This window comes from Mesorhizobium escarrei (genome assembly GCF_935825525.1).
GTDB lineage: Bacteria > Pseudomonadota > Alphaproteobacteria > Rhizobiales > Rhizobiaceae > Mesorhizobium > Mesorhizobium escarrei.
The window spans coordinates 89,116-145,700 of the sequence record NZ_CAKXZT010000140.1; the positions used below are offsets into that span (position 1 = coordinate 89,116).

At 62.0% G+C, this 56,585-nt stretch carries 55 protein-coding genes (1 of these 55 running past the window's edge); 18 read left to right on the plus strand and 37 right to left on the minus strand.

The window, feature by feature from the left end:
* Positions 1 to 372, plus strand: a 372-nt coding sequence (locus NMG80_RS37920) for a BA14K family protein (RefSeq protein ID WP_436798653.1), incomplete at its 5' end; no start/stop codon positions are given.
* 87 nt (positions 373 to 459) lie between these two features.
* Here the strand turns inward: NMG80_RS37920 and glpK are convergent.
* From glpK to coaD, 20 genes are all read right to left on the minus strand, one after another.
* A complete protein-coding gene (glpK, locus tag NMG80_RS22515; RefSeq protein WP_254020146.1) occupies positions 460 to 1,953 on the minus strand; it encodes a glycerol kinase GlpK in 1,494 nt (497 codons plus the stop codon).
* A 99-nt stretch (positions 1,954 to 2,052) separates the two neighbouring features.
* On the minus strand, positions 2,053 to 3,777 hold the full coding sequence (locus tag NMG80_RS22520; RefSeq protein ID WP_254020147.1) for an ABC transporter substrate-binding protein: 1,725 nt from the start codon (positions 3,775 to 3,777) through the stop codon (positions 2,053 to 2,055).
* Between the two features lie 77 nt (positions 3,778 to 3,854).
* Positions 3,855 to 4,136 carry a DUF2160 domain-containing protein gene (locus tag NMG80_RS22525; RefSeq protein WP_254020148.1) on the minus strand — a complete coding sequence of 94 codons (282 nt, stop codon included), beginning with the start codon at positions 4,134 to 4,136 and terminating at the stop codon, positions 3,855 to 3,857.
* Position 4,137: 1 nt separating this feature from the next.
* Entirely contained in the window at positions 4,138 to 5,016 is an 879-nt protein-coding gene (locus NMG80_RS22530; protein ID WP_254020245.1) for a carbohydrate ABC transporter permease, read from the minus strand.
* A gap of 43 nt (positions 5,017 to 5,059) precedes the next feature.
* Positions 5,060 to 5,926: a carbohydrate ABC transporter permease gene (locus NMG80_RS22535; RefSeq protein WP_254020149.1), complete on the minus strand. Its 867-nt coding sequence runs from the start codon at positions 5,924 to 5,926 to the stop codon at positions 5,060 to 5,062.
* A gap of 2 nt (positions 5,927 to 5,928) precedes the next feature.
* Positions 5,929 to 6,999 carry an ABC transporter ATP-binding protein gene (locus tag NMG80_RS22540; RefSeq protein WP_254020150.1) on the minus strand — a complete coding sequence of 357 codons (1,071 nt, stop codon included), beginning with the start codon at positions 6,997 to 6,999 and terminating at the stop codon, positions 5,929 to 5,931.
* Between the two features lie 13 nt (positions 7,000 to 7,012).
* Entirely contained in the window at positions 7,013 to 8,095 is a 1,083-nt protein-coding gene (locus NMG80_RS22545; protein ID WP_254020151.1) for an ABC transporter ATP-binding protein, read from the minus strand.
* A gap of 28 nt (positions 8,096 to 8,123) precedes the next feature.
* Positions 8,124 to 9,650, minus strand: a complete 1,527-nt coding sequence (gene glpD, locus NMG80_RS22550; RefSeq protein WP_254020152.1) for a glycerol-3-phosphate dehydrogenase — start codon at positions 9,648 to 9,650, stop codon at positions 8,124 to 8,126.
* A 127-nt stretch (positions 9,651 to 9,777) separates the two neighbouring features.
* Complete coding sequence (locus NMG80_RS22555) at positions 9,778 to 10,545, minus strand: DeoR/GlpR family DNA-binding transcription regulator (protein ID WP_254020153.1); 768 nt, start codon at positions 10,543 to 10,545, stop codon at positions 9,778 to 9,780.
* A gap of 126 nt (positions 10,546 to 10,671) precedes the next feature.
* Positions 10,672 to 12,081, minus strand: a complete 1,410-nt coding sequence (locus NMG80_RS22560; RefSeq protein WP_254020154.1) for a pyridoxal phosphate-dependent decarboxylase family protein — start codon at positions 12,079 to 12,081, stop codon at positions 10,672 to 10,674.
* A 55-nt stretch (positions 12,082 to 12,136) separates the two neighbouring features.
* On the minus strand, positions 12,137 to 12,868 hold the full coding sequence (locus tag NMG80_RS22565; RefSeq protein ID WP_077384039.1) for a proteasome-type protease: 732 nt from the start codon (positions 12,866 to 12,868) through the stop codon (positions 12,137 to 12,139).
* A gap of 31 nt (positions 12,869 to 12,899) precedes the next feature.
* Positions 12,900 to 13,694, minus strand: a complete 795-nt coding sequence (locus NMG80_RS22570; RefSeq protein WP_254020155.1) for a transglutaminase family protein — start codon at positions 13,692 to 13,694, stop codon at positions 12,900 to 12,902.
* A 117-nt stretch (positions 13,695 to 13,811) separates the two neighbouring features.
* Positions 13,812 to 14,753, minus strand: a complete 942-nt coding sequence (locus NMG80_RS22575) for an alpha-E domain-containing protein (RefSeq protein WP_254020156.1) — start codon at positions 14,751 to 14,753, stop codon at positions 13,812 to 13,814.
* Between the two features lie 170 nt (positions 14,754 to 14,923).
* A complete protein-coding gene (locus tag NMG80_RS22580) occupies positions 14,924 to 16,336 on the minus strand; it encodes a circularly permuted type 2 ATP-grasp protein (protein ID WP_254020157.1) in 1,413 nt (470 codons plus the stop codon).
* 417 nt (positions 16,337 to 16,753) lie between these two features.
* Positions 16,754 to 16,990 carry an Lrp/AsnC ligand binding domain-containing protein gene (locus NMG80_RS22585; RefSeq protein ID WP_095492825.1) on the minus strand — a complete coding sequence of 79 codons (237 nt, stop codon included), beginning with the start codon at positions 16,988 to 16,990 and terminating at the stop codon, positions 16,754 to 16,756.
* A 184-nt stretch (positions 16,991 to 17,174) separates the two neighbouring features.
* Positions 17,175 to 18,305, minus strand: coding sequence for a tRNA guanosine(34) transglycosylase Tgt (gene tgt, locus NMG80_RS22590; RefSeq protein WP_254020158.1), 1,131 nt, complete (start codon positions 18,303 to 18,305; stop codon positions 17,175 to 17,177).
* Positions 18,302 to 19,414: a tRNA preQ1(34) S-adenosylmethionine ribosyltransferase-isomerase QueA gene (queA, locus tag NMG80_RS22595; protein WP_254020159.1), complete on the minus strand. Its 1,113-nt coding sequence runs from the start codon at positions 19,412 to 19,414 to the stop codon at positions 18,302 to 18,304. The genes tgt and queA overlap by 4 nt, the downstream gene beginning before the upstream one ends.
* A gap of 120 nt (positions 19,415 to 19,534) precedes the next feature.
* The gene (locus tag NMG80_RS22600) at positions 19,535 to 20,047 is read right to left on the minus strand and encodes a peptidylprolyl isomerase (protein ID WP_091593716.1); all 513 of its coding nucleotides are present in this window, start codon (positions 20,045 to 20,047) and stop codon (positions 19,535 to 19,537) included.
* Positions 20,048 to 20,074: 27 nt separating this feature from the next.
* Positions 20,075 to 20,665 (minus strand): peptidylprolyl isomerase, encoded by a 591-nt coding sequence (locus NMG80_RS22605; RefSeq protein WP_254020160.1) that lies wholly within the window; start codon positions 20,663 to 20,665, stop codon positions 20,075 to 20,077.
* Between the two features lie 74 nt (positions 20,666 to 20,739).
* The gene (coaD, locus tag NMG80_RS22610) at positions 20,740 to 21,240 is read right to left on the minus strand and encodes a pantetheine-phosphate adenylyltransferase (RefSeq protein ID WP_254020161.1); all 501 of its coding nucleotides are present in this window, start codon (positions 21,238 to 21,240) and stop codon (positions 20,740 to 20,742) included.
* 339 nt (positions 21,241 to 21,579) lie between these two features.
* Between coaD and NMG80_RS22615 the strand changes: the two genes are divergently transcribed.
* On the plus strand, positions 21,580 to 21,732 hold the full coding sequence (locus NMG80_RS22615; RefSeq protein WP_254020162.1) for a hypothetical protein: 153 nt from the start codon (positions 21,580 to 21,582) through the stop codon (positions 21,730 to 21,732).
* 62 nt (positions 21,733 to 21,794) lie between these two features.
* Here NMG80_RS22615 and gyrA read toward each other — a convergent pair whose 3' ends face one another.
* Entirely contained in the window at positions 21,795 to 24,605 is a 2,811-nt protein-coding gene (gene gyrA / locus NMG80_RS22620; RefSeq protein WP_254020163.1) for a DNA gyrase subunit A, read from the minus strand.
* 175 nt (positions 24,606 to 24,780) lie between these two features.
* Positions 24,781 to 25,650: a helix-turn-helix transcriptional regulator gene (locus tag NMG80_RS22625; protein ID WP_254020164.1), complete on the minus strand. Its 870-nt coding sequence runs from the start codon at positions 25,648 to 25,650 to the stop codon at positions 24,781 to 24,783.
* Positions 25,651 to 25,736: 86 nt separating this feature from the next.
* Here NMG80_RS22625 and NMG80_RS22630 point away from each other — a divergent pair, with 86 nt between their 5' ends.
* Together NMG80_RS22630 and NMG80_RS22635 are read left to right on the plus strand one after the other, a co-directional pair.
* Positions 25,737 to 26,273 carry a hypothetical protein gene (locus tag NMG80_RS22630; RefSeq protein WP_254020165.1) on the plus strand — a complete coding sequence of 179 codons (537 nt, stop codon included), beginning with the start codon at positions 25,737 to 25,739 and terminating at the stop codon, positions 26,271 to 26,273.
* Positions 26,274 to 26,351: 78 nt separating this feature from the next.
* A complete protein-coding gene (locus NMG80_RS22635) occupies positions 26,352 to 26,981 on the plus strand; it encodes a MarC family protein (protein WP_254020166.1) in 630 nt (209 codons plus the stop codon).
* An 8-nt stretch (positions 26,982 to 26,989) separates the two neighbouring features.
* On the opposite strand, the gene NMG80_RS22640 is transcribed toward NMG80_RS22635, so the two are convergent.
* From NMG80_RS22640 to NMG80_RS22650, 3 genes are read right to left on the minus strand one after another with little or no spacing between them, the layout of a single operon-like run.
* Positions 26,990 to 27,412 (minus strand): OsmC family protein, encoded by a 423-nt coding sequence (locus tag NMG80_RS22640; protein WP_254020167.1) that lies wholly within the window; start codon positions 27,410 to 27,412, stop codon positions 26,990 to 26,992.
* A 30-nt stretch (positions 27,413 to 27,442) separates the two neighbouring features.
* On the minus strand, positions 27,443 to 27,841 hold the full coding sequence (locus NMG80_RS22645; protein ID WP_254020168.1) for a DUF2306 domain-containing protein: 399 nt from the start codon (positions 27,839 to 27,841) through the stop codon (positions 27,443 to 27,445).
* A 33-nt stretch (positions 27,842 to 27,874) separates the two neighbouring features.
* Entirely contained in the window at positions 27,875 to 28,396 is a 522-nt protein-coding gene (locus NMG80_RS22650; RefSeq protein WP_301943382.1) for a single-stranded DNA-binding protein, read from the minus strand.
* A gap of 237 nt (positions 28,397 to 28,633) precedes the next feature.
* Here NMG80_RS22650 and NMG80_RS22655 point away from each other — a divergent pair, with 237 nt between their 5' ends.
* The 6 genes from NMG80_RS22655 to NMG80_RS22680 all read left to right on the plus strand — a co-directional run bounded on the left by NMG80_RS22655 (position 28,634) and on the right by NMG80_RS22680 (position 35,144).
* Positions 28,634 to 28,948 (plus strand): ArsR/SmtB family transcription factor, encoded by a 315-nt coding sequence (locus tag NMG80_RS22655; RefSeq protein ID WP_254020169.1) that lies wholly within the window; start codon positions 28,634 to 28,636, stop codon positions 28,946 to 28,948.
* A complete protein-coding gene (locus tag NMG80_RS22660) occupies positions 28,945 to 29,436 on the plus strand; it encodes an SRPBCC family protein (RefSeq protein ID WP_254020170.1) in 492 nt (163 codons plus the stop codon). Before NMG80_RS22655 ends, NMG80_RS22660 begins: the two co-directional genes overlap by 4 nt.
* A 21-nt stretch (positions 29,437 to 29,457) precedes the next feature.
* Positions 29,458 to 30,063 carry an ATP-dependent Clp protease proteolytic subunit gene (locus NMG80_RS22665; protein ID WP_254020171.1) on the plus strand — a complete coding sequence of 202 codons (606 nt, stop codon included), beginning with the start codon at positions 29,458 to 29,460 and terminating at the stop codon, positions 30,061 to 30,063.
* 44 nt (positions 30,064 to 30,107) lie between these two features.
* On the plus strand, positions 30,108 to 30,659 hold the full coding sequence (locus NMG80_RS37380; RefSeq protein ID WP_367185989.1) for a hypothetical protein: 552 nt from the start codon (positions 30,108 to 30,110) through the stop codon (positions 30,657 to 30,659).
* A gap of 564 nt (positions 30,660 to 31,223) precedes the next feature.
* Complete coding sequence (gene uvrA, locus NMG80_RS22675) at positions 31,224 to 34,145, plus strand: excinuclease ABC subunit UvrA (protein ID WP_254020172.1); 2,922 nt, start codon at positions 31,224 to 31,226, stop codon at positions 34,143 to 34,145.
* 192 nt (positions 34,146 to 34,337) lie between these two features.
* The gene (locus tag NMG80_RS22680) at positions 34,338 to 35,144 is read left to right on the plus strand and encodes a DUF72 domain-containing protein (RefSeq protein WP_254020173.1); all 807 of its coding nucleotides are present in this window, start codon (positions 34,338 to 34,340) and stop codon (positions 35,142 to 35,144) included.
* A 30-nt stretch (positions 35,145 to 35,174) separates the two neighbouring features.
* On the opposite strand, the gene NMG80_RS22685 is transcribed toward NMG80_RS22680, so the two are convergent.
* The 6 genes from NMG80_RS22685 to urtA form a co-directional block, all read right to left on the minus strand.
* Complete coding sequence (locus NMG80_RS22685) at positions 35,175 to 35,351, minus strand: hypothetical protein (RefSeq protein WP_254020174.1); 177 nt, start codon at positions 35,349 to 35,351, stop codon at positions 35,175 to 35,177.
* A 467-nt stretch (positions 35,352 to 35,818) separates the two neighbouring features.
* Complete coding sequence (gene urtE, locus NMG80_RS22690; RefSeq protein WP_254020175.1) at positions 35,819 to 36,514, minus strand: urea ABC transporter ATP-binding subunit UrtE; 696 nt, start codon at positions 36,512 to 36,514, stop codon at positions 35,819 to 35,821.
* Positions 36,515 to 36,584: 70 nt separating this feature from the next.
* Positions 36,585 to 37,331, minus strand: a complete 747-nt coding sequence (urtD, locus tag NMG80_RS22695; protein WP_254020176.1) for an urea ABC transporter ATP-binding protein UrtD — start codon at positions 37,329 to 37,331, stop codon at positions 36,585 to 36,587.
* A 3-nt stretch (positions 37,332 to 37,334) separates the two neighbouring features.
* Positions 37,335 to 38,567: an urea ABC transporter permease subunit UrtC gene (urtC, locus tag NMG80_RS22700; protein WP_254020177.1), complete on the minus strand. Its 1,233-nt coding sequence runs from the start codon at positions 38,565 to 38,567 to the stop codon at positions 37,335 to 37,337.
* On the minus strand, positions 38,564 to 40,180 hold the full coding sequence (gene urtB, locus NMG80_RS22705; protein ID WP_254020178.1) for an urea ABC transporter permease subunit UrtB: 1,617 nt from the start codon (positions 40,178 to 40,180) through the stop codon (positions 38,564 to 38,566). The genes urtC and urtB overlap by 4 nt, the downstream gene beginning before the upstream one ends.
* 121 nt (positions 40,181 to 40,301) lie before the next feature.
* Positions 40,302 to 41,612 (minus strand): urea ABC transporter substrate-binding protein, encoded by a 1,311-nt coding sequence (urtA, locus tag NMG80_RS22710; protein WP_254020179.1) that lies wholly within the window; start codon positions 41,610 to 41,612, stop codon positions 40,302 to 40,304.
* A 302-nt stretch (positions 41,613 to 41,914) separates the two neighbouring features.
* On the opposite strand from urtA, the gene NMG80_RS22715 reads away from it, so the two are divergent.
* The gene (locus NMG80_RS22715; protein WP_254020180.1) at positions 41,915 to 42,310 is read left to right on the plus strand and encodes a hypothetical protein; all 396 of its coding nucleotides are present in this window, start codon (positions 41,915 to 41,917) and stop codon (positions 42,308 to 42,310) included.
* Between the two features lie 67 nt (positions 42,311 to 42,377).
* Here NMG80_RS22715 and NMG80_RS22720 read toward each other — a convergent pair whose 3' ends face one another.
* The 3 genes from NMG80_RS22720 to NMG80_RS22730 form a co-directional block, all read right to left on the minus strand.
* Positions 42,378 to 43,949, minus strand: coding sequence for a GMC family oxidoreductase (locus NMG80_RS22720; protein WP_254020181.1), 1,572 nt, complete (start codon positions 43,947 to 43,949; stop codon positions 42,378 to 42,380).
* Positions 43,950 to 43,992: 43 nt separating this feature from the next.
* Complete coding sequence (locus tag NMG80_RS22725; RefSeq protein WP_254020182.1) at positions 43,993 to 44,541, minus strand: gluconate 2-dehydrogenase subunit 3 family protein; 549 nt, start codon at positions 44,539 to 44,541, stop codon at positions 43,993 to 43,995.
* A gap of 80 nt (positions 44,542 to 44,621) precedes the next feature.
* Positions 44,622 to 45,017 (minus strand): VOC family protein, encoded by a 396-nt coding sequence (locus NMG80_RS22730; RefSeq protein WP_254020183.1) that lies wholly within the window; start codon positions 45,015 to 45,017, stop codon positions 44,622 to 44,624.
* A gap of 277 nt (positions 45,018 to 45,294) precedes the next feature.
* Between NMG80_RS22730 and NMG80_RS22735 the strand changes: the two genes are divergently transcribed.
* The gene (locus NMG80_RS22735; protein WP_254020184.1) at positions 45,295 to 45,600 is read left to right on the plus strand and encodes a ribbon-helix-helix domain-containing protein; all 306 of its coding nucleotides are present in this window, start codon (positions 45,295 to 45,297) and stop codon (positions 45,598 to 45,600) included.
* On the opposite strand, the gene NMG80_RS22740 is transcribed toward NMG80_RS22735, so the two are convergent.
* Both NMG80_RS22740 and cckA read right to left on the minus strand, forming a co-directional pair.
* Positions 45,597 to 46,307 (minus strand): purine-nucleoside phosphorylase, encoded by a 711-nt coding sequence (locus tag NMG80_RS22740; RefSeq protein WP_254020185.1) that lies wholly within the window; start codon positions 46,305 to 46,307, stop codon positions 45,597 to 45,599. The two genes, NMG80_RS22735 and NMG80_RS22740, sit on opposite strands and share 4 nt — an antisense overlap.
* Positions 46,308 to 46,391: 84 nt before the next feature.
* Positions 46,392 to 48,962, minus strand: coding sequence for a cell cycle histidine kinase CckA (gene cckA, locus NMG80_RS22745; protein ID WP_254020186.1), 2,571 nt, complete (start codon positions 48,960 to 48,962; stop codon positions 46,392 to 46,394).
* Between the two features lie 370 nt (positions 48,963 to 49,332).
* On the opposite strand from cckA, the gene NMG80_RS22750 reads away from it, so the two are divergent.
* Entirely contained in the window at positions 49,333 to 50,067 is a 735-nt protein-coding gene (locus tag NMG80_RS22750; RefSeq protein WP_254020187.1) for a flagellar biosynthetic protein FliO, read from the plus strand.
* A 101-nt stretch (positions 50,068 to 50,168) separates the two neighbouring features.
* On the opposite strand, the gene dksA is transcribed toward NMG80_RS22750, so the two are convergent.
* Positions 50,169 to 50,585, minus strand: coding sequence for an RNA polymerase-binding protein DksA (dksA, locus tag NMG80_RS22755; RefSeq protein WP_006202025.1), 417 nt, complete (start codon positions 50,583 to 50,585; stop codon positions 50,169 to 50,171).
* A 263-nt stretch (positions 50,586 to 50,848) separates the two neighbouring features.
* On the opposite strand from dksA, the gene NMG80_RS22760 reads away from it, so the two are divergent.
* The 5 genes from NMG80_RS22760 to NMG80_RS22780 all read left to right on the plus strand — a co-directional run.
* The gene (locus NMG80_RS22760; protein WP_254020188.1) at positions 50,849 to 51,352 is read left to right on the plus strand and encodes a SixA phosphatase family protein; all 504 of its coding nucleotides are present in this window, start codon (positions 50,849 to 50,851) and stop codon (positions 51,350 to 51,352) included.
* A 225-nt stretch (positions 51,353 to 51,577) separates the two neighbouring features.
* Positions 51,578 to 53,092 (plus strand): YcjX family GTP-binding protein, encoded by a 1,515-nt coding sequence (locus NMG80_RS22765; RefSeq protein WP_254020189.1) that lies wholly within the window; start codon positions 51,578 to 51,580, stop codon positions 53,090 to 53,092.
* Positions 53,089 to 54,177 carry a YcjF family protein gene (locus tag NMG80_RS22770; protein WP_254020190.1) on the plus strand — a complete coding sequence of 363 codons (1,089 nt, stop codon included), beginning with the start codon at positions 53,089 to 53,091 and terminating at the stop codon, positions 54,175 to 54,177. The genes NMG80_RS22765 and NMG80_RS22770 overlap by 4 nt, the downstream gene beginning before the upstream one ends.
* Before the next feature lie 177 nt (positions 54,178 to 54,354).
* Positions 54,355 to 54,909, plus strand: a complete 555-nt coding sequence (locus NMG80_RS22775) for a hypothetical protein (RefSeq protein WP_254020191.1) — start codon at positions 54,355 to 54,357, stop codon at positions 54,907 to 54,909.
* A gap of 163 nt (positions 54,910 to 55,072) precedes the next feature.
* On the plus strand, positions 55,073 to 56,585 hold the 5' portion of the coding sequence (locus NMG80_RS22780; RefSeq protein ID WP_254020192.1) for a monovalent cation:proton antiporter-2 (CPA2) family protein. The gene runs 323 nt beyond the window's last position; the window shows 1,513 of its 1,836 coding nt (coding positions 1-1,513); it begins with the start codon at positions 55,073 to 55,075; the stop codon falls past the right edge of the window.

A 56,585-nucleotide genomic window follows, 5' to 3' on the forward strand; every position in this document is an offset into this window, starting at 1 on the left:
TTTTCTCGCCGTGATTTCCGTCGCGATTTTTCTCGCCGTGATTTCCGTCGCGATTTTTCTCGCCGCGATTTTTCCCGCCGCGATTTTCGTCGTTTCGCCCGTAACGACGATTTCAGGTATTGGCGCGGCTATCGCGGCTATCGCTACTATCGTCCTGGCTATCGTCGCTACAACGACTACTGGTTCCCGCTGGCGGCCTTCGCCACTGGCGCGCTGATCACCGGCGCAATCATCAACAGCCAGCCGCGCCGCATCTATCGCGGCGATGCGCACGTGGAGTGGTGCTACAGCCGCTACAGATCTTACCGGGCATGGGACAACACGTATCAGCCTTACTACGGTCCCCGCCGGCCGTGCATCTCGCCCTATTGATAACCCAGGGCAGAGTTGAACAAGAGTCGTTGAAGAGAAGGGCCTGCGCCGGCAACGGCGCAGGCTTTTTCTTTTCGGTGCGCGAATCTACAGCGTGCTCAGTGTCCGGCGCACAGCATGGCGCCAACCCGACAGCTTTGCGGAACGGACCGATGCATCCATGTCCGGTCGAAACCTCCGCTCGAGCGCCCAACTCTTGGAGAATTCCCTTGTCTTCGGCCAGACGCCCGCCTTCGAGCCGGCCAGCCAAGCCGCGCCGAGCGCCGTCGTCTCCAGGATGGTCGGACGGTCGACCGGCGCATCGAGGATGTCCGCAAGTCGCTGCATCGTCCAGTCCGACGCCACCATGCCGCCATCGACCCTGAGAACGGTCTTCGCTGACGCGCCCTTCCAGTCCTTGCGCATCGCGTCGAGCAGGTCGCGCGTCTGGAACGCAACGGACTCGAGCGCGGCACGGGCAAATTCCGCCGGGCCCGAATTGCGGGTCAGCCCGAAGATGGCGCCGCGCGCCTCAGCGTCCCAATGCGGCGCGCCAAGCCCGACGAAAGCCGGCACCAGGTAGACTTCTTGGGACGGGTCGGCGCTCGCCGCCAGCTCGCCGCTCTGCTCGGCCTTGCCGATCACCTTGATGCCGTCGCGCAGCCATTGCACGGCAGCACCCGCGATGAAGATCGACCCTTCCAGCGCATAGGTGGTCTTGCCGTTCAGCCTGTAGGCAATGGTCGTCAACAGACGGTTCTTCGAGCGCACCAGATCGCTGCCGGTGTTGAGCAGCGCGAAGCAGCCGGTGCCATAGGTCGATTTCATCATGCCCGGCTCAAAACACGCCTGACCAATGGTCGCCGCGTGCTGGTCGCCGGCCACACCGAGGATTTTTATCTCTGCGCCGAACAGGCTTTTCTCTGTGATTCCATAATCGTCGGCGCAATCCTTCACCTGCGGCAGCATTCTTCCCGGTATGCCGAGAATGCCCAGAAGCTCGTCGTCCCAGGCATTCTTTTCGATGTTGTAGACCAGAGTTCGCGAGGCGTTGGTGGCATCGGTAGCGTGAACCTTGCCGCCGGTCAGCCGCCAGATCAGAAAGCTGTCGATGGTGCCGGCCAGCAATTCGCCCTTCTCGGCGCGTTTTCTGGCGCCCTTCACCTTGTCCAGCATCCAGGCGATCTTGGTGCCGGAGAAATACGGATCGAGCAGCAGGCCGGTCTTTCTGGTGAACTTCTTCTCCAGTCCCTGCTTCTTCAATTTCTGGCACTGCGGCGCGGTGCGGCGATCCTGCCAGACAATGGCGTTGTGGATCGGCCTGCCGGTCGTCCTGTCCCAGATGATAACGGTCTCGCGCTGGTTGGTGATGCCGATTGCCGCGACTTCCGACGCATCGCGGCCGGCGCTCTTCAGCGCAGCCTTCGCCGTCGCCACGACACTCGCCCAGATTTCCTCCGGATCGTGCTCGACCCAGCCGGAGGCTGGATAATGCTGGATAAACTCCTTCTGTCCGCTGCCCACGACCTTCATTTCACGGTCGAACAGGATCGCCCGGCTCGACGTCGTTCCCTGGTCGATCGCAAGGATAAAGCTGCTCATTTCCATTCCCTTGGGCCACTCCTCGCGCAAACAGGGGAGACGGCAAGATGCCGCCTCCCCCGATCGATGCGGTGCGGGCGCGGACGCCCGGACCGATGCTTAATTGTTCCAGCTCTTGACCAACTCGTCGTAGTTGATGGTCTGCGGCTTGTCCTTCTCCGGCTCGATCTTCAGCTGCGGCGCGAGATTGCCCTTGGCGACGGCATCGGCGTTCCACTCTTCCAAGGTCTTTTCCTCGGCGAGTTTCGGTCCGATGTCGCCCTGCACGCCGGCGCGCTCAAGACGCTCAAGCACCTTTTCCTGCTCGGCGCAGAGCGAGTCCATCGCCTCCTGCGGGGTTTTGGCACCCGACGAGGCATCGCCGATCGCCTGCCACCAAAGCTGTGCCAGCTTCGGATAGTCAGGAACGTTCGTACCCGTCGGCGACCACTGGACTCGGGCCGGCGAGCGGTAGAACTCGATCAGGCCGCCGAGCTTCGGGGCGCGGTCCGTGAAGCTCTTGTGCTGGATGGTGCTCTCGCGGATCAGCGTCAGGCCGACGTGGCTTTTCTTCACGTCGACTGTCTTCGAGGTGACGAACTGCGCGTAGAGCCAGGCTGCCTTGGCGCGGTCGTCAGGCGTCGACTTGAGGAGCGTCCACGAACCCACGTCCTGATAGCCGAGCTTCATGCCGTCCTTCCAGTAGACGCCATGCGGCGACGGAGCGAAGCGCCATTTCGGCGTACCGTCCTCGTTCACGACGGGAAGGCCGTCTTTCACCATGTCGGCGGTGAAGGCCGTGTACATGAACATCTGCTGGGCAATTTCGCCCTGCGCCGGAACCGGTCCGGATTCGGAGAAGGTCATGCCCTGGGCCGCGGCCGGAGCGTAAGCCTTCATCCAGTCGAGGTATTTCTGGATGGAGTAAACCGCCGCCGGACCGTTGGTGTCGCCGCCTCGAGCCACGCACGAGCCGACGGGCCGCGACTTCTCGTCGACCTTGATGCCCCATTCGTCGACCGGAAGACCGTTCGGCAGCCCCTTGTCGCCATTGCCGGCCATCGAAAGCCAGGCATCGGTGAAGCGCCAGCCGAGCGACGGGTCCTTCTTGCCGTAGTCCATATGGCCGTAGACCTTCTTGCCGTCGATCTCGCGGCCGGTGAAGAACTCGGCGATGTCCTCGTAAGCCGACCAGTTGACCGGCACGCCGAGGTCGTAGCCGTACTTCGCCTTGAAGTCCGCCTTGTTCTTCTCGTCGTTGAACCAGTCGTAGCGGAACCAGTAGAGGTTCGCGAACTGCTGGTCGGGCAGCTGGTAAAGATCGCCGTCCGGAGCCGTCGTGAACTTGGTGCCGATGAAGTCGGCGAGGTCGAGATTCGGGTTGGTGACGTCCTTGCCCTCGTTCGCCATCCAGTCGGTCAGGCTGCGCGCCTGCTGGTAGCGCCAATGGGTGCCGATCAGATCGGAGTCATTGACATAGGCGTCGTAGACATTTTCGCCCGACTGCATCTGCGTCTGCAGCTTTTCGACGACGTCGCCTTCGCCGATCAGATCATGGGTGATCTTGATGCCGGTTATGTCGGCGAACGCCTTGGCCAGAGTCTTCGATTCATATTCGTGCGTCGTGATGGTTTCCGAGACGACCTTGATGTCCATGCCCGCAAAGGGTTTTGCAGCATCGATGAACCACTGCATCTCGGCTTCCTGGGCAGCGCGATCGAGCGTCGACATGTCCTTGATCTCGGCGTCGAGAAACGCCTTGGCTTCGTCCATTCCGGCATAGGCGTTGCCTGCCCCGAGCAACAGGACGAGCGCAGTCGTTGATGTAAAAAATTGCCGTCTCATGTGTTTCCTCCACTGTTTCAGTTTCAAGTGCGATCGGAGCAGCCGCCGGCACGCGGCCGCTCCAACAGTTTCCCCCTCTATACGTAGCGGAACACGCCGATGGCGTAGACCACGGAGAGAGCGAGAGCCCACCACAGGTTGGGTCCGACAAGACCCAACCAAGCGAGATGGATAAAGGCGCTGCCAAGCAGCGAAAGGAAGAGACGGTCGCCGCGCGTCGTCTCGAACTGCAGAACGCCAACCCGCGGATTGCCGCCTGGCGAGACGTACTCCCAGATCGCCATGCCGCAGAGCAGCATCAGGATCGTGATGAAAAAGACCGCCGTCGGCAGCGTCCATGCCATCCAGGTAAGATTCATGTCACACCCTCCCCAGGGCAAAGCCCTTCGCGATGTAGTTGCGTACGAACCAGATCACGAGCGCGCCCGGAAGAATGGTGAGCACGCCAGCTGCGGCCAGCACGCCCCAGTCGAGGCCCGAGGCCGAGACCGTGCGCGTCATGATCGCGGCGATCGGCTTGGCGGCGGTCGTGGTCAACGTCCGCGCGATCAGCAGCTCCACCCACGAGAACATGAAGCAGAAGAAGGCCGCGACACCAACGCCGCTCGCGATCAGCGGCATGAATATCTTCAGGAAGAAGCGCGGGAAGGAATAACCGTCGATATATGCGGTCTCGTCGATTTCCTTCGGCACGCCCGACATGAAGCCTTCGAGGATCCAGACCGCCAGCGGCACGTTGAACAGGCAGTGCGCGAGCGCCACCGCGATGTGGGTGTCGATCAGGCCGAAAGCCGAATAGAGCTGGAAGAACGGCAGCGCGAACACCGCCGGCGGCGCCATGCGATTGGTCAAGAGCCAGAAAAACAGGTGCTTGTCGCCGAGGAAGCGGTAGCGCGAGAAGGCATATGCTGCCGGAAGCGCGACGGCGACGGAAATCACCGTGTTCATAACCACATAGATGATCGAGTTGATGTAACCCTTGTACCAGGACGGGTCGGTGAAGATCACCATATAGTTGGCGATCGTCGGGTTTCTCGGCCACAGCGAGAAGGCGCCGAGGATCTCCTGGTTGGTCTTGAAGCTCATGTTGACCAGCCAGTAGATCGGCAACATCAGGAAGATGATGTAGATCGTCGGCACCAGCCACCAGAACCGCGACTCCTCGCCCCGCCGCCGCATTTTTCGGGCCAGCGCGACGTTCGCCGCCTGCGCTTCTGTGGTAGCGGGGCTTTGCCGCATCAGCGTTCGTCCGTCGGCCGTGGTTTCCTCGAGGCGCGCCATCTCACCGCTCCGCGTCATAGGCTGTCATAACGGTATAGAACACCCAGGACAGGAGCATGATGATCAAGAAATAGACGATCGACATGGCCGCCGCCTCACCGAGGTTGAACTCCCCGATGGCCAGCTTCACCAGATCGATCGACAGGAAAGTGGTGGTGTTGCCAGGCCCGCCGCCGGTGACGACGAACGGCTCGGTGTAGATCATGAAACTGTCCATGAAGCGCAGCAGAACCGCGATCAGCAGCACGCGGTTCATCTTCGGCAACTGGATATAGCGGAAGATCGCCCAGCGCGACGCCCCGTCGATCTTGGCCGCCTGGTAATAGGCGTCGGGAATCGAGACCAATCCTGCGTAGCAGAGCAAGACGACGAGGCTCGTCCAGTGCCAGACATCCATGACGATGACTGTGATCCAGGCGTCGAACGGGTCGTTGACATAGTTGTAGTTAAAGCCGAGCGCGCGCAGCGTATATCCGAGCAGGCCGATGTCGACGCGGCCGAACACCTGCCAGATCGTGCCGACGACGTTCCACGGGATGAGCAGCGGCAGCGCCATCAGCACCAGGCAGACCGGAACGCCCCAGCCCTTCTTCGGCATGTTGAGCGCAATGAAGATGCCGAGCGGAATCTCGATGGTGAGAATGATGGCCGAGAAGACCAGGTTGCGGCCCATCGCTTCCCAAAACCGGTCGGAATGCAGGATTTCCTCGAACCATTCCGCGCCCGCCCAGAAGAAGACGTTGTTGCCGAAAGTGTCCTGCACCGAATAATTCACGACCGTCATCAGCGGGATGATCGCCGAGAAAGCCACCAGCAACAGCACTGGCAGCACCATGAACCAGGCTTTGTTGTTCCAGGTCCTTTCCATGCTCAGCCCCCCATCTCGACGCGCCAGGAATCGGAGTAAAGGTTGATTCCCGCCGGGTCGAAAGCGATCTTCGGATCGGCGGGAATGTCCTCGTCCTCGCCGACGATCGCCGCGATGTCGCGGCCTTCGAAACTGGCGCGCACCACCTTGTGGCGGCCGATATCCTCGACCTTCCGGATTGAAACCGGCATGCCGCTGGCGCCAAGCCTGACATATTCGGGGCGGATGCCGAGTTCGATCGCGCCTGTGATTCCAGCCTTGGGCGCGCCAGGCAATTCGATCGTCTGGCTGCCGAGCCGCGCACTCCTGCCTTCGACCGCGACCGGCATGACGTTCATGCCCGGCGAGCCGATGAAATAGCCGACGAATGTGTGCTTGGGACGCTCGAACAGCTCGGCTGGAGAGCCGATCTGTACGATCTCGCCCTCATACATGACGACGACGTTTTCGGCGAAGGTGAGCGCCTCGGTCTGGTCGTGCGTGACATAGACCATGGTGAAACCGAAGCGCCTGTGCAGCTGTTTCAGTTGCGAGCGCAGCACCCACTTCATATGCGGATCGATGACGGTCAGCGGCTCGTCGAACAGGATCGCGTTGACATCGGAGCGCACCAGCCCGCGCCCGAGCGAGATCTTCTGCTTCTGGTCGGCGGTCAGCCCCCTCGCCTTTCTCTTGGCCATATCGGCCAACCCCGTCATTTCCAGCGTTTCGCGCACCTTGCGGTCGACGTCGGGTTCCGGAACGCCGCGGTTGCGCAGCGGGAAGGCCAGATTGTCGTAGACGGTCATGGTGTCGTAGATGACCGGGAACTGGAACACCTGAGCTATGTTGCGCTCCTGCGTCGACAGATTGGTCACTTCCTTGCCGTCGAACAGAAGCTCGCCGTGCGAGGGATACAACAGGCCGGAAATGATGTTGAGCAGCGTGGTCTTGCCGCAGCCCGACGGCCCGAGCAGCGCATAGGCGCCGCCATCCTCGAAGGCGTGATGCACCTCCTTCAGCGCATAATCCTTGTCCGACTTCGGATGCGGCCCGTAGGCGTGGCGGATGTGATTGCAGTCGATGCGCGCCATGTGCCCTCCTCCCTCAAGCCGCCAGCATCTGTGGCGGCGCGGCCGAACGGCCGTTCGCGTCGAAAACCATGATGTGCCGCGGATCGATGAACACTTCGATGGTCTGGTCCGGCTCGAACACCAGGATGCCGTGCTCCAGCATCACCCAGCGGACATCGGCGAAATCGAGATGCACAAAACTTTCAGAACCGGTGATCTCGGTGACCGACACCTTGGCTCTCACCGCAACCGCCGACGGGCTCGACCGGGCAAGAGAGAGATGGTGGGGCTGGAAGCCGATCGTGTAACTCGTATCGGCAATACCGGCGAGCTCAGCCGGCACCGGGAGGCTCACCCCACCATCAAGAAGGAAGCTCGAACCGCTCTTCTTCAGCACGATCGTGTTGAGCGGCGGATCGGCGAACGTCTTGGCGGTGACGAGGTCATTCGGCCTGCGGAAGACGTCGATCGTCGGGCCGAACTGAGTGGTGCGGCCTTCGGAAAGCGTCGCCGTGTTGCCGCCGAGCAGCAGGGCTTCGTGCGGCTCGGTCGTGGCGTAGACGAAAATGGTGCCGGTCGCCGCGAAGATCTTCGGCAATTCCGCGCGCAACTCCTCGCGCAGCTTGTAGTCGAGGTTGGCGAGCGGCTCGTCGAGCAGCACGAGGCTGGCGTTCTTGACGATGGCGCGCGCCAGCGCCGTGCGCTGCTGCTGGCCGCCGGAGAGGCTGAGCGGCGTGCGGTCGAGAAAGGGCGTCAGCTTGAGAAGGGCGGCGGCATTGCGCACCTCCTTGTCGATCTTTGCCCGCTCGGTCCCGGCCACCCGCAGCGGCGAAGCGATGTTCTCGTAAACGGTCATCGCCGGATAGTTGATGAACTGCTGGTAGACCATGGCGACGTTGCGCTTCTGCACCGGGATGCCGGTGACATCCTTGCCATCGAACCAGACCGAACCGGACGTCGGCACATCAAGGCCGGCCATCAGTCGCATCAGGCTGGTCTTGCCGGAAAGCGTCGGTCCCAGAAGGACGTTGAGCGAGCCGTGCTGGAGCGTCAGCGACACGTCGCGTATATGCTCCGTCGCGCCGATCGTCTTCGTCACGTTTCTCAGTTCCAGCATGATGCCTCCTCCCAGGCTTTCTGCATGACTATTCGGCAGCCGCGACATGGCGCCGGCTTATCCCGCGCATGAATTCGTCGAGCGCTGCCGCCTGCTCGCGGCTCAGATGCAGGCCGCGCTTGGTTCTGCGCCACAATACATCTTCGGCCGTCATCGCCCATTCATTTTGAACGAGGTAGCGCACCTCGGCCTCGTAGAGATCGGCGCCAAAGTTGCAGCCAAGGTCGGCATTCGATCTGGCGAGGCCCAGCAGCATCCTTGCGCGAGTCCCGTAAAGCCGGGTCAGGCGGCGCGCCAGACGCGCATCGAGGAACGGATAGGCCGTCTTCAGTTTCGCCACTTCGGCGTCGAAGCCGCTCGCCGGGAAGTCGCCGCCCGGCAGCGGCGCGTTTGCCGTCCAGGGCTTGCCGCGCTTGCCGAGAAAACCCTCGATTTTCTCGAGCATCGATTCCGACAGCCGGCGATAGGTGGTGATCTTGCCGCCGAAGGTGTTGACGATCGGCGCCGTGCCTTCGCCGCCGTCGGTCTTCAGCACATAGTCGCGGGTCGCTTCCTGCGCCTTCGAGGCGCCGTCGTCATAAAGCGGGCGCACGGCGGAATAGGTCCAGACGATGTCCGAACGCTTGACCGGTTGCGCGAAATATTCGCTCGCCGCAGCACAGAGGTAATCGATCTCGGCGTCGCTGATCTTCACGTCGTTCGGGTCGCCGGAAAAGTCCTGGTCGGTGGTGCCGATCAGCGTGAACTCTTCCTCGTAGGGGATGGCAAAGATGATGCGGCCATCCTTGTTCTGAAAGAAATAGGCGCGCGGATCGTCGAATTTCTTGCTGATGACGATATGGCTGCCCTGGACCAGCCGGACATTGTGCACGTCGTTCAAGCCGACAGTAGCCGACAGCACATGGTCGACCCATGGACCGGCCGCATTGACCAAAAGCCGCGCCTTGACCTCCTCGGTGTCCCCGGTCTGCGTGTTTTCCAGCCTGACCGTCCAAAGCTCGCCTTCACGGCGTGCGCTGATGACTTTCGTCCGGGTTCGTATCGTTGCGCCGCGATCGGCGGCGTCGCGGGCGTTCAACGCCACCAGCCGCGCATCGTTGACCCAGCCGTCGGAATATTCGAACGCCTTGCGAAACAAGGGCTTCAGCGGCTTGCCGGCTGGGTCGTTTACCATATCCAGCGTCTTGGTCGCCGGCAGCAATTTGCGCCCGCCAATGTGGTCGTAAAGGAAAAGGCCGAGCCTGATCAGCCAGGCCGGGCGCAGGCCCTTGGCATAGGGCAGCACGAAGCGCATCGGCCAGATGATGTGCGGCGCGTTCTTCCAGAGGATCTCGCGCTCCATCAGCGCCTCGCGCACCAGGCGGAACTCATAGAACTCCAGATAGCGCAAGCCGCCATGGATCAGTTTGGTCGAGCCCGAGGACGTGCCGCTGGCCAGATCGTTCATCTCGGCAAGGAAGACCGAGAAGCCGCGCCCAACCGCATCGCGCGCAATGCCGCAGCCGTTGATACCGCCACCGATGACGAAGATGTCATGGATCGGGGGTGCGCTCACAAAAAGTCCTCCCGGATTTCGCATTGCAGCATTTTTAGGTTTTTACGAAACCGTGTCGGGATTATTTCGAAATGGGAACGAATGTCAAAAGAAATATAAACAGCAGGAGTTGCCGCTACGGCACCATCTAGAAGAGCGAGGTTTCGATCAGTTGAACCTCTGCTTCCTGGCAGATCTTGCGCACCGACGGGATGTCGCAGCGGTCGGTGATGAAAGTGTTGACCTGCGACAGGTGGCCGATGCGAACCGGCGCCGTCCGCTCGAACTTGGTCTGGTCGGAAACGAGGATGACATGCCGGGCATTGGCGATGATCGCCTGCGCCACCTTCACTTCGCGAAAATCGAAATCGAGCAACGCACCGTCATGGTCGATCGCCGAGGCGCCGATCACCGCGTAGTCGACCTTGAACTGCCTGATGAAATCGACCGCCGCCTCGCCGACAACGCCGCCGTCGGAGCCGCGCACGACGCCGCCGGCAATAACAACTTCGATGGAAGGATATATGCGCATCCTGTTGGCAACATTGATGTTATTGGTGATGACCATCAGGCCGGCATGATCGAGAAGCGCCTTGCTGACCGACTCCGTCGTGGTGCCGATATTGATGAACAGCGAGGCGTTGTCCGGGATCAGCCTGGCTGCGGCGCGGCCGATCGCCTCCTTCTCGTCGGCGGCGATCTTGCGCCTCGCCTCATATTCCATGTTCTCGATGCCGGACGGGAACAGCGCCCCGCCATGGATACGGGAAAGCAGTCGCTGGTCGCACAGATCGTTAAGGTCCTTGCGGATGGTCTGCGGCGTCACGTTGAAATGCGTTGCCAGATCGTCGACCAGCACGCGGCCATTGTCCTTGGCCATCTGAATGATTTCGGAATGACGCGGCGACAGATACATTGGAGGACCTCCCGTTTTCGTTTTTCTTGTCTATAGCGGAAAACGAAAGTTATGAAAAGGCGTAAGCCGGCTAATGAAATTACATGCGGCCAAAGAAAAACCTCAACGCAACTTTGCCGGCCAATTTTAGGCCAGCCTGCGGGCGATTTCGGTGATGACCTCGAAAGCCGTGTCGACATCCGCCGCCGTCGTCTCGAACTGACCGACCTGAAAGCGGATCGCGACCTGCCCGTCCACCCGTGTCTGCGTCAGGTAGATGCGGCCATCATCGTTGATCGCGTTGACCAACCGTAGGTTGTGTTGGCCCGAATCGGTGCCGGCCACCAAATGCCGGAACGAGAACAGCGACAGCATCGGCTCCGAGACGATCTCGAAATCCGCTTCCCTGGCCAGCCGCTCGGCCAGCCCTTCGCTCCAGGCGACATGGTTGCGGATCATTGTCCGCAGATTTTCCAGCCCGTGGGCGCGCAGCAGGAACCACAGTTTCAGTGCGCGAAAGCGCCGCCCGAGCGGCACCGACCATTCGGAATAGTTGATGATGCCGTCGCGCCCATGCGTCTTCAGGTAATCCGGTTTGATGGCCAGCGTCCGCACCAGGTCTTCCGGCCGGCGGATGAACTGCATCGAGCAGTCGAACTGCGCGCCCAGCCATTTGTGCGGGTTGAAGACGATGGAATCCGCCTGCTCCACGCCCGCCCAGAAATGCCGGTATTCCGGACATATCATCGCCGATCCGGCCCAGGCGGCGTCGACATGCAGATAGAGCCCGTGCCGTTTCGCCACCGCGGCAACGCCGGCGATATCATCGGTTCCGCCGGTGCTGGTGCCGCCGACGCACGCGATGATGCCGGCCGGCAGCATGCCCGCTTGCCGGTCGGCGACGATAGCCGCTTCGAGAGCTGCGACATCCATAGCGCGGAAGCGGCCGGCAACCGGAATGCGCACGAGATTGTCCTCGCCGACGCCCGACACCCAGATCGCCCGGTCGATGGAGGTGTGGACCTGATCGGAAGAATAGACGCGCAATATCGGCTGGCCTTGCAGGCCCTTCTTGTTGCCCTGCCAGTCGAGGGCGCGCTCGCGCATGGTCAGCACGGCGGCGAGCGTCGCCGACGACGCCGAATCCTGCATGACGCCGGAAAACCCTTCCGGCAGGCCAAGCGCCTGACGCATCCAGTCGACGACGCGCGTCTCGAGTTCGGTCGCTGCCGGCGAAGTTTGCCAGAGCATGCATTGCGCCGCCATCACCGAAACCAGATACTCCGCCACCACCGAAACCGGTGCGGCATTGGCCGGGAAATAGGCGAAGAAGCGCGGATGCTGCCAATGAGTCATGCCCGGCAGGATTTTTCGCTCGAAGTCGGCGAAGATTGCCTGCATCGTTTCGCCATGTTCCGGCGGCGAGACGTCGATGCTTCTAACGATTTCGCCCGGCTCGACGAGCGGCCGCACCGGTCTTTCGCGAAGTGTGCTCCTGTAGTCGGCACCCCATTCGGCCGCGTGCAGCGACCATTCCCGAAATTCGTTGCTATTCATCTTGCTCTCCGTCGCATCGAGCCCAGCGGTCAAAGAGCACGAAAAACGAAGGCTTTCACTCGGGAAAGTCAGGCAAGCTCGCAAAAGCAGCCTTCAGTGCATTCGACCAGCCGTCAGAAATCGTCCGATAATATTGGTCGTCCTGGGCTATCCGCTTCTTCAGGCTGACCTTGAAGGCGTCCTTTTCGTAGAACAGCAGGTCGAGCGGCAGACCGACCGACAGGTTTGATTTCAGCGTCGAGTCGAACGACACCAGCAGCAGTTTCACCGTCTCGGCGAAACTCATCGCCTTTTCATAGGCGCGGATGATGATCGGCTTGCCATATTTGGTCTCGCCGATCTGGAAAAACGGCGTGTCTTCGGTCGATTCGATGAAATTGCCTTCCGGATAGATCATGAACAGCCGCGGCGCGCTGCCCTTGATCTGGCCGCCGAGAATAAAGGAGGCATTGAAATAGGAATCTGCCTTTTCGCCCGCCGGCGACGAACTGGCGATGACTTCCTTGACGGTGTCGCCGACCAGCCGTACCGTCTGGTACATGGACGGCGTTTCAAGCAGCGTGGCGTGACGATCGGCCACCGCCTTGGTGCGTTCGTCGAGCAAACTGACGACAGCTTGCGTCGTCGCCAGATTGCCGGCCGACATCAGCACGATGACGCGCTCGCCCGGCTCCTCCCAGACGTGCATCTTCTTGAAGGTCGAGATCGAATCCATGCCGGCATTGGTGCGTGTGTCCGACATGAACACGAGCCCACGATCGATCTTCAGGCCGACGCAATAGGTCATCGAATCTCTTTGGCAGCAATCTTGCCCTGGATTACTGCTCCACGGTGACGGTCACCGCAAGCTGTTCTTCCGCTTGTCCCAGTCGAATTCCCGATACGGGCGTGGCGTCGCGGTAATCGCGGCCGGTTGCCACCTTCACATAGCGTTCGTCGGGCGAAATGCCGTTGGCGACGTCGAACGCGACCCAGCCAAGGCCCGCAACATGCGCTTCGGCCCAGGCATGGCTCGCCGCCTGCTCGACCGCCGCATCCATCATCAAATAGCCGCTGACGTAGCGGGCCGGAAACCCCATGGCGCGCGCGGCGGCGGCAAAGATGTGGCTGTGGTCCTGGCAGACGCCGGTCTTGAGCGCCAGCGCGTCCTCGGCCGGGGTCGCCGCGTTGGTTGTGCCCGGCGTATAGGCGACGCGTTCGCCGATCACCGCCATCAGCCGGTGCAACCTTTCGATATCGGCCCCGTCGCCGACCGAGGCCGCGAGTTCGCGAATGCCGCTGCCGATCGTGGTCAACGGCGTTTCCTGGCCAAACAGCCACAGCGGCGCGAACCCCTGATGTGGCCCGCAGACGCCTGATGTGTCGCGTGTCACCACCTCGCCCGATGCCTCGACGGTAATGAAATCGCGGTCGCCTTCGACGCTCAAAAGCCGCGTGTCGTTTCCGAAATGGTCGGTGAAGCGCACCTCTTCGCGCGCCCCTTCGATCTTCAGCGCCCACGACAAGACAGTCTGCGTCGGTCCGCTGACCGGAAGCAGACGCAGCCGCTGCAACAGATAGTGCACCGGCGCGTCGTAGCGGTACTCGGTCCGGTGGGTGATCTTCAGCCGCATTGCTCTCGTCCCCTGAGCATGATCTTTTCCGGAAACCGGCTTCCACTTTCCGGGATCATGCTCGTCCCCTGAGCATGATCTTTTCCGGAAACCGGCTTCCACTTTCCGGGATCATGCTCAATAAAACCTGTAGTCCTGCGCGATCTCGTCGCCGAGCCTGATGTTGTCGCGGATGAAATTGGCCAGGAATTCATGCAGGCCGGCGTCGAATATGTCCTTGATCGAGCCGGCGGACAGCATGGCCTGGGTCTTGCCGGCTGTCACATGACAGGCATGGCGCTCGCCATAATCATCGCCCAGGAATTTCAGGTGCTCCGTCAGGAAACGGTAGCAGAAGGTCAGTGAGCGCGGCATGCGAACGTTGAGGATCAGATAGTCGGCGATGTTGCTCGGCTTGTAGTCGGCTTCGTAGACCCAGCGATAGGAGCGGTGCGCCGACACCGAACGCAGGATGGATTCCCACTGGTAGTTGTCGAGCGTGGAGCCGACCCACGAAATCGACGGCAACAGCACGTAGTATTTCACGTCCAGAATACGTGCCGTATTGTCGGCGCGTTCGACATAGGTGCCGAGCTGCGAGAAATCGAAAATCTCGTTGCGCAGCATGGTGCCGTAGAACGCGCCGCGGATCAGCGCCGTTTCGCGCTTGATCGCGTCGAGCACGCTGGGCAAATCACGTTCGTCGATCGGCTTGGCCAGCATGCGCTTCAGCGACATCCAGGCTTCGTTGATGCTTTCCCAGGTTTCGCGCGTCAGCGCAGTGCGCACCATGCGGGCATTGTTGCGGGCGGTTTCGATCGACGTCATCGTGCTCGACGGGTTCGCTGTGTCGCGCAGCAGGAAATCGGCAACGTTGGCGGCGGTATAGTCGGAATATTTCTGCGTGAAGGCAGCATCCGAACCAGCGCTGAGCAGCACCGAATTCCACTCTTCGGAGGCGTTCTGGGTTCGGGTCAGCGCCATGCGCAGCCCGGCATCGACCAGCCGCGCCATGTTTTCCGCCCGCTCGATGTAGCGGTTCATCCAGTAGAGCCCGTTGGCGGTGCGGCCGAGAAGCATGAAAAATGTGCCCTTCGGGCTAGTGAATAGTGAATATTGAATAGTGAATAGTGAATGCTTGCATTTCGACCGAGGATGACATCGTTGATTTCCCTCTACTGACTACTGACTACTCACTATTCACTATTCACTATTCACTATTCACTATTCACTATTCACTAATCACTATTCTAATCATCCAGCACCCAAGTATCCTTCGTCCCGCCGCCCTGGGACGAATTGACCACCAGCGAGCCTTCCTTCAGCGCCACACGCGTCAACCCGCCCGGCACGATCTGGATCCGATCAGATACCAGCACGTAGGGCCTGAGATCGACATGGCGCGGCGCCAGTCCCTTGTCGGTCAGGATCGGACAGGTCGACAATGCCAGCGTCGGCTGGGCGATGTAGTTCGACGGTCTTGCCGCGAGTTTCTTGGAAAAATGCTCGCATTCCTTCTTGGTCGCCGCCGGCCCGACCAGCATGCCGTAGCCGCCGGAGCCATGCACCTCCTTCACCACCAGCTCATCGATATGTTCGAGCACGTATTTCAGGCTGTCCGGCTCCGAGCAGCGCCAGGTCGGGATATTGCCGAGGATCGCTTTGCGGCCGGTGTAGAATTCGACGATCTCGGGCATGTAGGAATAGATCGCCTTGTCGTCGGCGATACCGGTTCCCGGCGCATTGGCGATGGTGATGTTGCCGGCACGGTAGACATCCATGATGCCGGGCACACCCAGTGCCGAGTCCGGGCGGAAGGTCAGCGGATCGAGAAAAGAATCGTCCACCCTTCGATAAAGCACGTCGATCTGCTTGTAGCCTTCGGTCGTGCGCATCGCGACGTGGCCATCGACGACGCGCAGATCCTGCCCTTCGACAAGCTGCACGCCCATCTGGTCGGCAAGGAAGGCATGTTCGAAATAGGCGGAATTGAAGCTGCCCGGCGTCAGCACGGCAATTGTCGGCGCACCGTTGGTGCTTTGCGGCCGCACTGCCGCCAGCGACTGGCGCAAGAGCTGCGGATAGTTTTCCACCGGCCGCACCTTGATCTGCTGGAACAGCTCGGGAAAGAGCTGCATCATCGTCTCGCGGTTCTCCAGCATGTAGGAGACGCCGGACGGCGTGCGCGCATTGTCCTCCAGCACGTAGAATTCGTTCTCGCTGATGCGAACGATATCGACGCCGATGATATGGGTGTAGACGCCGGCAGGCGGCCGCACTCCGATCATCTCCGGCAGGAACGCCTCGTTCTTGGCGATCAATTCCTTGGGGACGCGCCCGGCGCGCAAAATCTCCTGGCGGTGGTAGATATCGTCGAGAAAGGCGTTCAGCGCCTGGACGCGCTGCTCGATGCCTTGCGTCAGCCGTCGCCATTCATTGCCGGAAATGATGCGCGGAACGATGTCGAAGGGAATAAGGCGCTCGGAGGCTTCCTGCTCGCCATAGACGGCAAAGGTGATGCCGGTCTTGCGAAAGACGCGTTCGGCATCCTGCATCTTTTCGGTGAGCCTGGCCGGATCCTGCTCCTTTAGCCAGCGATCGTAAGCCGAATACGGTTTTCTCAATCCGGAGATTTCCGGAAGCATTTCGTCGAACGCTGCCAATCGCATACTCCCCTGTGAGACCATTTCACTGGCGTCACCGGAGAAAATCAAGCGCAATCGGTGATTTGGAGGATGTTGGCGCTCAGTATGTCGCGACGTGCCTAAAATTAGGGCATCGCCGATATGGCTGGGTCAGGCTTTGCCTCGTGCCCGGGCAGGCGGCCGGCGCCGCTCGGAGACTGTTTCGAAATTCGCTCTGGCGAGTCATATGGTGGTGGTTTCGAGACCCGGCGCGCAGCGGACATTAGAGCGCTGAGTGTCCAATTGGACGCGCAAATGACAAAGGACCAAAGGACGCTCTAACACTTTGCATTTGCGCATGATCCTTTTCCGGAAACCGAAATCGGTTTCCGGGGTCATGCGCTGGTCCGTGAGCACCGGAAGCGCAGAAAAACGCCATCAGTTCCAAACGGTCTCTCAGAACGCGCGGAAGGTGACGACCGTAAACGTGTCCTTGATGCCAGGAAGAATCTGCACCTTCTCGTTGACGAAGTGGCCGATGTCTTCCTCGTCGTCGACATAGAATTTGGCGAGCAGATCGTAATCGCCGGCTGTCGAGTAGATTTCCGAGGCGATCTCGGCATCGGCCAACGCGCCGGCAACGTCATAGGATTTGCCCAGATCGCACTTTATCTGCACGAAAAATGCCTTCATTGCCCGGTCCTGCTCAGCTTGCACGCATAAGCGGCCCTTGTGGCAGAGTGCCGCCCGGCTTTCAAGCTTCAGGACGGCGCTCAGGCGGAACCCGACTTGGAGGAAGAAGCTTAACTGCAGCCAACCGGCGAATGTTCGCGGCGTGCTGAAACCGTGAATCTCTGCCGAGCACCTGAGGGCTCGATCACATCGCCGGGATATCGCCCCTAGCCCAACCCTCGGAAATCTCTGCCGCCCGCGCCTCGAAGATGCCGGCTTCGATGGCGGCACGAACGTCCTGCATCAGCTTCTGATAGTAGGAAAGATTGTTCCAGGTCAGAAGCATCGCTCCCAGCGCTTCTTGCGAGCGCACCAGATGGTGCAGGTAGGCGCGTGAATAATCTCTGGCGGCCGGGCAGTCGCTCTCCTCGTCCAGCGGGCGCGGATCGTCGGCATGGCGGGCGTTGCGCAGATTGACCTTGCCGCGCCTTGTATAGGCGAGGCCATGACGGCCGGCGCGTGTCGGCATCACGCAATCGAACATGTCGATGCCGCGCGCCACCGATTTCAATATGTCGCCAGGCGTGCCGACACCCATCAGATAGCGCGGCCTGTCCGCCGGCAGCTCCGGGCAGGTGATGTCGAGCATTTCGAGCATCACCGCTTGCGGTTCGCCGACCGCCAGCCCGCCGATCGCGTAGCCCTTGAGGTCCATCGCTTTCAGCGCCTGCGCCGAGCGCAGCCGCAGGGCCGGTATGTCGCCGCCCTGGACGATGCCGAACATCGCCTTGCCCTGCTGGTCGCCGAACGCCGTCCTGCAACGCTCGGCCCAGCGCAGCGACAGCTCCATCGCCCGCTCGATCTCCTTCTCCACGGCCGGCAGCGCGGTGCATTCGTCGAGCTGCATCTGGATGTCGGCGCCGAGCAGTCCCTGGATTTCGATCGAGCGCTCGGGCGACATCTCATAGGCGGTGCCGTCGATATGGGAGCGGAAGGTGATGCCCTTTTCGGTCAGTTTCCTCAGCTTCGACAGCGACATCACCTGGAAGCCGCCGCTATCGGTCAGGATCGGATGCGGCCAACGGGCGAATTCATGCAGACCGCCAAGCCGCGCCACACGCTCGGCGCCCGGCCGCAGCATCAGATGATAGGTGTTGCCAAGGATGATGTCCGAGCCGACGCCGCGCACCTGATCCATATACATGGTCTTGACCGTGCCGCCGGTGCCGACCGGCATGAAGGCCGGCGTGCGGATTTCTCCGCGCGGCATGGTGACGGAGCCGCGCCGCGCTTTGCCGTCGGTCGCCAGCACCTTGAAGGTGAACGCTTTAGTCATTGAATTCCTTGTTCTATACCGGGCGCGCCTCCATCGTTCTCCTCCTTGAACAGCAGACTTGCATCTCCGTAGGAGTAGAACCTGTAGCGGTTCTCGATGGCATGCGCATAGGCCGCACGCATCGTTTCCAGACCGCAAAACGCCGAAACCAGCATGAACAGCGTCGAGCGCGGCAGATGGAAATTGGTCATCAGCATGTCGGAGGCCTTGAAGCGATAGCCGGGCGTGATGAAGATATCGGTCGGACCCGACCATCCGGCCAGCGTGCCGTCCTCCCGCGCAGCGCTCTCCAGCAGGCGCAACGACGTCGTGCCGACGGCGATGATGCGCCCGCCACGCGCCTTTGCCGCGTTCAGCGCCTTGGCGGTTTCCCGGCTGACCGAACCGATCTCGGCATGCATCTTGTGATCGGCGGTGTCGTCGACTTTCACCGGCAGGAACGTGCCGGCGCCGACATGCAAGGTGACGAAGCGCCGTTCGACGCCCTTGGCATCGAGCGCGGCGAAAAGCTCGGGCGTGAAATGCAGGCCGGCCGTGGGTGCCGCGACAGCCCCCTCCTCCCTGGCATATATCGTCTGGTAGTCGCTGCGGTCGCGTTCGTCGTCGTCGCGCTTCGAAGCGATGTAAGGCGGCAGCGGAATGTGGCCGACGGCGTGCAGCGCCTCATCGAGAAACGGACCTGAAAGGTCAAAACCAAGCAAAGCCTCGCCGGCCCCGCCCTTCTCGATCACCGTGGCATCGAGCTGACCGAGAAAGCAGGAATTGGCGTCATGGCCGAAATGGATGCGGTCACCGGCGGCGATGCGCTTGCCCGGCCGCATGAACGCCAGCCAGCGGTCCGGCGCCACCCGCATATGCAGCGTGGCTTCGATTTGCGCCGCCGCTTCGCCGCGCCGCCTGATGCCCTTCAACTGTGCCGGAATAACCCTGGTGTCGTTGAAGACCAGCACGTCACCGGCCTCGAGCAGGGACGGCAGCTCGCGCACCGTCCGATCTTCGAGGCCCTCACCCGGTCTGACGACCAGCATTTTGGCGCTGTCGCGCGGTTCTGCCGGTCGAAGCGCGATGCGCTCCTCCGGCAGATCAAAGTCGAAAAGATCGACGCGCAAGAAAATCCCGCTTCAAAATTCCGGCCAGGTCACCGCCACTGCAAACGATCGATTCCGTCGCCAGCGCCGGAGCTGCCGCCGCGGCAAGCATCAAAGTGATAGCCGCGACAGCCAAGTAGGTCATTTCACGTCGGCCGCGACCTTCAGCGACACGATCTTGTCGGGATCCGGCACCGGCTCGCCGCGCTTGATCTTGTCGACATTGTCCATGCCTTCGATGACCTGGCCCCAGACCGTGTATTGGCGGTTGAGGAAGGCGGCATCGTCGAAGCAGATGAAGAATTGCGAGTTGGCCGAGTTCGGGTTCTGCGAGCGCGCCATCGAGCAGGTGCCGCGGCCGTGATTGGCGTTGGAGAACTCCGCCTTCAGGTCGGGCTTGTCGGAGCCGCCGGTGCCGGCGCGCGCCGGTGCGAAAGAGGGCTTGCTGGAATTGCCGAATTTCACGTCGCCGGTCTGCGCCATGAAGCCGTCGATGACGCGGTGGAACACCACGCCGTCATAAGCGCCTTCGCGCGCCAGTTCCTTGATGCGGCCGACATGGCCAGGCGCCAGATCCGGAAACAGTTCGATGACGACCTTGCCCTTGGTCGTTTCCATGATGAGCGCGTTCTCGCGGTCCTTGATCTCGGCCATGTCAGAATATCCTTTGAAAAAATGGGTTTACTTGCCGTCGGCGGCGATGCGCACCTTGATCATGCGATCGGGATCGGTGACGACCCCGTTCTGCGCAGCGTCGCCTTTCTTGATCTTGTCCACCAGTTCCATGCCGTTCTCGACATTGCCGACGATGGTGTACTGGCCATCGAGCGGCGGCGCCGGCGCGAACATGATGAAGAACTGCGAATTGGCGGAATCCGGGTCCTGCGAGCGGGCCATCCCGACCACGCCACGTTCATAGCGCTCGGTCTTCGAGAATTCGGCCGGCAGGTCGGGAAGATCGGAGCCGCCGGTGCCGACAGCGTCGGCGCTGAAGCCGTTCTTCATGTTGCCGAACTTCACGTCGCCGGTCTGCGCCATGAAGCCGTCGATGACGCGGTGGAAAGCGACGTTGTCATAAGCGCCCTGGCGCACCAGCTTCTTGATCTGCTCGACATGCTTTGGCGCGAGATCGGGCCTGAGCGCGATGGTCACGTCGCCGTCCTTCAGCGTGATGATCATCGTGTTTTCCGGATCGGCGGCGAACGCCGAAACGGATGCGGTCACAAGACCGAAAAGAACGACAAAGCAGGTGGCGAGCCTGTTGAGCTGCATGGATCTTTCTCCGAAAACCTTTGTTTTACGCATGTCGTTGCCCCAAACCGGGTATCCACTTTAGGCGACATGCATTATTTTGCGAATTTGGCGGTGAGTGCGCCAGCCACGGCCGCCGGCACGAAGGGGCGGATGTCGCCGCCCATCGAGGCTATCTGACGGACAAGTGTGGCGGTAATGGTTCGCACCGAAGGGCTGGCGGGCAGAAAAACCGTCTGCAGTTCGGGCGCCATGGTCTCGTTCATACCGGCCATCTGCATCTCGTAGTCGAGATCGGTGCCGTCGCGCAGGCCACGGATCATGATCGAGGCGCCCTGCTTCCTGGCAGCGTCGATGACCAGCCCGTCGAAAGCGACGACCTTGATGCGCGCGCCGTCGCGGCCGAATTCGGCCCTCGTCGCAGCTTCGATCAGGTCGACCCGCTCCTCGAACGAAAACAGCGGCTTTTTGCCGGGATGAATGCCGATCGCCGCATAGACGGTGTCCGCCACGGCCAGCGAGGCCTTCAGCACGTCGAGATGGCCGTTGGTCGGCGGGTCGAAGGAGCCGGCATAAAGGGCGATGCGTTCGGTCATGGCAGGTGCTTCTAGCGAGCCTCTCTCGCAAAGGCAAATCCGATCAGCGAGCCGCCAATGCATGTCGCCGCAAAAGCATACCCTCGGGCCTGACCCTGGGCCTGACCCAGGGCCTGACCCGAGGGCGCGCAGCGGTTTGGAACAACGGCATCCACCCAAACGGGGACTTCAAAACGCATCGCCTAATCGCGATGCGCTTCGAGTGAACCTTCTGGCTGAGATGAACGACCAATGAATGGGCCGATCACGAAGGCTTCACGCAGCGTTCATTAGATTGCAGCTTCAGAAGATGAAACCAAAACCCCATTTGATCGTTGCTAGGTGCAGGAGAACACGCACATGCTGATCTACATGCTCGCCACTGCAATGACCGTCGCCATGCTAATCGCCACCGTATTCGGGTTGCATCAGGAAGCTGAGCGCGTCCGCGCCAAGTCCAATGCCAAGCAGTTCGGAGGCTTCGGTATCCGCAAGCCTCAACGGCATTTCTAAACCCGGCCGTTATCTGTTGACGGCGCCGGTCCATCGGGCCGGCATTGCCCACCCATCAAGACCTACTCGGCGTTATTGTCCGGGCCACCGCCTTCAGTACCGGTATCCAGAGTTGCGTCGCCCTCGACACTCTCTTCGGCTTCGTCGTCGGATTGCGGCTCCGATATCCGCTCCACGGAAACGACCTTCTCGCCGTCGGCCGTGTTGAAGATGGTCACGCCCTTGGTGGCGCGGCTGGCGAAGCGAATGCCGTTGACCGGCACGCGGATGACGGTGCCGCCATCCGAGACAAGCATGATCTGGTCGTCATTGCCGACCGGGAAGGTTGCCACCAGACGGCCGATCTCGGCCACTTTCGACACATCGGTGGCGCGGATGCCCTTGCCGCCGCGCCCTGTCAGGCGGAAATCATAGGAAGACGAGCGCTTGCCGTAGCCATATTCCGTCACCGTCAGCACGAACTGCTCGTGTGCCTTGAGGAATTCGTAGCGCTCGTCGGACAGCTCCGTCTCCTCGCCGACCTCCTCATTGGTGAGCTGGAAGTCTTCGTCCTCGCCCGCCGCAATGCCGGCAGCGAGCCGCCGTTCGGCCGCCACCCGCTTGAGATAGGCGGCGCGCTCAGCCGGCGGCGCATCGACATGTTCGATCACCGCCATCGAGATCACCCGGTCGGTGGCAGCCATGGCGATGCCGCGGACGCCGACCGAGTTGCGGCTCTGGAAAACGCGCACGTCGCTGACCGAAAAGCGTATGCACTGGCCGGAGCTTGCGGTCAGCAGCACGTCGTCATTGTCGGTGCAGGTCTCGACGCCGAGTATCTCGTCGCCTTCCTCTTCCAGCTTCATGGCGATCTTGCCGTTGCGGTTGACCTGGATGAAGTCCGACAGCTTGTTGCGGCGCACTGTGCCGCGCGTCGTGGCGAACATCACGTCGAGCTCGCCCCAGCTGGTCTCGTCCTCGGGCAGCGGCATGATGGTGGTGATGCGTTCACCCTGCTCCAGCGGCAGCATGTTGATCAGCGCCTTGCCGCGCGACTGCGGGTTGCCGATCGGCAGGCGCCACACCTTTTCCTTGTAGACAATGCCGCGCGAGGAGAAGAACAGCACCGGCGTGTGCGTGTTGGCGACGAACAGCCGGGTGACGAAATCCTCTTCCTTGGTCGACATGCCGGAGCGGCCTTTGCCGCCGCGGCGCTGCGCCCGGTAGAGCGACAACGGCACGCGCTTGATGTAGCCGGAATGGCTGACCGTCACGACCATGTCCTCGCGCTGGATCAGGTCCTCGTCTTCCATATCTGCCCCGCCCTCGGACAGTTCGGTGCGGCGCGGGGTGCCGAACTCGTCGCGCACGGCTGCAAGCTCGTCCTTGACGATCTGCTGAATGCGGGCGCGCGACGACAGGATATCCAAGTAATCCTTGATCTCGTCGCCGATCGTGTTCAACTCGTCGGCGATTTCGTCGCGGCCGAGCGCGGTCAGCCGCTGCAGGCGCAATTCGAGGATGGCGCGGGCCTGCTCCTCGGACAGATTGTAGGTGCCGTCCTCGTTGATGCGGTGGCGCGGATCGTCGATCAGCAGGATCAGCGATTCGACGTCGCCCGAGGGCCAGCGCCGCTCCATCAACTGCTCGCGCGCCGTCTGCGGGTCCGGCGCGCTGCGGATCAGCTTGATGACCTCGTCGATGTTGGCGACGGCAATGGCAAGGCCGACCAGCACATGGGCGCGGTCGCGCGCCTTGCGCAGCAGGAATTTCGTGCGCCGGCTGATTACGTCCTCGCGGAAGGCGACGAACGCCTTCAGCATGTCAGTCAGCGTCAGCAATTCCGGCTTGCCGCCGTTCAGCGCCACCATATTGGCGCCGAACGACGTCTGCAGCGGCGTGAAACGGTAGAGCTGGTTGAGGATGACGTCGGCGACCGCGTCGCGCTTCAGTTCGATGACGACACGGTAGCCCTGGCGATCGCTCTCGTCGCGGATGTCGGAAATGCCCTCGATGCGCTTGTCGCGCACCAGCTCGGCCATCTTCTCGATCATCGACGACTTGTTCACCTGGTAGGGAACCTCGGTGATGACGATCGATTCACGGTCGTTGCCGCGCGCCTCGACGTTGACGCGGCCGCGCATGACGATGGAGCCGCGGCCGGTCGAATAGGCGCTGTAGATGCCGGAACGGCCGAGCACGATGCCGCCGGTCGGGAAATCAGGCCCTGGAATGATCTCCATCAGCGCCGGCAGATCGATCGCCGGATTGTCGATGAGGGCAATGGCGCCGTTGCAGACCTCGCCCAGATTGTGCGGCGGGATGTTGGTGGCCATGCCGACGGCGATACCGCCGGAGCCGTTGACCAACAAATTGGGAAAGCGCGCCGGCAGCACTTTCGGTTCGCTGCCGGACGCATCATAAGTGTCCTGGAAATCGACGGTGTCCTTGTCGATATCTTCCAGCAGCTCATGCGCGACCTTGGTCAGCCGCGATTCGGTATAACGCATCGCCGCCGGCGGATCGCCGTCGATCGAGCCGAAATTGCCTTGCCCGTCGATCAGCGGCACGCGCAGCGACCAGTCCTGCGCCATCCGCACCAGGGCGTCGTAGATCGAGGCGTCGCCGTGCGGATGGTATTTACCCATCACGTCGGCGACCGGACGCGCCGACTTCACATATTTGCGGTTCCAGTGATAGCCGCTCTCATGGGCGGCGTAGAGGATGCGGCGATGCACCGGCTTCAGGCCGTCGCGCACATCAGGCAGCGCACGGCTGACGATCACGCTCATCGCGTAATCGAGATAGGAGCGCTGCATCTCCTCGATGATGGATATCGGCTCGATGCCGGTGGGCCCGCCATCGGCGCCGCGCGGTGTCTTCTGGTCGGTCAAATCAGGTCACAATCTAATCGGGAATCACTCGGTGCTTATATAGGAAGCCGGGTCGAAACTCCAACGTCCGCGACAGTTTTCCAGTGTCGATTTTTGTGGTGATTTCAAAAGGATATCACGCATTGCGACGATATGGCCGAGGCGCTTTTCGTGTCCATCGCGGCAAAGCTCATTGTCAGGCCAACTTTGCCTCACAAAGCCGGAACGGCAGATGTATCCGGCGCTTTATCGCGCGCTGCCGGAGCCGGTAGGCGCCGGGCGTCTCTCCCATCACGCGCCGAAAACGACGGTTGAAGGTCGACAAATCGTTGAACCCTGCCTCGAAGGCGATCGTCGAGATTGGCTCGTCCGACATGCGCAGCCGCACCGCTGCCCTGTGCAGCCGGGTTTTCAGCAGGAACTGGTAGGGCGTCATGCCCGCGACGTGTCGGAAAGTGCGCAGGAAATGGTAGGGACTGGTCGCCGTCTCGCTTGCAAGCTCGGCAAGCGAGACCGGCCGGTCGGCATCCAGCTCAATGCGCCGCACCGCCTCCGCGACACGTTTTTGGTCGCGACGGCTCGGCGCCTGGGCAGCAGGCGTGATACCGGAGGCGACGGCTGCGCCGGCAATCCGCAAACCGAGTTCCTCGAACGCCTCGATGTCGGCCATCTCGCGCGCGGCTTCGGCCGCGGCCAGCAGCGGTACCAGCGCAGACAGAGGCGGCAGCCGCGGCGTCTCGAAGGCCAGCTTCTTCGTGCCCGGCGTGTCGGCGACGATCTGTTCCATATAGGCCGGAATGAAATGATAGGAGAGGCAGCGGTCGCCGGCGTCATGCTCGTGCCCACACTCGTAGCAGGTGCCAGGGTTGCCGAGCAGAAGCGCGCCCGGCGTCAGCATCGCCGTGCCCTGGCGTGCGCGGTAGCGGAAGGTGCCGTTGGTCACCGCGGCGACGCAGAAATTACGATGCTCTTCCTCGAACGGGCGATCGGCGGCGCCGGCGGTGCAGACCACGTCCAACACCCGCCAGCCTTTTCCGGACGCCAGTGTATGCACGCTCGTCGTCATGGCCGAAACATAGCAATTTTTCCCAAGCGCAAGAAGCCTGCCAGGGCCTATTCCCTCCAGCCTCCTGACAACAAGAGACCGCAACCATGTTCAATTCATCCTCCTTTGCCGAAGCCCTGCACAGCGACGGGCCAGCCGCGAACCTTGCCGAAAAACTGAACCTTTACGGCCGCTTCGTCGGCGCCTGGACGTTCGACGCCACGCGCCATCTCGAAGACGGCGAGGTGCTGACCGGGCGCGGCGAGGTGCATTTCGGCTGGGTGCTCGAGGGCCGCGCGATCCAGGACGTATGGATCCTGCCCGCGCGGAACACTGGCGCACAGGCTTCCCTCGGCGCCTGGACCTTCTATGGCACGACACTGCGCGTCTATGACCCCGGCGTCGACGCTTGGCATATCTTCTGGAGCGATCCGCGCACCCAGTATTACAGCCGCCAGCTCGGCCGCGCCGAGGGCGACACCATCGTCCAGCAAGGCACCGACGGCACCGGCGCCTCGGTGCGCTGGAGTTTTTCCAGGATTACCGAAGATTCGTTCCGCTGGCGGGGCGAACGCTCGCAGGACGATGGCGCGACCTGGCGGCTCGAAGTCGAGTTCCTGGCGCGGCGCGTCGCCAGTACCTGACCCGCACGGTTTCCCCTGCCGCCGCTTTGCTCTACCAATGCTGGGGTCTCGGGCACGGCCCGGCGGGGAGGGTCAGAGATGCCGAGCTTCGACAGCCTGTTCAACGCCTTCGTTACCATTCTCGTGACCATCGACCCGCCTGGCCTGGCGCCGCTCTTCCTCGCCGTGACGCGCGGCATGAACCGCGGGGAACGCAACCAAGTTTCCGTGCGCGCCTCGATCATCGCTTTCCTTGTGATGGCGCTGTTTGCAATCGCCGGCGCATCGATCCTGTCGGTGTTCGGCATCACGCTGCCGGCGTTCCGCGTCGCCGGCGGATTCCTGCTGTTCTTCATCGCCTTCGAAATGGTGTTCGAGCGACGGCAGGACCGCAAGGAGAAGATCGGCGACGTCGCCATCACCAAGGACATGATCCACAACATCGCCGCCTTTCCGCTGGCGATTCCGCTGATCGCCGGTCCGGGCGCAATTTCAGCGACGGTCCTGCTCTCCGGTTCTTTTCCAGGTTTTGGCGCGCAGGCAGCCCTTGTCGGCATCATCGCGATCTGCCTTGTCATCACCTACCTGGTGTTCGTGCTGGCCGAGCGCATCGACCGTATCCTCGGCCAGACCGGCCGCTCGATCCTGACACGGCTGCTCGGTGTCATCCTGGCGGCGCTCGCGGTGCAGTTCGTCGCCGACGGCGTCAAGGCGTTGATGGCGACATAGGAGCTGTCCTACTTTGCCGTATCGATGACTTCGAAGTCGTGCGTGATCGCGGCGGTCTTGGCCATCATTGCCGAGGCCGAACAGTATTTTTCGATCGAAAGCTCGATCGCCCGCTTCACCTTGTCGTGCGACAGCCCTCGGCCCTTGACGACGAAATGCATATGGATGCGCGTGAACACCCGCGGCTCCTTCTCCGCCCGGTCGGCATCGAGTTCGACCACGCAGTCTTCGACCGCCTCGCGGCCCTTTTCGAGGATGTGGACGACATCATAGGCCGAGCAGCCGCCAGTGCCGAGCAGCACCAGTTCCATCGGGCTCGGTCCCGGCGTCTTGCCTTCCACTCCGAACGCAGTGCCGAGCACCAGCTTGTGCCCACTGGCGGACTCGCCGACGAAGGTGCGCTCCTCGACCCATTTGACTCGTGCTTTCACCAGATTTTTCCTTGCAGGCGTTCGAACCGATCACTGGCCGAACACGACCGCGTGCATGATACGGCCGGGCAGCAGCGTGAACACCCCCGCGCCGATCAGCGCGAAAACATAGAGCTTGATCATGGCACCGCGATGCGCGGTGATTTTATGGCTGTGAGCATACCACACCGCCAGCGGCACGGTGATCAGCACCAGGATCGACAGGAGATGGATCGGGCTGAACGGACCGATCAGGCGTATCTCCTGGATCCAGAAACTCGAGATGGCGATGAGCAGCATCAACGCCGCCCAGATATAGCCGAATACGCGGTGGCGAGGCGTGCCTTTCGGCAACGCCAGTTGTGCTCCGCCTATCGCCAGTGCGGCACAGGCCGCAAACGCGTGCCACGGGATGGGAGGGGGCGCGGATAGCAGCGGTCCGAGAGACATCTCGCCCTCTCCTCAAATGCCCCTGGCATTGACTCAGAACGGGATTTCGTCGTCCAGCTCGCGCGACGAACCACCGCCGCCACCCTTGTTGCCGCCACCGCCGCCGCGATTGAAACTCTCGCTCGGGCCGGACTGCCCGAAATCGGAACCGCGGCTCGCGCCACCGCCGGCATAGCTGCCGACCTGACCGCCCTCGCCCTGCCCGCGTGCGTCGAGCATCTGCAGCTCGCCACGGAATTTCTGCAGCACGATTTCGGTCGTGTAGCGGTCATTGCCGGTCTGGTCCTGCCATTTGCGCGTCTGCAATTGGCCCTCGACATAAACCTTGGCACCCTTCTTCAGATACTGCTCGGCGACCTTGGCGAGCTGCTCGTTGAAGATGACAACATTGTGCCACTCGGTCTTCTCCTTGCGCTCGCCGGAAGTCTTATCGCGCCAGCTTTCCGAGGTGGCGACGCGGATATTGACGACCGGCTCACCCGAATTCAAACGGCGGATTTCCGGGTCCGCCCCGAGATTGCCCACCAGAATGACCTTGTTGACGCTACCCGCCATGATACTTCTCCGCGCTCATCCGAAACAGAATTTCTGTCGCTCACCTTATAGACTGAGGACAATCCCCGCCTGCCGTGGCTGCCTTTTCCCACAAGGTTTTTGTTCTCTTTTCGTTCTTAGGCTCATCAATCTCTACTGTCAAGGAATGTCAGCAATCGATTGGGTCCGCCGCTCCATCCCATATGGGCGCGAAAAGACTGCTTGCCAAACCAATAAGTATCCACTTATGCTTTGACCATGATCGAGGCAGAGATTTTTCGAGCGCTTTCCGACCGGACGCGACGCGCCGTCTACGAACGGCTCGCCGCCGGCGAGATGACCGTATCGGAACTGCGCAGCGGCATGACCGTGTCGCAGCCGGCCGTCTCGCAGCATCTCGCGGTGCTGCGCGGCGCCGGCCTGGTGGCCGAGCGGCGAGCCGGCCGCAACGCCTATTATCGCGCCGATCCGCAAGGGCTTGACCCTCTGCTCGGCTGGATCGAGCGTTACCGTGCGTTCTGGCCCGAGCGTATCGAACGGCTCAAGGCGGTTTTGAAGGATATGGACCAATGACGGCACAGCATTCAAACATGGCGGCAGACTCGATCGAGTTCGAGTGCGAGCTTCCAGACCCGCCGGAAAAAGTGTGGCGGGCGCTGACGGCGCCGGACCTGCTCGCGGCCTGGATGATGCCGAACGACATCAAGCCGGAGATCGGCAGCCGCTTTGCCTTTGCCAAGGCTGATGGTCAGATCGAGTGCGAAATCCTCGACGCCGAGCCCGAACGCCTGCTGCGTTATTCCTGGCGGGAGCGGCCGGCGCCTGGCAATACCGCGGATCCGCTCACCAGCCCGCTGGACAGCCCAATGGATAGCATCGTCACCTTCACGCTCGACCGCACTGTGTCGGGCGGGACGCATCTGCATATCATCCACGACGGATTTGCGCGAGTAGCTACGCCTGCGGTTGCCGGCGCCGGTTGCCGGCTTTCGCTCAACGCACACAACCCCAGACAGACCATAGCCGCAAACACGCCGCGCCTCGTCTTGCGCGCGGCCTGAACTGCACAACGGAGAAAAGCGATGAGCGGTTTTGCCAATCTGGTGCCGATGGTGATCGAGCAGTCGAGCCGCGGCGAACGCGCCTTCGACATTTTTTCGCAGCTGCTGCGCGAGCGCATCGTCTTCATCAACGGTCCGATCGACGATGGTGTGTCGGCGCTGGTCTGCGCCCAGCTCCTGTCGCTGGAATCCGACAATCCAGACAAGGAGATATCGCTCTACATCAACTCGCCGGGCGGTGTGGTGACCAGCGGCTTCGCCATCTACGACACGATGCAGTACGTGTCTTGCCCCGTATCCACCGTCTGCATGGGCTTTGCTGCGTCGATGGCCTCCTTCCTGCTGATGGCCGGCACACCGGGGCGACGCATCGCGCTGCCCAACACCAGCATCGTGCTGCACCAGCCGCTGGGCGGCTTTCAGGGCCAGGCTTCCGATATCCAGCGCCACGCCGAAGGCATCCTCAGGACCAAGCGGCGCATGACCGAGCTTTACGCGCACCACTGTGGTCGCACGTTCGAAGAGGTCGAACGCACGCTTGACCGCGACTATTTCATGACCGCCGCGGAGGCAAAGACATGGGGCCTTGTCGATCATGTCTTTGATAGGCGCAAACAGGCGGCTTGAAAGCCGAACGCCATGAGCGATAACCGCCAAGCCGTTCGGCCAGTTTGATCGCCACCGGTCTGGCTTCGGCCAGAATGCGGCGATACAGTCCGCCGATGTCTGAGATTTCACGCATTTGCTTGAACCGGCTGATTATCGGTATCGCCGTCGCGGCGATTACCTCCGGCACGGCGTTCGCCAAAGACAATTCAACGCCGCCGCACGAAGGCACGCTGCCCGGCGTGACCAACGACTACCGCGTCGCCACGCCGGCTGCCGAACCCGACGATGCAGCACCCGCCAGCGGCAACAGCCAGTTCAAGATTGGCGATACCGACGTCAGGATTTCCGGCAGCATAACCTTCGATGTCGGCACCGGCGCAATCAAAGCCCCCGGCGATAGGACACGTCCATCGGCCATCATCGCCGCCATAATGTCAGGAATGTCAGGGCACTCGTGCGCGCTTGCGCCACTGAAACAAACAGCCCCGCCGCTGCTTCCGCAAACGGTCGGGGCTTTTTTGGATCTAAAATCCAATTTGCCGGGAGTACACTGCCGGCTTTTGATCTCGGATGCTTCGCGGCGTTCGGCCGACGATCCGACTAGTAGTCTCTGATTTTCATTGGGATCGGCAGGTCACGGTTTGTCGGGCGGCGCAAACGCCTGGCCCTGGCACTTATGCCTGCCGCGGCTCCAGCGACACGTGGAGCCTCAAGGGACTGTCCGGTGGAGTCATTCCTCTGCTCTCCTCTTCTGTCCATTGCGACTGGTGTCGTCCGAAGCGCATATCGCAAAAGCCTGCGGCGTCTCGCAGGCCGCCTTAGGCGGCGAGGCCATCGATAGACGGACGGCTTCGGGTGACGACTGGAGTCTGACTCCCTGACGCGTAGACGTCAACAGTTGGATAGCCGATTTACCAAAAACGTGATCGCTTATGTGGCGAATCCGCAATTTGCATCCGCTTTGAGCAGCGCGGCGTCGGCCGTGGATTACATGACGCATTTTGTCAGGAGCTTGTTCGGCCTTTGTTCTTTCCGCTTGCTCGCCCGCGCGAAAGACGATTAAAGGCTTGGTCGAGAGTTGTGGCGTCTCTCGAAACGGTGGCTAAATTACCTACATAGGGGATGGCCGGGACAACCCGCCATCCCACGAGATTCCAGATCTGAGGCGGCGACCGGCGATGGCCGACCATAAATATCTTTCCATTCGCGGGGCGCGCGAACACAATCTGAAGAATGTCGATCTCGACCTGCCGCGTGACAGCCTGATCGTCATGACAGGCCTGTCGGGGTCCGGCAAGTCGTCGCTCGCCTTCGATACCATCTATGCCGAGGGCCAGCGCCGCTACGTCGAGAGCCTGTCGGCCTATGCGCGGCAATTCCTCGAAATGATGCAAAAACCTGACGTCGACCAGATCGACGGATTGTCGCCGGCCATCTCCATCGAACAGAAGACCACGTCGAAGAACCCGCGCTCGACGGTTGGCACCGTCACCGAGATCTACGACTATATGCGGCTGCTGTTCGCGCGCGTCGGCATCCCCTATTCGCCGGCCACCGGCATGCCGATCGAGAGCCAGACGGTGTCGCAGATGGTTGATCGCGTGCTGGCGGTCGAGGAAGGCACCCGGCTGTTCATCCTGGCGCCGATGGTGCGAGGCCGTAAAGGCGAATACCGCAAGGAACTGCTGGAGCTGCAGAAGAAGGGTTTTCAGCGCGTCAAGGTCGACGGTGTCTTTTACGAAATCGCCGACGTGCCAGCGCTGGACAAGAAGTACAAGCATGACCTCGACGTCGTCGTCGACCGCATCGTCGTACGCGGCGATCTGGCGACGCGGCTTGCCGATTCCATCGAGACCGCGCTGAAGCTCGCCGACGGGCTGGCGGTTGCCGAATTCGCCGACCGGCCGCTCGACGCCAGCCAGACCGGCGAGGATTCGGTCAACAAGTCGAAGAACGAGACGCATGAGCGCATCCTGTTCTCGGAAAAGTTCGCCTGCCCGGTGTCCGGCTTCACCATTCCCGAGATCGAGCCGCGGCTGTTCTCCTTTAACAACCCGTTCGGCGCCTGCCCGACCTGCGACGGCCTTGGCAGCCAGCGCGCCATCGACGCCAGCCTGATCGTGCCCGACGACAATCTGTCGCTGCGCGGCGGCGCCGTCAGCCCATGGGCGAAATCGACGTCGCCCTACTACGTGCAGACGCTGGAGGCGCTGGGCAAGGCTTATGGCTTTAAGCTCGGCGACAAGTTCCGGGACCTGACCGAAGAGGCAAAGCAAGCCATCCTGCACGGCACCGGCGAGCGCGAGGTCACTTTCCAGTACGATGACGGGCTGCGCTCCTACCAGACGACAAAGACCTTCGAGGGTGTCATCCCCAATCTCGAGCGGCGCTGGAAAGAAACCGAATCCGCCTGGATGCGCGAGGAGATCGAGCGCTTCATGTCGGCGACGCCTTGCCCGGCATGCCACGGCTACCGGTTGAAGCCGGAAGCGCTTGCGGTGAAGATTGCCGGCAAGCACATCGGCGAGGTCACCGAGCTGTCGATCCGCAAGGCCGACCAATGGTTCACCGAGCTGCCCTCCGCACTCAGCGGCAAGCAGAACGAGATCGCGGTGCGCGTGCTCAAGGAAATCCGCGAGCGGCTGCGCTTCCTCAACGATGTCGGGCTCGACTACCTGACGCTGTCGCGCAATTCCGGCACGCTGTCGGGCGGCGAGAGCCAGCGCATACGGCTGGCCTCGCAGATCGGCTCCGGCCTCACCGGCGTGCTCTATGTGCTGGACGAGCCGTCGATCGGCTTGCACCAGCGCGACAATGCGCGCCTGCTCGACACCCTGAAGCATCTGCGCGACATCGGCAACACGGTGATCGTCGTCGAGCATGACGAAGACGCCATCCTGCATGCCGATTATGTCGTCGATATCGGCCCGGCTGCCGGCATCCACGGCGGCCACATCATCGCGCAGGGAACGCCGCAGCAGATCATGGCCAGCCCGGCCTCGATCACCGGCAAATATCTGTCCGGCGAGCTCGAAGTGGCGACGCCGGCGGTGCGGCGCGAGGCCAAGAAGAACCGGCGCCTGAAGATCGTCGGCGCGCGCGGCAATAATCTGAAGAACGTCACCGCCGAAATCCCGCTCGGCACTTTCACCGCCGTCACCGGCGTCTCCGGCGGCGGCAAGTCGACCTTCCTGATCGAGACCTTGTTCAAGGCGGCGTCGCGCCGCATCATGGGCTCGCGCGAGCACCCGGCCGATCACGACCGCATCGAGGGCCTCGAGTTCCTCGACAAGGTCATCGATATCGACCAGTCGCCCATCGGAAGGACGCCGCGCTCCAATCCCGCCACCTATACCGGCGCCTTCACGCCGATCCGCGACTGGTTCGCCGGCCTGCCGGAGTCCAAGGCGCGCGGCTATCAGCCAGGTCGCTTCTCGTTCAACGTCAAAGGTGGCCGCTGCGAGGCCTGCCAGGGCGACGGCGTCATCAAGATCGAGATGCACTTTTTGCCCGACGTCTATGTCACCTGCGACGTCTGCCACGGCAAGCGCTATAACAGAGAGACGCTCGACGTCCTGTTCAAGGGCAAGTCGATTGCCGACGTGCTCGACATGACGGTCGAGGAAGGCGTCGATTTCTTCGCCGCCGTGCCCGGCGTGCGCGACAAGCTGGAGACGCTGAAGCAGGTCGGCCTCGGCTACATCCATGTCGGCCAGCAGGCGACGACGCTGTCGGGCGGCGAGGCGCAGCGCATCAAGCTCGCCAAGGAACTGTCGCGCAAGGCGACCGGCAAGACGCTCTACATCCTCGACGAGCCGACCACCGGCCTGCATTTCCACGATGTCGCCAAGCTCTTGGAAGTGCTGCACGAGCTGGTCGACCAGGGCAACACGGTGGTCGTCATCGAGCACAATCTCGAGGTGATAAAAACCGCCGACTGGGTGCTCGATCTCGGTCCCGAAGGCGGAGATGGCGGCGGCGAGCTGGTGGCCTCAGGCACGCCGGAGGACATCGTCCGCGAGAAGCGAAGCTACACCGGCCAGTTCCTTAGGGACCTTTTGGAGCGGCGGCCCGGAGGCAAGCGCGAAGCGGCGGAGTGAGTGAAGGCTGGCTGGCGTTTGAAAGAACCTTCAAATGAAGATCAGAAGAGCGCTTGCCGGTGATCTTAATACTGTCGTCCGGCTGACGGAAGCCGCCTATGCGCCGCCCTACGCCCAATCCGCTTTTCGACATGGCTAAAGCTGGGGAAACGATCGCTACGGCCTGATCTATTTCAACCCGGGAGGACGACAGTGACTCAATCTGGAAAAATCCGCGCCGGCATGGGCGGCTGGACCTTCGAGCCGTGGGACGCGTCCTTCTACCCGGACAAGTTGTCCAAGGCGAAGCAGCTGCAATACGCAACCCGGCAGGTGCCGAGCATCGAGGTCAACGGCACCTATTATTCGAGTTTCAAGGAGCCGACCTTCGTCAAATGGGCAAACGAGGCGCCGGATGGCTTCGTCTATTCGCTGAAGGGCAACCGTTTCGTCACAAACCGCCGCGTGCTCGGAGAGGCCGGCGAGTCGATGACACGTTTCCTGGGATCGGGCGTCGTCGCGCTCGGCGACAAGCTCGGGCCGATCCTGTGGCAGTTCGCGCCGACCAAAAAATTCGACGCGGACGATTTCGAGGCTTTCCTCAAGCTGTTGCCTGAAAAGCAGGACGGCATTGCGCTGCGCCATGCGGTCGAGGTGCGCAACGACAGTTTCGTCGTGCCGGAATTCGCCGCACTGGCGCGTCGATACAAGGTCGCCATCGTCTACGCCGACCACGCCAAATATCCGGCAATCGCCGACGTCACCGGCGATTTCGTCTATGCCCGGCTGCAGACCGGCAGCGACGACAATCCCGACTGCTACACGCCAAAGGCGCTCGACGAATGGGCGGCGCGGGCAAAGACCTGGGCGCAGGGCAAGGCGCCGGCCGACCTGCCGCGCGCCGATCCCTCAACCGAAGCACAGGTCAAACCGCGGGATGTGTTCGTCTACTTCATCACCGAAGGCAAGGCCCGCGCGCCGTTCGGCGCCATGGCGCTGATGAAGCGCGTCACAGGCTGACGTTGGCGGCACAGCGCATCCACCCTTCTGTCACGCCGCCACCACGACTTCGTTGTAGGCATCGAGATCGACGAAGAACACCTTGGTTAGCTCCGCGATCAGTTGGTCGTGGTCGTATCCTTGCGATTTCAGAATATCGATGGCGTTCATGATGTCGACGCGCTCGGTAAGCCGTCGTTTCTGGTAGTCCTCGAGGTAACGTTCCATCGGCTGCCCTGGCCAAGTGCCCCAAATGCGTTTGAACAACGATCAGATCGCAGTTGGGGGCTGCTTGCACGGAACGTGCCGGCTGAGCCTGCGCCTCACCTTGATCTGTCAACGAGACTGATACGGAAAGCGGCCGACTCAACAAGGCCAAGTAAAGCCTAGCATGCAATCTTCAGCGCGCCAGAGGCGTTCAGGAAAGACTGAGCGGGCCTTCGTGATTTCGTCATCCTTGGGCGCAGCGGCGCGAAGCGGAGCGAAGACCCAAGGATCCATGCCGTAACTTCAGAGCGTCGCCACGAGGCAGAATCCAGGATGGGTGCGCCGGAGAACGGGGCTATCTTGACCGCTGCACTCTTTGGCTGACGGCACGGCATGGATCCTGGGGTCTGCGCCGCGTCGCTTCGCTCCTTGCTTCGCCCCAGGATGAAGACGGAAGAGATGGTTCGGCTAATCTCGAGGGTCTGCGATTAAACAGTCAGGAACTTGCGGACATCCGCCCGGTCGAGATCCTCGGCCGGGCCGGTGTGGACGATCAGGCCGCGGTCCATGATGTTGACTTCGTCGGCCAGTTCCCGGCAGAAATCGAGATACTGTTCGACCAGCAGCACGGCGATATCTGCCTGGTCGCGCAGATAGCGGATGGCGCGGCCGATATCCTTGATGATCGACGGCTGGATGCCCTCGGTTGGCTCGTCGAGCACCAGCAGTTTCGGCCGCATCACCAGTGCCCTGCCAATGGCAAGCTGCTGCTGCTGGCCCCCGGACAAGTCGCCGCCGCGGCGCGCGAGCATCTGCTTCAGCACCGGGAACAATTCGAAGACGTAGCCGGGAATGTTGCGGTCGGCGCGCTTCAATGGCGCAAAGCCCGATTCGAGGTTTTCCCGCACGGTGAGCAGCGGGAAGATCTCCCTGCCCTGCGGCACGAATGCGATGCCCGACCGGGCGCGATCATACGCCGCGCTCCGGTCGAGCGCCTTCCCCTCGAAGGCAACGCTTCCGCTCGTCAGCCGGTGGTGGCCGACGATCGATCTCATCAAACTGGTTTTGCCGACGCCGTTGCGGCCGAGCACGCAGGTGATCTTGCCCGCGCCCGCCTTCAGCGAGACGCCACGCAGCGCCTGGGCGGCGCCGTAATGCAGCGTGGCGTTGGAGACTTCGAGCATGGTCAGCGCTTTCTCCAACGCCTGAAGAACGAAAGGTCGAAATGATGGAACGGAACGCGCCAGACCATGATCATCTCCCCAGGTAGACTTCGACGACACGCTCGTCGGCCGAAACGAAATCGAGCGAGCCTTCGGACAGGACAGAACCTTCGTGCAGGCAGGTGACCTTGACGCCGAGCTCGCGCACGAAATGCATGTCATGCTCGACGACAATGACCGAGTGGTCGCGCGCAATATCCTTGAGCAGCCGCGCGGTCTCCTCGGTCTCGGCGTCGGTCATACCGGCGACCGGTTCGTCGACCAGCAGCAGCTTCGGATCCTGCGCCAGCAGCATGCCGATCTCGAGCCATTGCTTCTGTCCGTGGCTGAGATTGGCGGCGAGCTCGTCGCGCTTGTCGCCCAGCCGGGTGATGCCGAGGATATTGTCGATCTGCCGCGCCTCCGCCGCCGAACGGCGATGGAACAGCGCCGGGAAGATCGAGCGTGGGCCCTTCAGCGCCAGCATCAGGTTCTCCTCGATCGTGTGGCTTTCGAAGACCGTCGGCTTCTGGAATTTCCTGCCGATGCCCATCATGGCGATCTCGGCCTCGTCATGTTTCGTCAGGTCGACCTGCCCGTCGAAGTAAACCTCGCCCGCGTCGGGGCGCGTCTTGCCGGTGACGATGTCCATCATCGTGGTCTTGCCGGCGCCGTTCGGACCGATGATCGCCCGCATCTCGCCCTTGTCGAGCACCAGCGACAAATTGTTGATGGCGCGAAAGCCGTCGAAGGAGACCGAGACCCCGTCGAGATAGAGGATGGTGTTGCTCCTAGACATCGCTCACTCCGCCGGCTGCGGTTCGGGGCCCGACGCGGACCAGTCGCCAGGCGTTCTCGCAGCCGAGCGAATGATCTTCGGCGGTGGCGGGACGGCAGGATCGGTGCCAGACTCCTCATTGATCGAGGCCGCGCGTAGCGCCCTGGCATTGCCCCGCCAGGAATCCCACATGCCGACAATGCCCTTGGGCAGGAACAGCGTGACGGCGACGAACAGTCCGCCCAGCGCAAACAGCCAGAACTCCGGCAGAACGCCGGTGAACCAGGATTTGCCGGCATTGACCACGAGCGCGCCGATGATCGGCCCGACGATGGTGCCGCGTCCGCCGACGGCCGCCCATACCACGACCTCGATCGAATTAGACGGCTCGAACTCGCCTGGATTGATGATGCCGACCTGCGGCACGTAGAGCGCGCCGGCAATGCCGGCCATGACAGCCGACACGGTGAAGGCGAACAGTTTGACGTTCTCGGCGCGCCAGCCGAGAAAGCGCGTGCGGCTCTCGGCGTCGCGCACCGCCATCAGCAGCTTGCCGTATTTGGAACCGACGATCGCCCAGGTGACGAGGACGGCGAGCGCCAGCGTGACGGCGCTGGCCGCGAACAATGCCGAGCGTGTCGCATCGGCCTGCACGTTGAAGCCGAGAATATCCTTGAAATCGGTCAGGCCGTTGTTGCCGCCGAAACCCATGTCGTTGCGGAAAAACGCAAGCAGCAGCGCATAGGTCATCGCCTGGGTGATGATCGACAGATAGACGCCGGTGACGCGGCTGCGGAAGGCGAACCAGCCGAAGACGAAGGCGAGCAGGCCGGGCACCGCCAGCACCATGATCGCGGCAAACCAGAAATGATCGAAACCGTACCAGAACCATGGCAATTCCCCATAATTCAGGAACACCATGAAGTCCGGCAGCAGCGGATTGCCGTAGACGCCGCGCGAACCGATCTGGCGCATCAGATACATGCCCATCGCGTAGCCGCCGAGCGCGAAGAAGGCGCCGTGGCCGAGCGAAAGGATGCCGCAGTAGCCCCAGACGAGATCGAGCGCCAAGGCGAGCAGCGCGTAGCAAAGATACTTGCCGGTGAGCGCGACGACATAGGACGGCACGTAGAAGGAACTTGTCGGCGCGACCGCAAGATTGAGCAGCGGCACGATGATGGCGACCGCCAAAAGGATGAAGATCGTGATGGCGATGCGGCGGTCGGCGCCGGCGGCGAAGAAGCGTCCCGTGATCATGCTTCCACCGACCTGCCCTTCAGCGCGAACAGGCCGCGCGGGCGTTTCTGGATGAACAGGATGATGAGGACCAGCACGACGATCTTGCCGAGTACCGCCCCGGCATAGGGTTCGAGAAACTTGTTGACGATGCCGAGCGAGAAGGCGCCGACCAGCGTACCCCAGAGATTGCCGACGCCGCCGAAGACGACGACCATGAAGCTGTCGATGATGTAGCCGCGGCCGAGATTGGGCGAGACATTGTCGATCTGGCTGAGCGCGACACCGGCGATGCCGGCAATGCCAGACCCCAGCGCAAAGGTCAGCGCGTCGACCCACGGCGTCCTGATGCCCATCGAAGCGGCCATGCGGCGGTTGGCGGTGACGGCGCGCATCTGCAGGCCCCAGGGGGTGCGCTTCATCACATAAAGCAGCACCGCGAACACGCCGAGCGCGAAAACCAGTATCCAGAGCCGGTTCCAGGTCACGGCAAGCTGGCCGATGCCGAACGAACCCGACATCCATGACGGGTTGCCGACCTCCTGGTTCGTCGGCCCGAAGATGGTGCGCACGGCCTGCTGCAGGATCAGCGAGACGCCCCATGTCGCCAGCAGCGTCTCCAGCGGCCGGCCGTAGAGAAAACGGATCACGCCCCGCTCGATGACGAGGCCGACGAGCGCCGCGACCGAGAAGGCCAGCGGCAGCGCGATAACCAGCGACCAGTCGAACAGGCCGGGAAAGGAGTTTCGGATCACCTCCTGCACGACAAAGGTCGTGTAGGCGCCGAGCATTACCATTTCGCCATGCGCCATGTTGATGACACCCATGACGCCGAAGGTGATGGCGAGGCCGATCGCCGCCAGCAGCAGCACCGATCCGAGGGAAATGCCGTACCAGATGTTCTGGCCCGCATCCCACAGCGCCAGCGTCGAATTGATGTTGGCGATCGCCGCCGTCGCCGCGTCCTTGACCGCGCCTTCGGAATTGGCCTCGACGGCGGTGAGCAGGGACAGGGCGTTGCGATCGCCGCGCCCGCCGATCAGGGCGACCGCCGCCAGTTTGTCGGCCTCGGGCCTGTCGGAGACCATAACCGATGCGGCGCGGGCCTGTTCGAGCAGCGCTTTGACGCTTCCCACGGTTTCGCTGGCGATGGCGGCATCGAGCGGCTCGATGTTTGTCGCGTCGGGCGTCTTGAACATGGTGTCGGCGGCGGCAATGCGCGCGGCCGGATCTTTCGCGCCGAGCGTCAGCGTGCCCAGCGCATCGCGGATGGCGCGGCGCAGCGTGTTGTTGACCTTGATCTTGGTGATCTCGCTTTTGGCCGCGTCGCCCGATTTTTCACCGCTCAGCGGGTCGAGCAGCGCAACGCTGCCGCCAGCTGCCTTGCCGATGAAAACCAGCGAATCGGCCTTGCGGACGTAAAGATCGCCCTCGGCAAGCGCGCCAAGCGGACGTTCGACGGCAGTGTCACCGGTGGCGACGAGCTCGCGCACGACAGCTTCGGTGGCCGAGAAATTCGAGGCAGTGGCAAATTTGGCGATGATGGCGCGCAGATCCGCTTCGGCAGCGTTCGACGGCGACAGCATCCCCAGGAGGAGCAGCAGCGTCAGGCCGATCGCGCGGGTGAGGACCATCGATTTCTGGCGACTCTTGAGGGTTGAAACTTCGCGTCCGGGCGGACTGGAGGAGAGGACGAGCTCGCCCGGACGCGTCGCGGTCCAGGTCGTGGAGAAATCCACGACCGACCCGGGAGGATCAGTTGGTTCCCTTGCCGCCGCACTTGCCGGTTGCGACATTGAAGTTGCCGCAGGACAGAGGCGCGCGCCAGTCGGAGATCAGGTCCTTCGAATCAGCCAGATAGTCGGACCACTCGTCACCCATCACCAGGCCAGGCGTCTGCGAGACGGTCTCGAACTGGCCGTCGGCCTGGATTTCGCCAATCAGCACCGGCTTGGTGATGTGATGGTTCGGCATCATGGTCGAATAGCCACCGGTCAGGTTCGGCACCGAGACGCCGATCACGGCGTCGATGACCTTGTCAGGATCGGTGGTGCCGGCCTTCTCGACCGCCTTCACCCACATGTTGAAGCCGACATAATGGGCTTCCATAGGGTCGTTGGTGGTGCGCTTGTCGTTCTTGATGAACTTGTGCCAGTCGGCGATGAACTTCGCGTTCTCGGGCGTATCGATGCTCTGAAAATAGTTCCAGGCGGCGAGATGGCCGACGAGCGGTGCGGTGTCGAGACCGGCAAGCTCTTCCTCGCCGACCGAGAAGGCCATGACCGGGATGTCCTCGGCCTTGATGCCCTGGTTGCCGAGCTCCTTGTAGAACGGCACGTTGGCGTCGCCATTGACGGTCGAGACGACGGCGGTCTTCTTGCCGGCCGAGCCGAACTTCTTGATCGCCGAGACCTCGGTCTGCCAATCGGAGAAGCCGAACGGCGTGTAGTTGACCATGATGTCTTCGGCGGCGACGCCCTTGGCTTTCAGATAGGCTTCGAGGATCTTGTTGGTGGTGCGCGGATAAACGTAGTCGGTGCCTTCAAGCACCCAGCGTTTCACCGAACCGCCGTCCTCGCTCATCAGATAGTCGACGGCCGGAATTGCCTGCTGGTTCGGCGCCGCACCGGTGTAGAACACGTTGCGCTCGCTCTCCTCGCCCTCATACTGGACGGGGTAGAACAGGATGTTGTCGAGCTCGCTGAACACCGGCAGCACTGACTTGCGCGACACCGAGGTCCAGCAGCCGAACACCGCCGCGACCTTGTCCTTGGAGATCAGCTCGCGCGCCTTTTCGGCAAACAGCGGCCAGTTCGAAGCCGGATCGACGACGACCGCTTCGAGTTTCTTGCCGAGAAGGCCGCCCTTTGCATTCTGCTCGTCGATGAGCATCAGCATGGCGTCCTTCAGCGTCGTCTCCGAAATCGCCATGGTACCCGACAGCGAGTGGAGAATACCCACCTTGATCGTGTCGTCAGCCGCCCTGGCCGGGAAACTCATCAGCAGGCCGGCCGTGACCGCGCCTGCCGAAAGCATTTTTGTTATTGTCGAGAAACTGCCCCTCATATTTCAAAACTCCCTAGCTGGTTGATCGCATCGCAAACAGGCTATGCAACGGCTGTGCCAACCGCGGCGGCAGAATCAAGTGGGCTTGGATTTCCCAGCCCTATCAGCCGGTTAATATATTAGCCGCCAAAGATAAGCGCCGCCGCCCGTGCTCTGCTTGAGAAAAAATTCCCCGCTCTCGCCTAATTTTTGATCACTCGCGAATTAACGCACCAATTTTGAGCAGAACCAGATCAAAGACGGCGAACCGTTGCAGCGCAGCAGGAAAATGGGGCAAGTTCGATCTTCAAACGAGCGACGTCATGGCCTCCAGGATTTCTTGTATTTTCAGCACCATGCTTCTGGCTGCAGCGAGCGGCAGTGCACACGCCGACTTCACAGATGGCAAATTGCCGGACGGTGCCTATCACTGCGAAGTATATCTGCTTGGCATGTTCCTCAGCCTTGGCGACATCACCGTCAAGGGCAATGTCTATAGCGGCCCGGTGAGCTTCGGAACCGCCCGGCAGGGCTACAACTATCAGATGGATGCCAATGGCGAGATCACCTGGTTAGGCCCCTTGGGCGGCTACACGACCGGCGGCAACTCGATCTCGCTCACGCAAGCCACGCTGGACGGTCAGATCAGCCCGTCCTTCGACATCATCATGAAGCAGCCTGACGGCGCCTTCACCGCCTCGACCTGCACGAAGCGTTGAACAGCCGACAAGAAGAGGCGCGAAACCTTGTGGGGTTCCGCGCGAGCAGGCAGTCGGGAGGGTATGGCTAAATGCTTTTGGCCGACATTTGTCCGGCAATGTACTCGGCCTGACGGATCGCCAGCGACACGATCGTCAATGTCGGATTTTCAGCCCCGCCCGTGGTGAACTGGCTGCCATCCGACACGAACAGGTTCTTGATGTCGTGCGCCTGGCCATGCTTGTTGACGACGCCGTCGGCCGCCTTCTCGCTCATCCGATTGGTGCCGAGATTGTGGGTTGACGGATAGGGTGGCGTCGGCAAGGTCCGCGTCGCCCCGACCGCCTCGTAGAGCGCCGAGCCCTGTTTGTAGGCGTGGTTGCGCATCGCCGTGTCGTTGGAATGGTCGTCGAAATGGACGTCCGCCACCGGCATGCCGTGCTCGTCCTTCATATCGGCATGCAGCGTGATGCGGTTTTCCTCGCGCGGCATGTCCTCGCCGACGATCCACATGCCGGCCATGTGGTCGTAGTGGTCGAGCGCCGTGGTGAAGGAACGCCCCCAGCCGCCGGGATTGAGGAAGGCGGCCATGAACGGCAGGCCGAGCGACAGCGTCTCGAGTTCGTAGCCGCCGACGAAGCCGCGCGAGGGATCGTTGCGGGCCTCATCGCGGATGATACCGGCCATGGTGGTGCCGCGATACATATGCACCGGCTTATCGAAGATGCCGTAGACCGAGCCGGTGGTGTGGCGCATGTAGTTCTTGCCGACCTGCCCCGACGAATTGGCAAGGCCGTCGGGAAACTGACTCGATGCCGAATTGAGCAGCAGTCGCGGGCTCTCGATCGAATTTCCGGCGACGGCGACGATGCGGGCCTTCTGTTCCCTCAGTCTGCCGTCCTTGTCGGCATAGACGACGCCGGTTACCTTGCCTGACGCATCGTGGTTGATGTTGATGGCCATGGCATTCGGCCTGACCTCGAGATGGCCGGTCGCCTCGCCCTTGGGAATTTCGCTGTAGAGCGTCGACCATTTGGCGCCCCATTTGCAGCCCTGGAAACAGAAGCCGGTCTGCTGGCAGGCATTGCGGTCGTCGCGCGGCTCGGAATTGATTGCCATCCGGCCGGTGTGGCACTCCTTGTAGCCGAGCTTGTCGGCGCCGGCCTTCATCACCTTGAAGTTGTTGTTGCCGGGAAGGCCTGGGATGTTGTTGGTGAGCGTCACGCCCAGTCTGTCTTCGGCCTTTGCGTAGTAGGGCTCCAGCTCGGCAAGCGTGATCGGCCAGTCGAGCAGGTTCGCGCCTTCCAGTTTTCCGTAGGTCGAAAGGGTTTTGAATTCGTGCTCCTGAAAGCGCAGCGAGGCGCCCGCCCAGTGCGCGGTCGAGCCGCCGACCGCCTTGACGATCCATGCCGGCAGGTTGGGGAAATCCTTCGCCACCCGCCAGTCGCCCGAGGTCGTGCGCTTGTCCGTCCAGGCGAGTTGGGCGAATGAATCCCACTCGTCATTGATGAAATCCTGGTATTCGTGACGGGCGCCCGCCTCCAGGATGACGACATCGATGCCCTTCTGCGCAAGTTCATTGCCGAGTGTGCCGCCGCCTGCGCCCGAGCCGATGATGACGACCACGCCGTCGTTCTTGAGATCAAATGGTGCTGTCATGGTTTCCTCCCATGATGTCTGTTGTGTGCGGTTGCGACGGGGCTCAGAGCCACTCGATGTCGTCGAACCCGCGCGCCATGTAGCCGCCCTTGGAGTAGGATTCGCCCTCGTAGCCGAAGATCGGCCAGACCTGCTTCTGGTTGTAGAGGCCGACGACAAGCCCGCCGCGGACGGCCTGGAAGAACGGCGTGTCCTGGATATCTCTGAGCACCGCAACGCGCTGCTCCTCCCAGCCGAGACCGGTGTAGCCGTCCTTGCCCGATTTCAAATCGAGATCTGCGACACCCTTTTCGATAAGGTCCTTGTGGGCAAGGTCCTTGCCGGCCTGCTCATCATGAGCCTTGACGGCGATTGCGTAATATTTGTCGGGCACTTGGTCGTGCGGGTAGATGTCGCGCGCCATCTGGATCAGGGTCGCCATGGTTTCGGGCTTGAGCGCGGATGTTTCGAGACCCCAGGCATGTTCCGGGCTGATGACGGCACTGCCTGAGATGACCAGCAACGCGCCGACCCCGCCGCGCTTCAGAAGCTCGCGGCGCGATAGCCCTGGCTTCTTTTCATGGACCGGCTTGCTCTCATAAATCGTGACCATTTTGTTCCTCCCTTGCTTGCTATTTGCACCCGAAGGTGCCCTGGCTGGCGCCGCGCTGGCCGGCGCGGCTGTAGTACCTCCTATCTGAACCGGCCCTGACGCTGCAGGACCTCGATCTTGTAGCCATCGGGATCCTCGATGAAGAAGAAGCGCGCGAGCAGCGCTCCGTCGCGGTTGAACTCGACGATCTTCTTCGGGCCGAGGCCAAGCGCGCCGAGCCGGTCATGTTCGCTGTCCAGATCGGCGACAGAAACCGCGAGGTGGCCGTAGCCGTCACCGAGCGCATAAGGCTCCTGGCGGCCCTTGTTGACGGTGAGCTCGACTTCGAGCTCCGCCTCGGCATTGCTCAGATAGACGAGCGTAAAGGTTTCGAAATCGAGCCGTTCGGCGACGTCCAGTCCAAACGCTTTCCGGTAGAAATCGACGGACCGGGCCTCGTCCAGAACCCGGATCATGGTGTGGATCGCCTTCGCCAAATGACACTCCGTGCGGTAAGCGCGATGTGCGCGTGAGCGTATTATGCGCGGGTTGCGGCAAACGTGGTGGCAGCCGATTACCACGCGCTAATCTAAAGACGGGGTGGGAAACCGCTAAGGACGAAAGTCCGATTGCTGTTTTCCGCTTTCCAGCTGAAGATAATTGGCCACGATAGGCACTGTTCAAAGGCGCGAATCGCTGCTGATTGCGCCCAAAATCAACAAGGATGGCCAGAACCAGCAAGAACGGCCAAACCAATAAGAACGGGAGGTAACGATGTGCAGGGTTTTTGCCGGGCAGGATCCGGAGGGTTACCGGCAGATCAACCGGTCGATACGCATCGACGGGCATTCGACCAGCATTCAGCTTGAGGCGACGTTCTGGGCATTGCTCGACGAGATCGCCGACAGCCAGGGCCTGACAACGCCGAAATTCATTTCGAAGCTCTATGACGAGGCCATCGAGATCAATGGCCAGATTCCGAACTTCGCCTCTATGCTGCGCACGACCTGTGCTCTCTATCTGCGCGGCCATCGGCCCGGCATCGAAGAACACGCGGCGCCGAAGCGCCAAGCAGCTTAGCTTTCGATCGCGACATCGAGCGCCAGCCGGGTCATATCGGTGAAGAGCGCCTGGCGTTCGGAATAGTCGGTCTGCTCGCCGGTCACCACATTGTCGACGACAGTCAGGACCGACAGGGCCCTAGCGCCGAAATGCGCGGCGATGCGATAGAGCGCGCTGGTCTCCATATCCACGGCCAGCGCGCCCTGTGCCTGCGCTTCGGCGAAGCGGTCGCGCCCCCGGGGATGATAGAATATGTCGCTGCAGATGGTCAGCCCCGCCCGATGTTCGATGCCGATTTCGGCAGCCCGGGCCAAGGCTTGGGAAAACAGCTCCGGATCGGGTCCGGCATCAGCATCATAGAGCCCAAAGACCTGGCCGCTCTCGGCACTTTCACCCCGCACCGATTGCGAGATCACTAAACTGCGCAGTTTAACCGCGGCAGTCAGGGCACCACAGGTACCGGTGCGGATCAGGGTCCTCACGCCATGGAAGTCAAGCAATTCATGCGCGTAGATCAGGAATGACGAGACGCCGATGCCGGTGGACTGGATGCTGACGGGCTTGCCGCGAAACAGGCCGGTAAAACCGAGGGCCTCCCTTCGACGGTTGACGCAGCGCCGCGCCTCGAGAAAGGTTTCGGCCATCCATTCGGCACGCTGCGGATCGCCCGGCAACAGCACTGTTGCGGCATAATCGCCCTTGCCTGCCTCGTTGTGCGGCGTCACGGCATGCTCCCCCAAAACCCGCCGCCTGTTTCCCCCAATATCATGGCAGTCTCACGCCATTTCGCAAGTGCGAATTAGTGAGCCCTAAGATTCCAGCACATCCTTGACGATTGTGGCCAGTTGCTTGAGCGAAAACGGCTTCGGCAGGAAACCGAAATGCGCGTCTGCCGGCAGGTTCTTGGCGAACGCGTCCTCCGCGTAGCCGGAAACGAAGACGAATTTGATGTCCGGCTGCCGCTTCCGCAATTCGCCAAGCAGCGTCGGCCCATCCATTTCCGGCATCACCACATCGGAAACGACAATGTCGACCTTGCCGCCGAGCGCCTCGAAGATTTCCAGCGCCTCGACGCCCGAGGACGCTTCGTGGACGGTGTAACCGCGCGACGTCAGCGCCCGCATGCCGCCCATGCGCACGGCATCCTCGTCCTCGACGAGCAGCACCGTGGCCGAACCTGACAGGTCCTTGGCTGCGTCGGCGATCTTTGCCGGTGCAGCCGGCGCCTCGCCGGGTTCGCCTGCCGTTCTCGCCTCAGCAATGTAGCGCGGCAGGAAGATGCGGAACACCGATCCTTTGCCGACCTCGGAATCGCAGAAGATGAAGCCGCCTGTCTGCTTGATGATGCCATAGACCATCGACAGGCCGAGGCCGGTGCCCTTGCCGACCTCCTTGGTGGTGAAGAAGGGTTCGAAAATCTTCTTGAGCACTTCAGGGGCGATGCCGCTGCCGGTGTCTTCAACTTCGACCACCACATAATCGGCCGGCGCAAGTTCGCGGTAGGGAAGGCTCTTGCTCTCCTCTGTGGTCACGTTGCGGGTGCGCACGGTGAGTTCGCCGCCGTTCGGCATCGCATCGCGCGCATTGACCGCCAGATTGACGACCACCTGCTCGAATTGCCCGATGTCGACCTTCACCGGCCACAGATCGCGACCATGATCGACCTTCAGCTTGATGTCGTTGCCGACCAGACGGGCCAGCAGCATCCGCAGATCGGCAAGCACGTCGGTCAGGTTGAGCACCTCCGGCCGCAGCGTCTGCTTGCGCGAGAAGGCCAGAAGCTGCCGCACCAGCGAGGCCGCCCGGTTGGCGTTCTGCTTGATGTTCATGATGTCGGGGAAGGACGGGTCCGACGGGCGGTGGTTGGTCAACAAGAGGTCCGACGCCATGATGATGGCGGTCAGCACATTGTTGAAGTCGTGTGCGATGCCGCCGGCGAGCTGGCCGACCGCCTGCATTTTCTGGCTTTGCGCCATCTGGCCCTCGAGCGCCTTCTGCTCGGTGGTCTCGACGGCGTAGACGATGGCCGATTCTTCGGCGCCCTCGCCGGTGCCGTCGGCAACCGCGTTGACGTAGAAGCGCATGTGCCGTTCTTCGTTGCCGGGCAGCAGCGTGTCGATCGGTTCGATATCGGCCTGCCGTTGCCGCGCTTTCTCAAACGCCGCGGCAAAGGCGGGGCGGTCGCGCTCATGGATCACCGTGTCCAGCCGCACGCGCCGATCGACCGCGTCCCCGTCGACGACGGAGGAAAACAGCGACAGGAAAGGCGCGTTGGTGCGCAAGATGCGCCCGCGGTTGTCGACAGCCGCTATAGCCATCGGCGTCGAATTGAAGAAGCGGGTGAAGCGGATCTCCGAGGCGCGCAGATCGGCGGAAGCGTCCTCGCCTTGCGTCCGGTTGAGCACGATGGTGCGCATCGGACCGTTGGCGCCCTCGCGGCTGGCCGAAACCCGATGCATGAAACGCACGGGCAGCGCCTCGCCCTTCACTGTCGTCAGATCGAGATCGATGACCGCATTGCGGGTGGTGCCGGGATCGGCCTTGACCGAGCGGACCAGCGCCATGCCGTCGCCGGCGACGATCTCCGGAAGCGTGACGGCACCAGGCGTGAAGCTCGTCAGGTCGATGCCCAGCCACTCTGCAAGCGTGGCGTTGATGTAGGTGACGCGGCCTTCCTGGTCGGCTGAAAAGAAGCCTGCAGGCGCATGGTCGAGATGGTCGATGGCCTCCTGCAGATCAAGGAAGAACCGCTCCTGCTCGGCCCGTTCTTTCGAGATGTCGGCGAGTTGCCAGGCGAGCAAGGGCAGCCGCTGGCCGGGGACGCTGAAGGCGCGGGCGCGGACACGGTACCAGCGCGCGCCCGGCTCAGCGCCGAGTCGAATGGATTGGGCAAGCCGAAACTCACCGTCGCCGGGCTGGCCGTCGCGCAGGCCGGAGGCGAGCCGGTATATGGTCACCGAGGCCTCGGGAACATCGGAAAGCAACCCTTCGACGGTCTTTAGATCCGCCGCGGAAGCCGCGCCCGTCATCTCGGCATAGGCCCGATTGGCGTAGACGACACGACCCTTGGTGTCGGTGACCAGAAGGCCCTGCGACATTGAATCGACGAAGGCTTTCGACAGCTCGTCACTCGTCGAGCGCGGTGTGATCTGCACGAAGCCGATGGCGGTGGCGAACAGGAAGCCGACACCAATCATTGCCAGCACGCCAAGCATTCCAAGCAGGAATGGATCGCCAAGACGCTCTCTAAAAAGGCCGAAAACGATCGCCGCTCCTGTCAGGACAACGATGAAGACGATGAGCCGGGTGACCGCGCCCGGTCGCGTGTTCTGGTCGACGATCGGTACCGGATAGAAATCGCCGCGCGCTTCCTTGGCCATGTGCCCCCTGCTCGTGAATTCCGGTACTTGCCCCTGCCCGGTTGAATCACATTCTCAGGGTCCGGAAAAGGCCTTGGCGGCAAATGTCCGCTAAAATTGACACCCGTTCGGCGCCTGGTGCGGTGAATCCGAAATTCGCATCATGCTGGTCCGACGCGGAGGGAATTTCGGATTTATCACACCAGCAACTTGCTGAAAAATCCAGTGTCGTGGATTGAAGTGGGAACGCTGACGCCCTCAATTCGCAGAAACTTAAAATCCACCTCATGGGTGTTTCAAGCTGTTCACGAAGCGCGAAACGTAACTTGCAGTCGCGTGCCGCAACAGTCTAGTGTCGCGTCTTCTTCGAAAGCTGATTTTGGGGGCACCAATGCTGCAGTGGCTGGATAGCGTGGCGGGTCCTGGTTATGCCGCGGCAATCCTGTGGACCTTTGTCGCGCTTGTCCTTGTGGTCATCGTTCTCCTCATCATCAAGCTGGTCCGCAATCTGACCTTTGGAACATTCGTTGCCGGCGGCAGGAACCGCAAGACGCGGCTGGCCGTGATGGACGCCACCGCAGTCGACAGTCACCGCCGGTTGGTGCTGGTGCGCCGCGACGATATCGAGCACCTGCTGCTGATCGGCGGCCCGACCGACGTCGTCGTCGAACGCGACATCAGGCTGTCGGCGCTGCGCCGTCCTGCACTGACCGGAGATGGCGGCGGCCATCAGCCGGCACCGCCGCCGCGCGCGCCTCAACCGGCTCCTGCGCCAGTGAGGCAAGCACCGTCTCCGCAGCCGGCAAGCACGGCCCCAACGCCTGTCCGGCCGCATCAGCCCGCACCGGCGCCGGCGCCGAGGCCGGCAGCGCAAAGCCCTCAATCGGCGACCATCACGCCGCTGCCCGCCTACGCCAATGCCGTTCGGTACGCGCCATCGCCGGCAAGACAGGATTCCCCGGCAAAAGAGGATTCCATTGACGATACACTGATGAGGGAACTCGAGGTCTCGTTGGATGAGCCGCACCCCGCCAAGCCGGAGAGCAAGCCCGCGGCGAAAGCGCCGTCGTCCCTCGATGACGAGATGACGAAGCTTCTCGGCGAGCTGTCCAGCCAGAAAAGATAACCGGCCAACAGCTCACAAAAAATGGCCGGAGACCGGCCATGACAAAATTCGCTATTGGCTGCTTTTTGACGCTTCGCCCGTTTAGACGCTTCGCCGGTGCTTCAGTCGTCGCGGTAGACCTTCTCGCGGCGTTCGTGGCGCTCCTGCGCCTCGATCGAAAGGGTCGCGATCGGACGCGCATCGAGCCGCTTCAGTGCGATGGGCTCGCCGGTTTCCTCACAATAGCCGTAAGTGCCTTCATCGATGCGCTGAAGCGCAGAATCAATCTTTGAAATGAGTTTCCGCTGGCGATCGCGGGCGCGAAGTTCGATGGCGCGGTCGGTTTCCGAAGAGGCGCGATCGGCGAGATCGGGGTGGTTGGCGTTTTCCTGCTGCAGGATTTCAAGAGTTTCGCGCGCTTCGCGCAGTATGTCGTTCTTCCAGGTGACGAGCTTCAGGCGAAAGTAGGATTTCTGCCGCTCGTTCATGAACGGCTCGTCTTCGGAGGGTACGTAATCGGCGGTAACGATGTCGTTCATTCGACTCACCCAACAGCCCCAATTTTGGCGCCTATATATTCGCGGACCGAATGCTGCACAAGCGCAATCGACGACAGTTTCACGCAATTGTTAATCTCGGCCAAAATGCTATGGGGCGCATCATTCGCATGAAGGGCGCCACCGAATTCGCGTATGATTCGCTGGGTTTGAAGGGTGCCGGCCATTGTGCGCAAGGCGTTTCTCATGACTAATCCCGCAGCGCCTTTTGACGAGTTTCGGTGTTTGGCACAAGCGAGGAACCGGTGAGCAAGCTTTATCTGCTGAGGCATGCGAAGGCCGGATGGGCCCTGCCGGGCATGCGCGATTACGATCGTCCACTCGACGCATCCGGCGTCGCCGACGCCGAAACGATGGGTGCGGTCATGCGGGCCTGCAACTACATTCCGGACCTAACCCTTTGCTCGAATGCAAAACGAGCGCGCCAAACGCTTGAAGGCCTGGCCGGTCACACCGATACGGGCCGGGTTCTGTTCCTGGAGACGCTCTACAGCGAGGATGCCGCCGGCTATCTCAACCTCATCCGCGGCAATGGCGGGCCAGGCTCGCTGCTCGTCGTCGGCCACAACCCGATGACGGAAGATCTCACTATTGCGCTTTCGGGTGACGGCGACGAGGCTGCGAGGGGAATGCTGAACCACGGCTTCCCGACCTCCGGCCTCGCGGTCGTCCGTTTTCCAGGCAGTCTTGCCAACGCCTCGCAGGGCACCGGCTATCTCGAAACCTTCCTGTCGCCGGCCGATCTCTGACGCCATTTCAAACGCAGCGTGGTGGATTTGAAGTTCCTGCCACTTCAATGGCATCAGCGTTCAGGAACTTCAAATCCAAAACAACTTGAAACAATGGTTTGCTAGTGTGGCTTAGAATCCGAAATTCGCTCACTGCGCTGCTCCAAGGTACTGCGAATTTCGGATTCGCCACACTAGCCGGCAGCGCCTATATCGGGGCGTACCGAAGCCCCGAGAGACCGCATTTTGGCATCATCGCTGACCACTTTCACCGACGAGGCGAAGATTGCCCTGGATACGCTGTCGGGGCGCGCTACCGGGCTTTTTTCGCCATCGCTGCGGCTGGGTGTTACCGGCCTCTCCCGCGCCGGCAAGACGGTGTTCATCTCAGCCTTTGTCCACAATCTGATCCATGGCGGGCGGTTGCCGCTGTTCGAGGCGCAGAAATCGGGACGTATCGCCCGTGCCTTCCTCGAAGAGCAACCCGATGACGCCGTGCCGCGATTCCAGTACGAGGACCACATCGCAGCCCTGGTCAACGACCGCCTGTGGCCGGATTCGACACGTGCCATTTCTGAGCTGAGGCTTACCATCGAATATGAATCGGCCTCTGGCTGGAGCCGCATGTTCTCATCAGGCAGATTGTCGGTCGATATCGTCGACTATCCTGGGGAATGGCTGCTTGACCTGCCGCTGCTCGGCAAATCCTACGCTGATTTCTCACGCGAAGCCTTTGACATGGCCGTGCTACCGGTGCGCGCCGACCTTTCGCAGGAATGGCGCGCGCTCTCCGCCGCAGTCGACCCGAATGCCGACGCCGACGAGATGACGGCGCGAGGCCTCGCCGAGAGCTTCGCCGCATATCTCAAGGCATGCAAGCTCGACGATCGGGCGCTTTCGACCCTGCCACCCGGCCGTTTCCTGATGCCCGGCGATCTTGAGGGCTCACCGGCGCTGACCTTCGCGCCGCTGCCGGGCCTGAGCGAGCGGCGGGCGCGGTCCGGGTCGCTTCAGGCGATGATGGAGCGGCGCTACGAGGCCTACAAGACGCATGTCGTAAAGCCGTTCTTCCGGGAGCACATCACGCGCCTCGATCGTCAGATAGTTGTGATAGACGCCTTGCAGGCCTTGAATGCGGGGCCAGGCGCGATGGCCGATCTCGAACGTGCGGTGACCGAAATCCTCGCCTGCTTCCGCCCCGGTCGCGGCAATTTCCTGACCGACTTTTTTTCAAGGCGCATCGACCGCATATTGGTAGCGGCGACAAAGGCGGACCATCTGCACCACGAAAGCCATGACCGGCTGCAGTCGATCGTGCGGCGGCTTGCCGACCGTGCCGTGGCGCGGGCGAATTTCACCGGCGCCGATGTCGACGTGGTCGCCCTGGCGGCGGTGCGAGCGACCCGGGAAGGCACGGTCAAGCAAGGCCGTGAGACGCTGCCGGTCATCATTGGCACACCGTTGAAAGGTGAAAAGATCAACGGCGAAACATTTGATGGTAGAACAGAAACAGCCATATTTCCCGGTGACTTACCGGAGAAAATTGATGCAGTGTTCGATGTCTCTGGACCAGACCGTCGGCAGAACCCAGGCCATCGGCAAAGCCCAAGCCATCGGCAGGGCAATGAGGACCCGGCGATCCGCTTCGTGCGTTTTCGCCCGCCAAAACTCGAACGCACTGCCGAAGGCGTCACGCTGTCGCTGCCGCATATCAGGCTCGACCGCGCCCTGCAGTTCCTGATCGGAGATCATCTGGCATGACCGCGCCCCGCAAGCCGGCGGCATTTCGCATCGAACCGGAAGCCCAGCCAAAGCAACAGGCAGCCTTGCGCCAGCCCGACGTCGCTGCGGCCAGAAAACCACGCACCGTGAACGCTGATCTTGCCGTCGTCACGCCGGCGGAAATCGACGTTTTCGACGAGCCGGACATCATCGCCGCCGAACCGCCGCCGGCGACCGCGCCGCGGCAGCGTTCGATATCAGGCAGTCTGTTCTTCGGCGCATTGGGCGTTCTGGTTTCGCTGGCCCTCGGCCTATGGACCGACCAGTTGATTCGCGATCTGTTCGCGCGTGCCGAATGGCTGGGCTGGCTGGCCGCCGGCATGGCCGTGATCGCACTGCTCGCGCTTCTGGTCATCCTTGCCCGAGAGTTCCTGGCGATCGCCCGCCTCGCCGAGGTCGAAAAGCTGCAGAAGCGGGCGCTCGACGCCATCGCCCGCGACGATCCGAAGGCCGCTCGCGCCGTGGTCGACGAACTCTCGGCCTTTGTCGCGGCCAAGCCCGAAACCGCGGCCGGCAGACGGGCGCTGGCAGACTTGCGCGACGAGATCATCGACGGTGGCAATCTGGTGCGCCTGGCCGAGACCGAAATCCTCGGCCCCCTCGACGCGCGCGCCAAGGTGATGATCCTCGAAGCGGCGAAGCGTGTGTCGCTGGTGACGGCGGTCAGCCCTCGCGCTCTGGCCGACGTCGCGTACGTCGTGTTCGAAGCCGGCCGGCTGATTCGCCGCCTGTCGGAGCTTTATGGCGGCCGGCCGGGCACGCTGGGGTTCTTCCGGCTGGCACGCAGCGTTCTCGCCCATCTGGCGGTGACCGGCTCGATTGCCGTCGGCGACAGTTTCGTGCAACAGATCGTCGGCCATGGCCTTGCCGCCCGGCTCTCGGCAAAACTTGGCGAAGGCGTTGTCAACGGCATGATGACGGCGCGCATCGGCATTGCTGCGATGGAAACCGCAAGGCCTCTGCCCTTCAGCGCCGCGAGGCGGCCCGGCATGGGCGATTTCCTGTCCGCGCTGACATCATTTGCAACCAAAAAGCAGAAGGAAACATCCGCTTCCGACACGTGACAACCGTCTCCGACGTCGCACGTCCTGCTAGGCACGCAAGGGGACGCTGCAGCACTGATCGCAGCGCAAATCGCTTCCGACTTTCGGGCTCATGCGCAAGCGGTGACGAAGCATTAACCAATCTTGTTCATGGTCGGACCGGTTCCAAACTAGTCTCTTTGTTGCCGGGTGTCGTCGATGAAAAGCGTGATCTTGTCTAGCATCCTGCCCATGGCAGTCGTGGTTTCAACAACCGCCGGCATGGCCGAAAAGACCTTTGCAGCAGAACGGGACAAGAAGTTCTTTCAATCGGTGAAAGGCGAATGGGTCGGCCCGGGGGAGATTGTCGCCGGGAAATACAAGGGCACGAAATTCACCTGCAATTTCACCGGTTCGACGCCGGACGGCAAGATCGGCATGTCGCTCGACGGCGGTTGCCGGGTCGGCATATTCACCCAGCAGATGTCGGCAACGATCCAGCACAAGGGCCGCGAGGGCTACAAGGGCAGCTTCATGGGCGGTGCCGCCGGTTCCGGTCTCGACATCATCGGCGGCAACGTGGTCAGCGCCAACAAGGTCGTCTTCACCATCAACCGCAACCAGTTGCGCGGCGTCATGCAGGCTCTTGTCCCCAACGACAATTCGATGACTGTGACGGTTGCGGTGCGCGTCGACCAGCAATTGGTGCCGGTCATCGGCATGAAGCTGAAGCGCGTCGATACGCTCGAAGTCGGCTCCATCGCGCCGAACTGACCGATCGTCAGCGCATCCAGGGAACTTGCGGCGCGGCGCCCGCCTGCCACACTGCTGCACCAGTTTCCGGATTCGGACTGTTCGATCTCAGCCGAAGCCCCTATCTTGGCTGCTCGATGCCGCAGCACGTGCAGCGGTCCTTAGAGAGAACGGAACGGCAGGCATGGCGGCAGAAGCAGCGGGCAGCGACCTGATCCACGTCGTGGCGCTGCTCGCCGCCGGTGTTGTCGCCGTACCGATCTTCAAGCGCGCCGGGCTCGGTTCAATCCTCGGCTATCTGGCGGCCGGCGTGGTCATCGGCCCGTTCGGCACCGGCATCTTTTCCGAATCGGAAGCCATTCTTCACGTCGCCGAGCTCGGCGTCGTCATGTTCCTGTTCATCATCGGGCTGGAGATGCAGCCGTCACGGCTGTGGGGCCTCAGGCGAGAGATCTTTGGCCTTGGGGCATTGCAGGTCGGCGTGTGTGCGCTGTTGCTGACCGGAGTAGGACTGGCGGGAGGTTTTCCGGTCTCGCAATCCTTCGTCGCCGGCGCCGGTTTCGTGCTGACCTCGACGGCGATCGTCATGCAGCTTTTGGAGGAACGCGGTGAGATCGCCGCGCCCAAAGGCCAGCGCATCGTCTCCATCCTGCTGCTCGAAGACCTGGCGATCGTCCCGCTGCTGGCCCTGATCGCTTTCCTGGCGCCGGGCGGCGCCGATATGAGCGTGACGCAGCGGCTGACGGAGGTGGGCATCGGTCTTGCCGCCATCGTCGGGCTGGTGCTGGCCGGGCGTTATCTGCTCAATCCGTTCTTCCGCATCCTGGCGGATGCCCGCGCCCGCGAAGTGATGACCGCCGCCGCCCTTCTGGTCGTTCTAGGATCGGCGCTTGCCATGCAGCTCAGCGGCCTGTCGATGGCGATGGGCGCTTTCCTGGCTGGCGTGCTGTTGTCGGAATCCACCTTCCGCCATCAGCTCGAGGCCGACGTCGAACCATTCCGCGGTGTGCTGCTTGGGCTGTTCTTCCTCGCTGTCGGCATGTCGCTCGACCTGCACGTGGTCGCCCAGAACTGGCGGCTTGTCGCCATCTACGTCGTCGCCTACATGGTGATAAAGGCGATCGGCATCTACCTCGTCGCCCGCATCCTCAAGACCGGCCACCGGGAGGCGCTCGAGCGTGCCGTCTTCATGGCGCAAGGCGGCGAATTCGCCTTCGTTCTCTATTCCGCCGCCGCGGCGGTCGGCATCATCGACAGCCAGGCTAACGCGACGCTGACGGCGATCGTCATCATCTCCATGGTGCTGACGCCGCTGGCCATTCTGGCATTGCGATATCTGACGCCGCGCGACGAGCAGTCGATCGAAGGCGTCGACATCGCCGATGGCCTAACCGGCAGCGTGCTGATCATCGGCTTCGGCCGCTTCGGCCAGATCGCCAGCCAGCCGCTGCTGTTGCGCGGGATCGACGTCTCGATCATCGACAATGAGGTCGAGATGATCCAGGCGGCGGCCGATTTCGGTTTCAAGGTCTATTATGGCGACGGCACGCGGCTGGACATTCTGCGTGCCGCAGGCGCCGGCCGCGCGCGCGCCGTATTGATCTGCGTTGACAAGCCCGACGTCGCCGTCCGCATCGCAAAGCTCATCAAGGCGGAGTTTCCCCTGCTCACCGTGCTGGCACGCGCTTTCGACCGCG

What these genes read in the sequence shown, in the direction of transcription:
- glpK (WP_254020146.1), bottom strand. Translation starts at nt 1,953, where the DNA reads ATGAGCAGCTTTATCCTTGCGATCGACCAGGGAACGACGTCGAGCCGG.
- NMG80_RS22520 (WP_254020147.1), bottom strand. Translation starts at nt 3,777, where the DNA reads ATGAGACGGCAATTTTTTACATCAACGACTGCGCTCGTCCTGTTGCTC.
- NMG80_RS22525 (WP_254020148.1), bottom strand. Translation starts at nt 4,136, where the DNA reads ATGAATCTTACCTGGATGGCATGGACGCTGCCGACGGCGGTCTTTTTC.
- NMG80_RS22530 (WP_254020245.1), bottom strand. Translation starts at nt 5,016, where the DNA reads ATGCGGCAAAGCCCCGCTACCACAGAAGCGCAGGCGGCGAACGTCGCG.
- NMG80_RS22535 (WP_254020149.1), bottom strand. Translation starts at nt 5,926, where the DNA reads ATGGAAAGGACCTGGAACAACAAAGCCTGGTTCATGGTGCTGCCAGTG.
- NMG80_RS22540 (WP_254020150.1), bottom strand. Translation starts at nt 6,999, where the DNA reads ATGGCGCGCATCGACTGCAATCACATCCGCCACGCCTACGGGCCGCAT.
- NMG80_RS22545 (WP_254020151.1), bottom strand. Translation starts at nt 8,095, where the DNA reads ATGCTGGAACTGAGAAACGTGACGAAGACGATCGGCGCGACGGAGCAT.
- NMG80_RS22555 (WP_254020153.1), bottom strand. Translation starts at nt 10,545, where the DNA reads ATGTATCTGTCGCCGCGTCATTCCGAAATCATTCAGATGGCCAAGGAC.
- NMG80_RS22560 (WP_254020154.1), bottom strand. Translation starts at nt 12,081, where the DNA reads ATGAATAGCAACGAATTTCGGGAATGGTCGCTGCACGCGGCCGAATGG.
- NMG80_RS22565 (WP_077384039.1), bottom strand. Translation starts at nt 12,868, where the DNA reads ATGACCTATTGCGTCGGCCTGAAGATCGATCGTGGGCTCGTGTTCATG.
- NMG80_RS22570 (WP_254020155.1), bottom strand. Translation starts at nt 13,694, where the DNA reads ATGCGGCTGAAGATCACCCACCGGACCGAGTACCGCTACGACGCGCCG.
- NMG80_RS22575 (WP_254020156.1), bottom strand. Translation starts at nt 14,753, where the DNA reads ATGCTTCTCGGCCGCACCGCCAACGGGCTCTACTGGATGAACCGCTAC.
- NMG80_RS22585 (WP_095492825.1), bottom strand. Translation starts at nt 16,990, where the DNA reads ATGAAGGCATTTTTCGTGCAGATAAAGTGCGATCTGGGCAAATCCTAT.
- tgt (WP_254020158.1), bottom strand. Translation starts at nt 18,305, where the DNA reads ATGACTAAAGCGTTCACCTTCAAGGTGCTGGCGACCGACGGCAAAGCG.
- NMG80_RS22600 (WP_091593716.1), bottom strand. Translation starts at nt 20,047, where the DNA reads ATGGCCGAGATCAAGGACCGCGAGAACGCGCTCATCATGGAAACGACC.
- NMG80_RS22605 (WP_254020160.1), bottom strand. Translation starts at nt 20,665, where the DNA reads ATGCAGCTCAACAGGCTCGCCACCTGCTTTGTCGTTCTTTTCGGTCTT.
- coaD (WP_254020161.1), bottom strand. Translation starts at nt 21,240, where the DNA reads ATGACCGAACGCATCGCCCTTTATGCCGGCTCCTTCGACCCGCCGACC.
- NMG80_RS22615 (WP_254020162.1), top strand. Translation starts at nt 21,580, where the DNA reads ATGCTGATCTACATGCTCGCCACTGCAATGACCGTCGCCATGCTAATC.
- NMG80_RS22625 (WP_254020164.1), bottom strand. Translation starts at nt 25,650, where the DNA reads ATGACGACGAGCGTGCATACACTGGCGTCCGGAAAAGGCTGGCGGGTG.
- NMG80_RS22630 (WP_254020165.1), top strand. Translation starts at nt 25,737, where the DNA reads ATGTTCAATTCATCCTCCTTTGCCGAAGCCCTGCACAGCGACGGGCCA.
- NMG80_RS22635 (WP_254020166.1), top strand. Translation starts at nt 26,352, where the DNA reads ATGCCGAGCTTCGACAGCCTGTTCAACGCCTTCGTTACCATTCTCGTG.
- NMG80_RS22645 (WP_254020168.1), bottom strand. Translation starts at nt 27,841, where the DNA reads ATGTCTCTCGGACCGCTGCTATCCGCGCCCCCTCCCATCCCGTGGCAC.
- NMG80_RS22650 (WP_301943382.1), bottom strand. Translation starts at nt 28,396, where the DNA reads ATGGCGGGTAGCGTCAACAAGGTCATTCTGGTGGGCAATCTCGGGGCG.
- NMG80_RS22655 (WP_254020169.1), top strand. Translation starts at nt 28,634, where the DNA reads ATGATCGAGGCAGAGATTTTTCGAGCGCTTTCCGACCGGACGCGACGC.
- NMG80_RS22660 (WP_254020170.1), top strand. Translation starts at nt 28,945, where the DNA reads ATGACGGCACAGCATTCAAACATGGCGGCAGACTCGATCGAGTTCGAG.
- NMG80_RS22665 (WP_254020171.1), top strand. Translation starts at nt 29,458, where the DNA reads ATGAGCGGTTTTGCCAATCTGGTGCCGATGGTGATCGAGCAGTCGAGC.
- uvrA (WP_254020172.1), top strand. Translation starts at nt 31,224, where the DNA reads ATGGCCGACCATAAATATCTTTCCATTCGCGGGGCGCGCGAACACAAT.
- NMG80_RS22685 (WP_254020174.1), bottom strand. Translation starts at nt 35,351, where the DNA reads ATGGAACGTTACCTCGAGGACTACCAGAAACGACGGCTTACCGAGCGC.
- urtE (WP_254020175.1), bottom strand. Translation starts at nt 36,514, where the DNA reads ATGCTCGAAGTCTCCAACGCCACGCTGCATTACGGCGCCGCCCAGGCG.
- urtD (WP_254020176.1), bottom strand. Translation starts at nt 37,331, where the DNA reads ATGTCTAGGAGCAACACCATCCTCTATCTCGACGGGGTCTCGGTCTCC.
- urtC (WP_254020177.1), bottom strand. Translation starts at nt 38,567, where the DNA reads ATGATCACGGGACGCTTCTTCGCCGCCGGCGCCGACCGCCGCATCGCC.
- urtB (WP_254020178.1), bottom strand. Translation starts at nt 40,180, where the DNA reads ATGGTCCTCACCCGCGCGATCGGCCTGACGCTGCTGCTCCTCCTGGGG.
- urtA (WP_254020179.1), bottom strand. Translation starts at nt 41,612, where the DNA reads ATGAGGGGCAGTTTCTCGACAATAACAAAAATGCTTTCGGCAGGCGCG.
- NMG80_RS22715 (WP_254020180.1), top strand. Translation starts at nt 41,915, where the DNA reads ATGGCCTCCAGGATTTCTTGTATTTTCAGCACCATGCTTCTGGCTGCA.
- NMG80_RS22720 (WP_254020181.1), bottom strand. Translation starts at nt 43,949, where the DNA reads ATGACAGCACCATTTGATCTCAAGAACGACGGCGTGGTCGTCATCATC.
- NMG80_RS22725 (WP_254020182.1), bottom strand. Translation starts at nt 44,541, where the DNA reads ATGGTCACGATTTATGAGAGCAAGCCGGTCCATGAAAAGAAGCCAGGG.
- NMG80_RS22735 (WP_254020184.1), top strand. Translation starts at nt 45,295, where the DNA reads ATGTGCAGGGTTTTTGCCGGGCAGGATCCGGAGGGTTACCGGCAGATC.
- cckA (WP_254020186.1), bottom strand. Translation starts at nt 48,962, where the DNA reads ATGGCCAAGGAAGCGCGCGGCGATTTCTATCCGGTACCGATCGTCGAC.
- NMG80_RS22750 (WP_254020187.1), top strand. Translation starts at nt 49,333, where the DNA reads ATGCTGCAGTGGCTGGATAGCGTGGCGGGTCCTGGTTATGCCGCGGCA.
- dksA (WP_006202025.1), bottom strand. Translation starts at nt 50,585, where the DNA reads ATGAACGACATCGTTACCGCCGATTACGTACCCTCCGAAGACGAGCCG.
- NMG80_RS22770 (WP_254020190.1), top strand. Translation starts at nt 53,089, where the DNA reads ATGACCGCGCCCCGCAAGCCGGCGGCATTTCGCATCGAACCGGAAGCC.
- NMG80_RS22775 (WP_254020191.1), top strand. Translation starts at nt 54,355, where the DNA reads ATGAAAAGCGTGATCTTGTCTAGCATCCTGCCCATGGCAGTCGTGGTT.